General features: G+C 59.2%; 59 protein-coding genes (1 of these 59 running past the window's edge). 28 read left to right on the forward strand and 31 right to left on the reverse strand.

The window, feature by feature from the left end; all coding sequences use genetic code 11:
- Positions 1 to 14: 14 nt before the first annotated feature.
- From HBO23_RS22220 to HBO23_RS22230, 3 genes are read right to left on the reverse strand one after another with little or no spacing between them, the layout of a single operon-like run.
- Complete coding sequence (locus HBO23_RS22220) at positions 15 to 1,223, reverse strand: type II toxin-antitoxin system HipA family toxin (RefSeq protein WP_026013559.1); 1,209 nt, start codon at positions 1,221 to 1,223, stop codon at positions 15 to 17.
- Positions 1,216 to 1,470: a helix-turn-helix domain-containing protein gene (locus HBO23_RS22225; RefSeq protein ID WP_017135431.1), complete on the reverse strand. Its 255-nt coding sequence runs from the start codon at positions 1,468 to 1,470 to the stop codon at positions 1,216 to 1,218. The genes HBO23_RS22220 and HBO23_RS22225 overlap by 8 nt, the downstream gene beginning before the upstream one ends.
- Positions 1,471 to 1,512: 42 nt before the next feature.
- The gene (locus tag HBO23_RS22230) at positions 1,513 to 2,031 is read right to left on the reverse strand and encodes a GNAT family N-acetyltransferase (protein WP_170039780.1); all 519 of its coding nucleotides are present in this window, start codon (positions 2,029 to 2,031) and stop codon (positions 1,513 to 1,515) included.
- A 148-nt stretch (positions 2,032 to 2,179) separates the two neighbouring features.
- On the opposite strand from HBO23_RS22230, the gene HBO23_RS22235 reads away from it, so the two are divergent.
- From HBO23_RS22235 to HBO23_RS22250, 4 genes are read left to right on the forward strand one after another with little or no spacing between them, the layout of a single operon-like run.
- On the forward strand, positions 2,180 to 2,599 hold the full coding sequence (locus tag HBO23_RS22235; protein ID WP_169985084.1) for a nuclear transport factor 2 family protein: 420 nt from the start codon (positions 2,180 to 2,182) through the stop codon (positions 2,597 to 2,599).
- 42 nt (positions 2,600 to 2,641) lie between these two features.
- Positions 2,642 to 2,986 carry a YciI family protein gene (locus HBO23_RS22240; RefSeq protein WP_017135434.1) on the forward strand — a complete coding sequence of 115 codons (345 nt, stop codon included), beginning with the start codon at positions 2,642 to 2,644 and terminating at the stop codon, positions 2,984 to 2,986.
- Positions 2,987 to 3,021: 35 nt separating this feature from the next.
- Positions 3,022 to 3,498, forward strand: coding sequence for an SRPBCC family protein (locus tag HBO23_RS22245; protein ID WP_170039782.1), 477 nt, complete (start codon positions 3,022 to 3,024; stop codon positions 3,496 to 3,498).
- The gene (locus HBO23_RS22250; RefSeq protein WP_017135436.1) at positions 3,495 to 4,718 is read left to right on the forward strand and encodes an RNA polymerase sigma factor; all 1,224 of its coding nucleotides are present in this window, start codon (positions 3,495 to 3,497) and stop codon (positions 4,716 to 4,718) included. The genes HBO23_RS22245 and HBO23_RS22250 overlap by 4 nt, the downstream gene beginning before the upstream one ends.
- A 123-nt stretch (positions 4,719 to 4,841) precedes the next feature.
- On the opposite strand, the gene HBO23_RS22255 is transcribed toward HBO23_RS22250, so the two are convergent.
- The gene (locus HBO23_RS22255; protein WP_099550467.1) at positions 4,842 to 5,696 is read right to left on the reverse strand and encodes a LysR family transcriptional regulator; all 855 of its coding nucleotides are present in this window, start codon (positions 5,694 to 5,696) and stop codon (positions 4,842 to 4,844) included.
- 88 nt (positions 5,697 to 5,784) lie between these two features.
- Here HBO23_RS22255 and HBO23_RS22260 point away from each other — a divergent pair, with 88 nt between their 5' ends.
- Entirely contained in the window at positions 5,785 to 6,225 is a 441-nt protein-coding gene (locus tag HBO23_RS22260) for a multidrug/biocide efflux PACE transporter (RefSeq protein WP_017137890.1), read from the forward strand.
- Here HBO23_RS22260 and HBO23_RS22265 read toward each other — a convergent pair.
- Together HBO23_RS22265 and HBO23_RS22270 are read right to left on the reverse strand one after the other, a co-directional pair.
- Positions 6,212 to 7,117: a LysR family transcriptional regulator gene (locus tag HBO23_RS22265; protein ID WP_099550468.1), complete on the reverse strand. Its 906-nt coding sequence runs from the start codon at positions 7,115 to 7,117 to the stop codon at positions 6,212 to 6,214. The genes HBO23_RS22260 and HBO23_RS22265 overlap by 14 nt on opposite strands.
- Before the next feature lie 50 nt (positions 7,118 to 7,167).
- The gene (locus HBO23_RS22270) at positions 7,168 to 7,926 is read right to left on the reverse strand and encodes an SDR family oxidoreductase (RefSeq protein ID WP_170039784.1); all 759 of its coding nucleotides are present in this window, start codon (positions 7,924 to 7,926) and stop codon (positions 7,168 to 7,170) included.
- Positions 7,927 to 8,032: 106 nt separating this feature from the next.
- On the opposite strand from HBO23_RS22270, the gene HBO23_RS22275 reads away from it, so the two are divergent.
- Positions 8,033 to 8,929, forward strand: a complete 897-nt coding sequence (locus tag HBO23_RS22275) for a LysR family transcriptional regulator (RefSeq protein ID WP_017137887.1) — start codon at positions 8,033 to 8,035, stop codon at positions 8,927 to 8,929.
- On the opposite strand, the gene HBO23_RS22280 is transcribed toward HBO23_RS22275, so the two are convergent.
- Positions 8,926 to 9,843 (reverse strand): LysR family transcriptional regulator, encoded by a 918-nt coding sequence (locus tag HBO23_RS22280; RefSeq protein WP_170039786.1) that lies wholly within the window; start codon positions 9,841 to 9,843, stop codon positions 8,926 to 8,928. The two genes, HBO23_RS22275 and HBO23_RS22280, sit on opposite strands and share 4 nt — an antisense overlap.
- Positions 9,844 to 10,329: 486 nt before the next feature.
- Between HBO23_RS22280 and HBO23_RS22285 the strand changes: the two genes are divergently transcribed.
- The 3 genes from HBO23_RS22285 to HBO23_RS22295 all read left to right on the forward strand — a co-directional run bounded on the left by HBO23_RS22285 (position 10,330) and on the right by HBO23_RS22295 (position 13,119).
- Entirely contained in the window at positions 10,330 to 11,115 is a 786-nt protein-coding gene (locus tag HBO23_RS22285; RefSeq protein WP_170039788.1) for a 5-oxoprolinase subunit PxpA, read from the forward strand.
- Positions 11,116 to 11,269: 154 nt separating this feature from the next.
- Positions 11,270 to 12,148 carry an allophanate hydrolase subunit 1 gene (locus HBO23_RS22290; protein WP_017137884.1) on the forward strand — a complete coding sequence of 293 codons (879 nt, stop codon included), beginning with the start codon at positions 11,270 to 11,272 and terminating at the stop codon, positions 12,146 to 12,148.
- The gene (locus tag HBO23_RS22295; protein WP_170039790.1) at positions 12,145 to 13,119 is read left to right on the forward strand and encodes a biotin-dependent carboxyltransferase family protein; all 975 of its coding nucleotides are present in this window, start codon (positions 12,145 to 12,147) and stop codon (positions 13,117 to 13,119) included. Before HBO23_RS22290 ends, HBO23_RS22295 begins: the two co-directional genes overlap by 4 nt.
- A gap of 123 nt (positions 13,120 to 13,242) precedes the next feature.
- Here the strand turns inward: HBO23_RS22295 and HBO23_RS22300 are convergent, their stop codons facing one another.
- From HBO23_RS22300 to HBO23_RS22310, 3 genes are all read right to left on the reverse strand, one after another.
- On the reverse strand, positions 13,243 to 14,859 hold the full coding sequence (locus tag HBO23_RS22300) for an inorganic phosphate transporter (RefSeq protein WP_017137882.1): 1,617 nt from the start codon (positions 14,857 to 14,859) through the stop codon (positions 13,243 to 13,245).
- 469 nt (positions 14,860 to 15,328) lie between these two features.
- The gene (locus HBO23_RS22305; RefSeq protein ID WP_170039792.1) at positions 15,329 to 16,351 is read right to left on the reverse strand and encodes a transporter; all 1,023 of its coding nucleotides are present in this window, start codon (positions 16,349 to 16,351) and stop codon (positions 15,329 to 15,331) included.
- A 228-nt stretch (positions 16,352 to 16,579) separates the two neighbouring features.
- Positions 16,580 to 16,885, reverse strand: coding sequence for a PepSY domain-containing protein (locus tag HBO23_RS22310; protein ID WP_017137880.1), 306 nt, complete (start codon positions 16,883 to 16,885; stop codon positions 16,580 to 16,582).
- 154 nt (positions 16,886 to 17,039) lie between these two features.
- Between HBO23_RS22310 and HBO23_RS22315 the strand changes: the two genes are divergently transcribed.
- A complete protein-coding gene (locus tag HBO23_RS22315; protein ID WP_138453571.1) occupies positions 17,040 to 17,903 on the forward strand; it encodes a sterol desaturase family protein in 864 nt (287 codons plus the stop codon).
- On the opposite strand, the gene HBO23_RS22320 is transcribed toward HBO23_RS22315, so the two are convergent.
- Together HBO23_RS22320 and HBO23_RS22325 are read right to left on the reverse strand one after the other, a co-directional pair.
- Positions 17,895 to 18,572, reverse strand: coding sequence for an AraC family transcriptional regulator (locus HBO23_RS22320; RefSeq protein WP_170039794.1), 678 nt, complete (start codon positions 18,570 to 18,572; stop codon positions 17,895 to 17,897). The genes HBO23_RS22315 and HBO23_RS22320 overlap by 9 nt on opposite strands.
- Positions 18,573 to 19,700, reverse strand: a complete 1,128-nt coding sequence (locus HBO23_RS22325; RefSeq protein ID WP_017137879.1) for a glycerophosphodiester phosphodiesterase — start codon at positions 19,698 to 19,700, stop codon at positions 18,573 to 18,575.
- 232 nt (positions 19,701 to 19,932) lie between these two features.
- Here HBO23_RS22325 and HBO23_RS22330 point away from each other — a divergent pair, with 232 nt between their 5' ends.
- Positions 19,933 to 20,256 carry a DUF2025 family protein gene (locus HBO23_RS22330; RefSeq protein WP_017137878.1) on the forward strand — a complete coding sequence of 108 codons (324 nt, stop codon included), beginning with the start codon at positions 19,933 to 19,935 and terminating at the stop codon, positions 20,254 to 20,256.
- A gap of 206 nt (positions 20,257 to 20,462) precedes the next feature.
- On the opposite strand, the gene HBO23_RS22335 is transcribed toward HBO23_RS22330, so the two are convergent.
- Entirely contained in the window at positions 20,463 to 20,783 is a 321-nt protein-coding gene (locus tag HBO23_RS22335) for an antibiotic biosynthesis monooxygenase (RefSeq protein ID WP_170039796.1), read from the reverse strand.
- Complete coding sequence (locus HBO23_RS22340) at positions 20,780 to 21,487, reverse strand: CTP synthase (RefSeq protein WP_099550473.1); 708 nt, start codon at positions 21,485 to 21,487, stop codon at positions 20,780 to 20,782. Before HBO23_RS22340 ends, HBO23_RS22335 begins: the two co-directional genes overlap by 4 nt.
- An 80-nt stretch (positions 21,488 to 21,567) precedes the next feature.
- On the opposite strand from HBO23_RS22340, the gene HBO23_RS22345 reads away from it, so the two are divergent.
- A complete protein-coding gene (locus HBO23_RS22345) occupies positions 21,568 to 22,446 on the forward strand; it encodes a LysR family transcriptional regulator (RefSeq protein WP_170039798.1) in 879 nt (292 codons plus the stop codon).
- Between the two features lie 72 nt (positions 22,447 to 22,518).
- On the opposite strand, the gene HBO23_RS22350 is transcribed toward HBO23_RS22345, so the two are convergent.
- From HBO23_RS22350 to HBO23_RS22365, 4 genes are all read right to left on the reverse strand, one after another.
- Positions 22,519 to 23,037, reverse strand: a complete 519-nt coding sequence (locus HBO23_RS22350; protein WP_099550475.1) for a DUF1003 domain-containing protein — start codon at positions 23,035 to 23,037, stop codon at positions 22,519 to 22,521.
- A 76-nt stretch (positions 23,038 to 23,113) separates the two neighbouring features.
- Entirely contained in the window at positions 23,114 to 24,433 is a 1,320-nt protein-coding gene (locus HBO23_RS22355) for a PAS domain-containing methyl-accepting chemotaxis protein (RefSeq protein ID WP_017137873.1), read from the reverse strand.
- 263 nt (positions 24,434 to 24,696) lie between these two features.
- Positions 24,697 to 25,755 (reverse strand): diguanylate cyclase, encoded by a 1,059-nt coding sequence (locus tag HBO23_RS22360; protein WP_017137872.1) that lies wholly within the window; start codon positions 25,753 to 25,755, stop codon positions 24,697 to 24,699.
- Between the two features lie 190 nt (positions 25,756 to 25,945).
- A complete protein-coding gene (locus HBO23_RS22365; protein ID WP_099550477.1) occupies positions 25,946 to 26,572 on the reverse strand; it encodes a TetR/AcrR family transcriptional regulator in 627 nt (208 codons plus the stop codon).
- Positions 26,573 to 26,712: 140 nt separating this feature from the next.
- Here HBO23_RS22365 and HBO23_RS22370 point away from each other — a divergent pair, with 140 nt between their 5' ends.
- From HBO23_RS22370 to HBO23_RS22385, 4 genes are all read left to right on the forward strand, one after another.
- A complete protein-coding gene (locus HBO23_RS22370) occupies positions 26,713 to 27,771 on the forward strand; it encodes an MBL fold metallo-hydrolase (protein WP_170039800.1) in 1,059 nt (352 codons plus the stop codon).
- Between the two features lie 194 nt (positions 27,772 to 27,965).
- Positions 27,966 to 28,619 carry a hypothetical protein gene (locus HBO23_RS22375; RefSeq protein ID WP_237498834.1) on the forward strand — a complete coding sequence of 218 codons (654 nt, stop codon included), beginning with the start codon at positions 27,966 to 27,968 and terminating at the stop codon, positions 28,617 to 28,619.
- Positions 28,620 to 28,744: 125 nt separating this feature from the next.
- Positions 28,745 to 30,259, forward strand: a complete 1,515-nt coding sequence (locus tag HBO23_RS22380; protein WP_170039802.1) for an amidase family protein — start codon at positions 28,745 to 28,747, stop codon at positions 30,257 to 30,259.
- A 58-nt stretch (positions 30,260 to 30,317) separates the two neighbouring features.
- Positions 30,318 to 30,875 (forward strand): AAA family ATPase, encoded by a 558-nt coding sequence (locus HBO23_RS22385; protein WP_170039804.1) that lies wholly within the window; start codon positions 30,318 to 30,320, stop codon positions 30,873 to 30,875.
- Here the strand turns inward: HBO23_RS22385 and HBO23_RS22390 are convergent.
- Entirely contained in the window at positions 30,805 to 31,185 is a 381-nt protein-coding gene (locus HBO23_RS22390) for a hypothetical protein (protein WP_017137866.1), read from the reverse strand. The genes HBO23_RS22385 and HBO23_RS22390 overlap by 71 nt on opposite strands.
- A gap of 189 nt (positions 31,186 to 31,374) precedes the next feature.
- Here HBO23_RS22390 and HBO23_RS22395 point away from each other — a divergent pair, with 189 nt between their 5' ends.
- Both HBO23_RS22395 and HBO23_RS22400 read left to right on the forward strand, forming a co-directional pair.
- Entirely contained in the window at positions 31,375 to 31,737 is a 363-nt protein-coding gene (locus tag HBO23_RS22395; protein WP_017137865.1) for a hypothetical protein, read from the forward strand.
- Between the two features lie 43 nt (positions 31,738 to 31,780).
- A complete protein-coding gene (locus HBO23_RS22400; protein ID WP_099550482.1) occupies positions 31,781 to 32,446 on the forward strand; it encodes a hypothetical protein in 666 nt (221 codons plus the stop codon).
- Here the strand turns inward: HBO23_RS22400 and HBO23_RS22405 are convergent.
- From HBO23_RS22405 to argH, 6 genes are all read right to left on the reverse strand, one after another.
- Complete coding sequence (locus tag HBO23_RS22405) at positions 32,443 to 33,396, reverse strand: hypothetical protein (RefSeq protein WP_170039806.1); 954 nt, start codon at positions 33,394 to 33,396, stop codon at positions 32,443 to 32,445. The genes HBO23_RS22400 and HBO23_RS22405 overlap by 4 nt on opposite strands.
- A gap of 155 nt (positions 33,397 to 33,551) precedes the next feature.
- A complete protein-coding gene (locus HBO23_RS22410) occupies positions 33,552 to 34,727 on the reverse strand; it encodes an MFS transporter (protein ID WP_017137862.1) in 1,176 nt (391 codons plus the stop codon).
- Between the two features lie 238 nt (positions 34,728 to 34,965).
- The gene (locus tag HBO23_RS22415; RefSeq protein WP_170039808.1) at positions 34,966 to 35,787 is read right to left on the reverse strand and encodes an ABC transporter substrate-binding protein; all 822 of its coding nucleotides are present in this window, start codon (positions 35,785 to 35,787) and stop codon (positions 34,966 to 34,968) included.
- Between the two features lie 25 nt (positions 35,788 to 35,812).
- Entirely contained in the window at positions 35,813 to 36,577 is a 765-nt protein-coding gene (locus HBO23_RS22420) for an amino acid ABC transporter ATP-binding protein (protein WP_017134648.1), read from the reverse strand.
- Between the two features lie 24 nt (positions 36,578 to 36,601).
- Positions 36,602 to 37,480, reverse strand: a complete 879-nt coding sequence (locus HBO23_RS22425; RefSeq protein WP_017134649.1) for an amino acid ABC transporter permease — start codon at positions 37,478 to 37,480, stop codon at positions 36,602 to 36,604.
- Between the two features lie 158 nt (positions 37,481 to 37,638).
- Positions 37,639 to 39,066 (reverse strand): argininosuccinate lyase, encoded by a 1,428-nt coding sequence (gene argH, locus HBO23_RS22430; protein ID WP_170039810.1) that lies wholly within the window; start codon positions 39,064 to 39,066, stop codon positions 37,639 to 37,641.
- A 193-nt stretch (positions 39,067 to 39,259) separates the two neighbouring features.
- Between argH and HBO23_RS22435 the strand changes: the two genes are divergently transcribed.
- The 3 genes from HBO23_RS22435 (at position 39,260) to vapC (ending at position 41,133) form a co-directional block, all read left to right on the forward strand.
- Positions 39,260 to 40,219 carry a LysR family transcriptional regulator gene (locus HBO23_RS22435; RefSeq protein WP_170039812.1) on the forward strand — a complete coding sequence of 320 codons (960 nt, stop codon included), beginning with the start codon at positions 39,260 to 39,262 and terminating at the stop codon, positions 40,217 to 40,219.
- Positions 40,220 to 40,504: 285 nt separating this feature from the next.
- A complete protein-coding gene (gene vapB / locus HBO23_RS22440) occupies positions 40,505 to 40,735 on the forward strand; it encodes a type II toxin-antitoxin system VapB family antitoxin (RefSeq protein ID WP_017134652.1) in 231 nt (76 codons plus the stop codon).
- Positions 40,735 to 41,133 carry a tRNA(fMet)-specific endonuclease VapC gene (gene vapC, locus HBO23_RS22445; protein WP_017134653.1) on the forward strand — a complete coding sequence of 133 codons (399 nt, stop codon included), beginning with the start codon at positions 40,735 to 40,737 and terminating at the stop codon, positions 41,131 to 41,133. Before vapB ends, vapC begins: the two co-directional genes overlap by 1 nt.
- 129 nt (positions 41,134 to 41,262) lie before the next feature.
- Here the strand turns inward: vapC and HBO23_RS22450 are convergent, their stop codons facing one another.
- The 5 genes from HBO23_RS22450 to HBO23_RS22470 form a co-directional block, all read right to left on the reverse strand.
- The gene (locus tag HBO23_RS22450; protein ID WP_170039865.1) at positions 41,263 to 41,907 is read right to left on the reverse strand and encodes an HAD-IB family hydrolase; all 645 of its coding nucleotides are present in this window, start codon (positions 41,905 to 41,907) and stop codon (positions 41,263 to 41,265) included.
- A gap of 72 nt (positions 41,908 to 41,979) precedes the next feature.
- Positions 41,980 to 42,693: an HNH endonuclease signature motif containing protein gene (locus HBO23_RS22455; RefSeq protein WP_170039814.1), complete on the reverse strand. Its 714-nt coding sequence runs from the start codon at positions 42,691 to 42,693 to the stop codon at positions 41,980 to 41,982.
- Between the two features lie 99 nt (positions 42,694 to 42,792).
- A complete protein-coding gene (locus tag HBO23_RS22460; RefSeq protein WP_170039816.1) occupies positions 42,793 to 43,329 on the reverse strand; it encodes a Bro-N domain-containing protein in 537 nt (178 codons plus the stop codon).
- A 358-nt stretch (positions 43,330 to 43,687) separates the two neighbouring features.
- Positions 43,688 to 44,938: a ribonucleotide-diphosphate reductase subunit beta gene (locus HBO23_RS22465; RefSeq protein WP_017134657.1), complete on the reverse strand. Its 1,251-nt coding sequence runs from the start codon at positions 44,936 to 44,938 to the stop codon at positions 43,688 to 43,690.
- Between the two features lie 577 nt (positions 44,939 to 45,515).
- The gene (locus tag HBO23_RS22470; RefSeq protein ID WP_017138434.1) at positions 45,516 to 45,785 is read right to left on the reverse strand and encodes a DUF2790 domain-containing protein; all 270 of its coding nucleotides are present in this window, start codon (positions 45,783 to 45,785) and stop codon (positions 45,516 to 45,518) included.
- 397 nt (positions 45,786 to 46,182) lie between these two features.
- Between HBO23_RS22470 and acs the strand changes: the two genes are divergently transcribed.
- From acs to HBO23_RS22505, 7 genes are all read left to right on the forward strand, one after another.
- The gene (gene acs, locus HBO23_RS22475) at positions 46,183 to 48,138 is read left to right on the forward strand and encodes an acetate--CoA ligase (RefSeq protein WP_056861684.1); all 1,956 of its coding nucleotides are present in this window, start codon (positions 46,183 to 46,185) and stop codon (positions 48,136 to 48,138) included.
- A 769-nt stretch (positions 48,139 to 48,907) separates the two neighbouring features.
- Positions 48,908 to 49,693 (forward strand): ABC transporter substrate-binding protein, encoded by a 786-nt coding sequence (locus HBO23_RS22480; RefSeq protein ID WP_065929365.1) that lies wholly within the window; start codon positions 48,908 to 48,910, stop codon positions 49,691 to 49,693.
- A gap of 92 nt (positions 49,694 to 49,785) precedes the next feature.
- Positions 49,786 to 50,475 carry an ABC transporter permease gene (locus HBO23_RS22485; RefSeq protein WP_017138431.1) on the forward strand — a complete coding sequence of 230 codons (690 nt, stop codon included), beginning with the start codon at positions 49,786 to 49,788 and terminating at the stop codon, positions 50,473 to 50,475.
- Positions 50,472 to 51,170 carry an ABC transporter permease gene (locus HBO23_RS22490; RefSeq protein WP_017138430.1) on the forward strand — a complete coding sequence of 233 codons (699 nt, stop codon included), beginning with the start codon at positions 50,472 to 50,474 and terminating at the stop codon, positions 51,168 to 51,170. The genes HBO23_RS22485 and HBO23_RS22490 overlap by 4 nt, the downstream gene beginning before the upstream one ends.
- Position 51,171: 1 nt before the next feature.
- A complete protein-coding gene (locus HBO23_RS22495; RefSeq protein ID WP_099548199.1) occupies positions 51,172 to 52,284 on the forward strand; it encodes a succinylglutamate desuccinylase/aspartoacylase family protein in 1,113 nt (370 codons plus the stop codon).
- A gap of 27 nt (positions 52,285 to 52,311) precedes the next feature.
- Positions 52,312 to 53,076: an ATP-binding cassette domain-containing protein gene (locus tag HBO23_RS22500; protein WP_003214336.1), complete on the forward strand. Its 765-nt coding sequence runs from the start codon at positions 52,312 to 52,314 to the stop codon at positions 53,074 to 53,076.
- Positions 53,077 to 53,321: 245 nt separating this feature from the next.
- The gene (locus tag HBO23_RS22505; protein WP_017138427.1) at positions 53,322 to 54,302 is read left to right on the forward strand and encodes a GlxA family transcriptional regulator; all 981 of its coding nucleotides are present in this window, start codon (positions 53,322 to 53,324) and stop codon (positions 54,300 to 54,302) included.
- 7 nt (positions 54,303 to 54,309) lie between these two features.
- Here the strand turns inward: HBO23_RS22505 and HBO23_RS22510 are convergent, their stop codons facing one another.
- On the reverse strand, positions 54,310 to 54,706 hold the 3' portion of the coding sequence (locus HBO23_RS22510; RefSeq protein WP_170039818.1) for a leucine-rich repeat domain-containing protein. It continues 4,640 nt past the right edge of the window; 397 of the gene's 5,037 nt are visible here — the last part of the coding sequence; its start codon lies off the right edge, out of view; its stop codon occupies positions 54,310 to 54,312.

Consider the following 54,706-nt stretch of genomic DNA (forward strand, 5'->3'; position numbering starts at 1 on the left):
GAGTACAGAAGCGTTCAGCCACCGAAGCTCTGCTGGTAGCTCTGGGCGGATTGTCGAATGGCTTTTGCAACGTCAGGCGCTAACCGACAGTATTCGTCTTCGCGCTTGAGCACGACCTCAAGGGTTTGAAGCAGCGCCTGAATACGCGCCTGAGGTTCTGCAATTTCGCAGGTTCTTGCAAACTCAAGGATGCCCAAGCGTGAGGCAAACATTGATTTGTTGCCGGACAGATCCAGCGCAAGTGTGTCTTCAGGTATATAGGCGGTGGTATTCACGATGTCGTAAGCCGGGGCCAGGCGCGCGTCAAATTTAATCGGGTCACTGTAGAGCACACCGAAGTTTTTCAGGTGAGCATCGCCATTTCCCACGATGCAACTCAAAGCCACGCTATCGAACAATTGGTCCAACGAGCTGCGTTGGTTTTCTGGTGAGCAAAACGCGCGTACAGCCTTGGCGATGGCAGCATAGCTCTTGGTGTATTTCTGTTCGGCAGACAGGCCCATCAGTGTGGTCATGTCTTCGAAACCCAGCGGGTTGAGCTGCGCGTCGCGATCAAAGCGCCGCATGATGAATAGCTTATGGTTCTGCGACAGATAAAACGGCGGCACGGGCAGGCCTGCATCCCGCGCAATGGACATGCACAGGTATTCATTGATGGCCAAGCCCGGAAACTCATCGCGCCCGCTTTTGATAATCAGGTCGTTGGTTTTTGAGGTGAATTTTTGCTCGGGAGTTTGAGGTTTTTCTGGCACCAGCACTTTGGGCTGTACGCCAGAAATGCCCGCTCGCAGAATGTAACGGTCCACCAAGTCGGCGAACAGGTCTTCTGCTCCATCCCACGCGAGAATTTCTGCCAGGTTCTCTCCGTTTGCGGGCGGACCGTTGCGTTGGATCAATTCGTTTATCTGATCGGAAATCACGAAAACCCGGCCAATCGGTGCACTGCTACCTGATAAGGCCAGTAACAGCATCGGGTCCACTTTTACCGTTTTAGCCAGACGGTTACGCAATTGTTCCAGTACGTAGCCTTCGGGCAAATTCATTTGAAAGATTGGATGCAATTCGCGGCGGCGATATTCTTCTGCGCGCACGGGCATGGTAAGGCTGATGGCGCTTTGGGCCTGTGCCTTAGCGTCGTAGCGAAACAGGTAATCATCAGCGCCCACCAAGACGCTGCCGCTGTCGCCCTGAGGCGTATGAACGCTAAGAGCGGGGCTATTCATTGAACAAGTCCTCTAACTCTTCAAGTGTCGGCAGAGTCACTGGCACTAATTTGACCTCACTGCCCAGGGCGGCAATCACGCGAGCATAGGCATTCATGGAAACAGAGAGGCTGCCCTTCTCGATTTCGATCAGTTTTTGCCGGGTAACGCCCGCAAGTTTCGCCAGGTCCGCTTGTGTATAGCCACGGTTGAGGCGCATGGAGCGAACTTGTTGGCCTAAGCGTTGGGTGATAATAGAAGTGTCCATGTCACGTATTCATTACTTTTGATTATTTAAGTCATATATACGTTACATTTTTAAGCTGTCAATGCCATCCCGACCAAACACCCAACTCAACCTGCGCTCATACCCAACCCGCCCCTTATACGCCTCCCCGCTGTCCACCCACCTAGCCGCCAGATACAACCCCATCGCCGCCACATTGTCCGTGTCCACCGACAACTCCAGCGCCCTGATCTGCGGCCACGCCTGCAGGGCCGCCGCCGGCAATGCCTGCAAACACGCTTTGCCAAACCCGCGCCCTTGCTGGTGCCGGTCCACCTGTAACGCGTGCAGCGTGGCGCTGTGTTCATCGGCCCAATGGGGCAGGCAGGGTGGGCGTTTGAGCAGCAGGAAGGCCACGGGCATTTCGTCGGCCAGTAGTGCAAAGCCTTTGATTGCGCCGGGCTTGGGGTTGACCAGCAGGCTGTTGAGCGCGCAGTAGATATCGCCGGAATACGCCAGTTGCTCGGGGTGCACTTGCAGGGTGTCGAGGTGCTGTTTTTGCACAAGGCTCAGCGTCTCATAGGCGACGAGGCGGGTTTCCATCGGGGGCGCATCCGAAATCCTACAAAGAGGCGTGGATTCTAGCGGGTTTGATGCACGCGAAATTATTTTTCAGTGGCGTGTCGATTTCATTCAAGGCCATTCGACCAGGAGTGTCCTTTGTGATTTTCCAACCCCCAGGAGTATCGCCATGAGCACTGCAATCAACACCCTGATCGAGCAATGGAAACAAGCCGTACTTGATCGTGATATCGACAAAATTGTCAGCTATTACGCCGACGATATCGTCTCGTTCGACGCCGTCACTGCGCTGCAATTCAAGGGCAAGGCCGCCTACCGCGCCCATTGGGACGAATGCATGAAGCATTGCCCTGGCCCGGGCATTTTCGAATTTCATGAGCTGCATATCGTTGAGGCGCCCGACAGCGCGTTTGCCCACTGGCTGGCCCACTGCGGCGGCGCCGGGCCGGATGGCGTGGTGAAGGCGTGCTGGATGCGCGTGACTGCCGGCTACCAGCGCATCAACGGGCAGTGGAAGGTGGTGCATGAGCACTGGTCGGCGCCCTTCGACATGGAAAGCGGCACGGCATTGTTCGACCTGAAACCTTGACCGCCACGAACTATAGTCAGTAGTCCGAAAACGGAGACCGCCATGAAATACCTCTGCCTGATCTACAGCAACGAAGAGGTGTTGCACACCTCGCCCGACAGCCCGGCGGACCCGGAGTGTTTTGCCTACGCCGAGGCCATCCAGGCCAGCGGCCGAATGCTCGCCGCCGAGCCGTTGGAGTCGGTGAGCACCGCCACCACCGTGCGCATGCGCAATGGCAAGCTGTCGATCACCGACGGGCCGTTTGCCGAAACCAAGGAACAGCTCGCCGGGTTTTACCTGATCGAGGCCAAAGACCTGAACGAAGCGATCCAGGTGGCGGGCGGCATACCGGCAGCCCGGGTCGGCAGTGTGGAAGTGCGCCCCGTGCGTGAATTGAATCTCTGAACACAACAACCACAAGATTTTAAGGAGGTTTACCCATGAATACCCAACCCGCTGAATTTGAACTGTCCATCAGCCGTTTGATCGACGCACCGCCAAGCAAGGTGTTTCGCGCCTGGACCACGCCCGAGCTGTTACAGCAATGGTGGGGGCCACACGGCATGACCACGCCGGAGTGCGAAATGAACCTGTGGGTCGGTGGTCTGTTTCGTACCTTGATGCGCGCGCCGGATGGCGCCGAATACCCGACCTCCGGCGTATTCCTGGAAATCAAGGCGCCGAACCGGCTGGTGTTTACCGATGCCTTTGCGCCGGGCTGGGTACCGTCGGGCAAGCCGTTCATGACCGCCGAAGTGACCTTCGAAGCCGCCGACGGCAAGACCCAGTACACCGCCCGCGCCATGCATTGGAGCGAAGCTGACAAGCAGGCCCACGAAGCCATGGGTTTCCATGACGGCTGGGGCCAGAGCCTCGACCGCCTGGTGGCTTTGGTGACCCAGGGCATGCCCGATTGACCCCGCAGGTCGAGGCGATTTACCGCAGCGAATCACGCCGCGTACTGGCGACGCTGATTCGCCTGCTGGGTGATTTCGACATGGCTGAAGAGGCGCTGCACGAGGCGTTTTTTATTGCGCTGCAGCGCTGGCCGCAAGACGGCGTTCCGGATAACCCACGGGCCTGGCTGGTCTCCACCGGCCGCTTCAAAGCCATCGACCGCCTACGCCGACAGGCACGTTTTACCCCGTTACTGCAGGAGCAGGCCGACGCGCTGGAAGCGGCTGACTGGAGTGAGGAAGACGTGGAAGACGACCGCCTGCGCCTGATCTTCACCTGCTGCCACCCGGCGTTGGCACCCGACGCCCAGGCGGCGTTGACCTTGCGTGAGATCTGCGACCTCACCACCGAAGAAATCGCCCGCGCCTTTCTGGCCACGCCCACCACCATCGCCCAGCGCATCGTGCGCGCCAAGGGCAAGATCCGCGAAGCAAAAATCCCCTACCAGGTGCCTACCCTGGACGCGTTGCCCGAGCGTCTGGACAGCGTGCTGCGCGTGGTTTACCTGGTGTTCAACGAAGGCTATTCGGCGTCCATGGGCGCCGACCTCACCCGCGAAGACCTGACCCGCGAAGCCATTCGTTTGGGGCGTTTGCTGCTGGAGTTGCTGCCAGAGCCGGAGGTCATGGGCTTGCTGGCGCTGATGCTGCTGCATGAATCGCGCCGAGCAACGCGCACCTCGGCCGACGGTGAGTTGGTGTTATTGCATGAACAGAACCGCGCAGTGTGGGACGCCTCCTTGATTGCTGAAGGCTGCGCACTGGTGGAGCAGGCGTTGAACACACGACGTTTTGGCCCGTATTGCCTGCAGGCGGCGATCGCGGCGGTGCATGCCGAAGCGCCCCAGGCAGAGGACACGGACTGGCTGCAGATTGTCGGGCTTTACGATGTGTTGTTGCGCGAAGTGCCGTCGCCGGTGATCGAGCTGAACCGCGCTGTGGCGGTGGCGATGGGGCAGGGGCCATTGGCGGGGTTGCAGTTGGTGGAGGGCATTTTGCAGCGTGGGGAGTTGCGCGATTATCACTTGGCGCATTCGGCGCGCGGGGAGTTTTGTCGGCAGTTGGAGCGGGTGGAAGAGGCTCGGGAAGCCTATGAAAAAGCGCTCTCACTCACCCAGCAAACCCCAGAAAAACGCTTCCTCGAACGCCGCCTCGCCGAACTCAAACTTCCCATACAGTGAAAATCAAAACTGTGGGAGCTGGCTTGCCTGCAATAGCGGTGTGTCAGTCGCCAGATTCTAGACTGACTCACCGCCATCGCAGGCAAGCCAGCTCCCACCTGGAACCTCAGTGTCTGGACAGGATCATTCCAGCATCTTGCCCAGCAACCAACTCCCCGCCGGCCCCGGTGGGTGGTGCCTTGACCAGAGCGCATCCACCGCCACCGAGCGCGGCCAACTGCGCGCCTTGAGTTCGACCAAGTGGTCGCCACCAAAACGCTCCACCAACCAGCGCGGAATCGGTGCCCAGCCAAACCCCAGCTGTGCCATCTCCATCAACATCAAGTAACTGGGCGCTGACCACACCCGCCCGCTGGGGCGGGTTTCAGTCGGGTTGATGATGCTGGCCAGGCGCAATTCGCGGTGTTGCTGCAAGGTCTGCGCCGGGATGTTCTTCAGCTTGGCCAGCGGGTGCGTGGGCGCCGCGAACAGGGCAATTTCGGTACGTTCTTCGACCGGCGCGCCGGTCAGGTCGGGCGGGTAAGTGTCTTGTTTTTCGATAAACGCAATCTGCGCCCGGCCGCTTTGCACCAGGGCGATCAGGTCTTCGCATTCGGCGATCAGGCATTCCAGCTCAAGGTCCGGGTGGCGCTGTTCAAAGGCCTTGAGGGCGATTTCAAAGCGGTCGGACTGGTAAGTATCGGACATGGCGATGGTCAGCTTGGGTTCCAAACCCTGTGACAACTGGCTCGCTGCCAACTCCAGGCGGCTGCTGGCCTCCAGCACCTGCTCGGCGCGTTGCAATAACACATGGCCGGCTGGCGTAAGCGTCGGCTTGCGGCTGCTGCGATCAAACAGCACCACATCCAGATCAATCTCCAGGCTCGCCACCGCCGCGCTGACGGTGGACTGGCTTTTACCCAGCTTGCGCGCCGCCGCCGAAAACGAGCCTTGGGTAGCCGCCTGCACAAACGCCTGCAGCACTTCATTGGAGGCCATGACTATCGCCTTTATCGATGGTTATTAGTTATGAAGTATCGAGTCAAAGGGTAATCATGGCAACCATCGTCACTCAAGGAGCCGGGTCATGAACCCTACCAAGTCGATTACTGAACGTGTTTGCCAGGCCATTGGTTTTGAAGGGCTGGCCTTATTGATCTGTACGCCGCTGCTGGTCTGGATCACCGGCCGGCCGGCCCTGGAAATGGGCGCGGTGACGCTGGGCATCAGCCTGTTGGCACTGAGCTGGAACGTCATTTTCAACAGCCTGTTCGACCGCCTCAAAGCCCGCCTGCAATTGACCAGCGGCGGCTGGACCCGCGTGGTGCATGCGCTGTTGTTCGAAGGCGGCCTGATCATCCTGGCGGTGCCATTGATTGCCGCGTTGATGAAGATCAGCCTGCTGGAAGCCTTCATCCTCGACATCGGCGTGCTGCTGTTCTTCCTACCGTACACCTATGTGTACCACTGGGGTTATGACGTGCTGCGGGAAAAAATCGTACAGTCCCGTGTACCTAGCCAAGCTTGAGCGAGGCCACAAACTCCAGAAATGCCCGCACCTTGGCGGCGGGCAAGTGCCGCGACGGGTAATAGGCGTACAACGGGAAACGCTCGTCCGGCCAATCGGGGAACAGCTCCACCAGGCTGCCGGCCTGGATCGCCGAGTCCAGGCCGAGGTCGAGCATCTGCGCCACGGCATGCCCGTGTTCACACACGCTGTATAAGGTGCTGGCGTCGTTGACCACCAAGCGGCCGCTGGTGCGCACAATCACTTGCTCGCCGGGCCGGTGGAATTCCCAGGCAAACGGGCGACCGGTTTGCGAGTCGCGAAAATCCAGGCACATATGCCCGGTTTCCAGGTCTTGCGGGATCGCTGGTCGGCCGTATTGTTCAAGGTAAGTGGGAGAGGCCACGGTGAGCACGCGCACTTCCATCAGTTTGCGGGCGATCAGCGAGGAGGACTGTGGGATGCCGAAGCGAATGGCCAAGTCAAAGCCGTCGGCCACCAGGTCGCCGAGTTGGTCACGGGTGTGCAGGTCGAGTTGCAGTTGCGGGTATTGGCGCATGAAGTCGCCGAGTACCGGGCCAAGGACCAGCCGCGAAAAATACGGGTCGATGTTCACCCGTAAACGCCCGCGCACGGTAAGGGCGCTGTCGGCCGCCGAATCGGCAGCCTCTTGCAGCCCGGCCAACAGCGGGGCGATTTGCTGGTAGAAACGTCGCCCTTCGTCGGTCAATTGCACCGAGCGGGTGGTGCGGTCGAACAGGCGAATGCCGAGGCGTTTTTCCAGGCGGGAAATCGCCCGGCTGACCCCCGAAGGCGTCATCTCCAGGCTGTTGGCGGCGCGGGCAAAGCTGCCGCTGTCGACTACGGCGGCCAATACGCCCATGCCGCCGGCCAAGCCTGGATCAAAACTCATCGGTGATTGCCCGTCAGTGATCTGAAGGCATTGATGCTAGCGCAGAATGCTTACAGAAACATGCCGCCCGACGCTTCGATACGCTGCCCGGTGATCCAGTTGCTGCCATCGGCCAGCAGGCTCGAAATTGCACCGCCAATATCGTCCGGCAAACCGGCACGGCCCAGGGCGGTGTTGTCGGCCACCATCGCATTCACCTGTGGGTTATCGCGCACTGCGCCGCCGCTGAAGTCGGTGGCAATCGCGCCGGGTGCCAGGGTGTTGACGGTGATGCCACGCGGGCCGAGTTCTTTGGCCTGATAACGCGACAGCACTTCCACGGCGCCTTTCATCGACGCATAGGCGGCGTAGCCCGGCAGGCTGAACCGCGCCAGGCCGCTGGAGATGTTGATGATGCGCCCGCCATCGCTGATCAGCGGCAGCAGTTTTTGGGTGAGGAAAAACGGCGCCTTGAAGTGAATGGCCACCAGTTTGTCGAACTGCTCTTCGGTGGTTTCGGCAAAGCTTGCGTGAGCGCCGATGCCCGCGTTGTTGATCAGGAAATTAAAATGTTGCTGGGCGAAAACGTCTTTGAGCACCGTAGCGATTTGCCCGACAAAAGCATCGAAGCTGCCGCTCTGGCTGACGTCCAGTTGCAGCATGGCGGCGCGGCCGCCCAGTGCTTCAACCTGTGCCACCACCGCTTGGGCCTCAGTGGCGGCGCTGTGGTAGGTGCCGATGATATCCACGCCTTGTGCGGCAAGGTGCAAAGCGGCGCTTTTACCAAGGCCACGGCTGGCGCCGGTGATGAGTGCGATTTTACGAGTCATGCGGTAGTCCTCATGGGTGATCAGTGGGACTGAGTGTATTTGTCCGCCTATAACGTGATAAACAGGCTGATATCGGAATCACTGGCCGGATAAGGCGAACAATCCCATGAACAAACTTGAGCTACTGCGCACCTTCGTGCGCGTCACCGAGCTGTCGAGTTTCACCCAGGCCGGCGAGAGCCTGGGCCTGCCACGCTCCACCGTGTCCGAGCACGTGCAGGCGCTGGAAGCATTGCTGGGTGCGCGCCTGTTGCAGCGCACCACGCGCACCGTGCAAGCCACCCAGGACGGCCGCGTGTTGTATGAGCGCAGCAAGGATTTGCTCGCACACATGGAAGAGCTCGAAGGCCTGTTTCGCCAGGATGAAGCGCAATTGGCCGGGCGCATTCGGGTGGATATGCCCAACGCCATGGCGCGCGGCCTGGTGATGCCGCAGCTGCCCTCGTTCATGGCGCGCCACCCGCTGGTGGAGATGGAAATCAGCAGTTCGGATCGCCAGGTCGACGTGATTGCTGAAGGCTTTGATTGCGTGGTGCGCGTGGGCGCGCAACCCGATCAAAGCGTGGTTGCGCGCAAGGTGTGCAGCATGCCGATGGTCAACTGCGTAAGCCCCGCGTACCTGCAACGTTATGGCGTGCCCGAAACCATTGCCGATCTGGCGCAGCATCAACTGGTGCACTACGTGCGCCCGCTCGGTGCGCGCTCGGCCGGGTTTGAATACCTACTGGGTAACAAGGTGCAGCGCGTGGCCATGGCCGGGCGCGTGACCGTCAGCAGCACCGATGCCTACCAGGCGGCGTGTCTTGGCGGCTTGGGGATTATCCAGGTGCCGCTGCTCGGCATTCGCGATTTATTGGCCAGTGGCGAGTTGGTTTCGGTGTTGCCGGACTACCTCGCACCGCCGCTGGACGTCTCCATGCTCTACGCCGGCCAGCGGCATTTACCGTTGCGGGTGCGGGTGTTCATGGAGTGGCTGGCCGCTACCTTGCAGGCGCGTATTTAACGCCGAGCCGACAACTGTTGCGGTGCCAGGAAGGCGTCGTGGAAGTAATCGCGGAACGCTTGCATCGCCGGGGTAAACGCGCGCTCGCGGTGCCAGGCCAGGCCGACGCTCATGGGCGTGACCGGGTCGGTGACGGTCAGGGTTTCGATGCGCTTGCCTTCCAGCGACCACGGCCGGTGCACCAGGTCTGACAGGATCGCCACGCCGCTGCCATTGGCGACCATGCTGCGCACCGCCTCCACCGAACTGGTGCGCAGCCGCACGTTCGGCGTTTGCCCGGCCTGTTCCCAGTAGCGCATGGCACTGTGCTCGGCTTCGTCGACGGTCAGCAGGATGTAAGGCTCTTGTGCCACATCCGCCAGGCTCACGGCGCCGCGCTCGCACAGCGGGTGATGGCTGGGCAGCCACAGGCGGCGTTCGGAGTTGAACAGGATTTCCGAGACGATATCCGCGTGAGTCAGGTTGGCGGTGAGCACCACGGCCATGTCGAACTGGCCGTCGAGCAGGCCGTGTTCAATGGCCTGGCGCTCCTGCTCGAAGACGTCGATGGTCACGTCCGGGTGCCAGTGTTGCATGCGTTGCAAGTGATGCGGCAGGAAGTAACCCAACACTGTGTAGCTGGCCGCTACCCGCAATATGCCGCTGGCGCGGTAGTCGGGCAGTGGGCTGTTGAGGGCGTCGTCCACGCTGCGCACGATCACATAGGCGCGGTTGAGAAAATGCCGCCCGGCGTCGGTGAGGTTCATGCCCTGGGCCGAGCGCACGAACAACTGCACGCCGAGCATCGCCTCCAGTTCCTTGATCGCGGTGGTCACCGCCGACTGGGAGATGTTCAGGTGAATGGCGGCCTGGGAAATCTGGCCGATTTCGGCGGTGGCGACGAAGTAGCGCACTTGGCGCAAGGTCAGGGACATGGCTTTCTCCGATCGTTCTCACGCTCTGCGTGGTAACGCCTCTTGTGACGCTCTGCGTCACGCTTTGGGACGCGGAGCGTCCTGGGCTGCATTCCCACGCGGAGCTCGGGAACGATGTTTGGGGAACGATCTTTGGGCCCCCGATCGTTCCCACGCTCTGCGTGGTAACGCCTCTTGTGACGCTCTGCGTCACGCTTTGGGACGCGGAGCGTCCTGGGCTGCATTCCCACGCGGAGCTCGGGAACGATGTTTGGGGAACGATCTTTGGGCCTCCGATCGTTCCCACGCTCTGCGTGGTAACGCCTCTTGTGACGCTCTGCGTCACGCTTTGGGACGCGGAGCGTCCTGGGCTGCATTCCCACGCGGAGCGTGGGAACGATGTTTGGGTATCTGATTTTCAGAAGATGGGCCATCTGATAATAGATCTTCCCAAGGGGTCAAGCCCCAGCCTACTTTCAGTCATCTTCTTTTGGCGGAGCGACCTCGATGCAGGCAGTGGATTTCAATTCGGACATGGGCGAAGGCTTCGGCCCCTGGACCATCGGCGATGGCGTCGACTTTGACCTGATGGCCTACATCAGCTCGGCCAATATCGCCACCGGCTTCCACGCCGGCGACCCCGGCACCATGCGCCGCACCGTCGAACGCGCCAAGCAACTGGGTGTGGGCATTGGCGCGCATCCGGGCTTTCGTGACCTGGTGGGGTTCGGCCGTCGGCACATCAACGCACCGGCCCAGGAACTGGTGGATGACATCCTCTACCAACTCGGCGCGCTGCGCGAAATCGCGCGTGCCCAAGGTTTGACATTGCAACATATCAAGCCCCACGGCGCGCTTTATATGCACCTGGCCCGCGACGAAGAAGCGGCGCGGCTGCTGGTGCAGAACCTGCAAATCATCGAGCCGACGCTGTTGCTGTATTGCATGCCCAACTCGGTGATCTGGCGCGTGGCCAAGGAACTGGGGCAACCGGTGGTGCGCGAGTTTTACGCCGACCGTGAGTACGATTTAAGCGGGTCCATTGTGTTTACCCGCAATGTGCGTGCACTGGACCCTGCAACCGTTGCGGCGCGCGTCCTGCGTGCTTGTCAGACTGGCCGGGTGCGAACCGTAGAAGGCGAAGACCTGTTGATCGAATTCGACTCCATCTGCCTGCACAGCGACACGCCCGGCGCGCTGGAACTGGTGGAAGCCACCCGCGAAGCCCTGGATCAGGCCGGGATTGTGGTGACCAACGAGCGCTCCGTGTTGAACGGGCATGTTGTTGGTTGAGTAGGCTTTCTGTGGTTGGCAGGCTTGTCCTGATGAGTGGGCTTTCTGTGGCAAGCCTGCTCGCCACAACAAGCGGGCTAACCACAACACAATAAGCTGACGATCCATTTGATTTTTTGCCTGCCTTTCTACAATGATTCCAAGAGGAACAGACATGGCTGAAACCACCCCCATCCGCTACAGCTTCGGCGGTGATGAACACCTGTTTGCCGAGGTCAGCGACAGCATGTCCCTGGAGGCCTTTTTCACAGGCATGGCCGTGACCCGCGCCGTGGAGCGCCTGGCGTTGGAGGGCGTGCTGGATGTGTGCCTGGCCAATGCATCGTTCCAGATTCGTTTCGACCCCGACCGCATCGCGCCGCATGTGCTGCTCGACGCCGTGCAAAGCGCCGAAGCCCAGGCCGTGGCCGAGCGCACCTTGCACACGCGCATCATCGAAATCCCGGTGCTCTACAACGACCCCTGGACCCACGAAACCCTGATGCGCTTTCGCGACCGCCACCAAGACCCCAGCGGCACCGACCTGGAATACGCCGCACGCATCAACGGCCTGGCCGATGTGGACGCGTTTATCGCCGCCCACAGTGGCGCGCCGTGGTTTGTGTCGATGGTCGGGTTTGTTGCGGGCTTGCCGTTCATGTTCCAGATGGTCGAGCGCGAGCGGCAATTGCAGGTGCCCAAGTACCTGCGCCCGCGCACCGACACGCCCAAACTGACCCTCGGCCATGGCGGCTGTTTCGGTTGCATTTACTCAGTGCGCGGCGCGGGTGGTTACCAGATGTTTGGCGTAACCCCGGCGCCGATCTACGACCCGGCGCAGCAGTTGGCGTACCTCAAGGAACACATGGTGTTTTTCCGCCCGGGTGACATCGTGCAGTTCAAACCGATGGACCGCGACGCCTACGATTTGGCGGTGGCCGAAGTGGAGGCAGGGCGTTTTGATTTGCGTATCCGCCCGGTGGAATTTTCCCTGGATGCGTTTCTCGCCGACCCCATCGGCTACCCGAAAACCCTGCAGGAGGCGCTGGCATGATCAAGGTCCTCAAACCCGGCCTCGCCACTTCTGTGCAAGACCTGGGTCGTGAAGGTTATTACCACTTGGGCATTCCGCCTTCGGGCGCTCTGGACCAGTACGCATTGAGTGCGGCTAACCTTTTGGTCGGCAACCCAGCCGGTGCGGCGGGCCTGGAGTGCACACTGATCGGCCCTGAACTGGAGTTTCGCCAGGACGCATTGGTGGCGCTCAGTGGTGCGCTGATGTCGCCGCGCCTGGATGGTGAAGTGGTGCATCAGGACACCGCTTTCCCGGTGCGCGCCGGGCAGGTGTTGCGCTTTGAGTTTCCCAAGGCTGGCGCGCGCACGTATCTGGCGGTGGCCGGTGGCATCGACGTGCCGCGGGTGCTCGGCAGCCGCTCGACGTACACCCTTGGTGCGCTCGGTGGGTTTGAAGGGCGACGCTTGCAGGAAGGCGATGAACTGCCGATCGGCGAGGCCAGCGGAACAGGCCGCGCGGGCAATAGCTTACCGATGGCCTTGCGCCGTTCGGTCGGTGGCGACGTGACCCTGCGCGTGGTGCCAGGGCTGTATTACGAGCGCCTGACGGATGCGGCAAAAAGCAGTTTTTTTGCTGAGCCGTGGACGGTGGGCTCCGAGGCGGATCGCATCGGCTATCGCTTCAAGGGCGGCAGCGCCTTGAGTTTTCAACCACGCGAACAACCGTTTGGTGCTGGCTCGGACCCCTCGAATATCGTCGACAGTTGCTACCCGATCGGTTCGATCCAGGTGCCGGCGGGGTTGGAGCCGATTGTGCTGCACCGCGATGCGGTGTCGGGTGGCGGCTACGCGATGATCGGCACAGTGATCAGTGCCGACCTGGACTTGATCGGGCAGATGCAGCCCAACCAGCGGGCGGGGTTTGTGGCGGTGACACTGGAGGAAGCACTGGAGGCGCGGCGGATCTACAAAAAGCGCTTGAAGGCCATGGCTGGATTGTTCAATCACTGACACACCCTAAAACCCATGTGGGAACAGGTTTGTGTGGGAGCTGGCTTGCCTGCGATGCAAGCGCCTCGGTCTGTCAGTTGAACCGAGGTGATGCCATCGCAGGCAAGCCAGCTCCCACCGAGGTCAGAACAATTTGGTGAACAGCCAGTACAGGCTGCCCGACAGCAAAATCGCCGCCGGCAACGTCAGCACCCAGGCCATCAGCAGATTGCGGATGGTCTTCATCTGCAAGCCACCGCCATTGGCGACCATGGTGCCTGCCACACCCGACGACAACACATGGGTCGTCGACACCGGTAGCCCGAACATATCCGCCGCACCGATGGTCAGCATTGCCACTGTCTCGGCCGAAGCGCCTTGGGCGTAAGTCAGGTGGGTCTTGCCGATCTTCTCGCCCACCGTGACCACGATGCGCTTCCAGCCGACCATGGTGCCCAGCCCGAGCGCGATGGCCACGGCGATCTTCACCCACAGCGGGATAAAGCGTGTGGACGCGTCGATCTGGTCTTTGAACAGTTTCAGCTTGCCTTGGGTGTCGGCGTCGAAGTTGCCGACCTTGCCCTTGTCCATCAAGCGAATGGTTTCACTGGTCAGGTACATGTCGTTGCGCACGTTGCCGACGGCTTCAGCGGGGACTTTGGCCAGGGAGCCGTAGCCTTTTACTTCGTCACCAATCTGGCCGGCGAGGGCGGCGAGGGCCGGCACCAGTTCCGGGGTGGCTTCCTTGGTGCGCACATAGGTCGAGAGAATCGGCCGTGGGTCGCCTGGCAATACTTGTGGTGCGCTTTTCACCAGTGCCACTTGGGTCACTTCAGCCACCGCAGCAAACTGCAAGGACTGCTCGGCGGGCATGGTGCGGTTCAGCGCGTACGCCATCGGCAGCGTCCCCACCAGGATCAGCATGATCAGGCCCATGCCTTTTTGCCCGTCGTTGGAGCCGTGGGCGAACGACACACCGGTGCAGGTGGCGATCAACGCACCGCGAATCCACCATGGCGGCGGGGTGTCGCCCTTGGGGGCCTTGTACAGCGAGCGGTTTTTGACAAAGGCGCGCAGCGCCAGCAACAGCAGGGCGGCAAACGCAAAACCGATCAGCGGCGACAGCAGCAGGGCATAACCGATCTTGGTGGCTTGGCTCCAATCCACACCGCTGGTGCCATCACGGCCGTGCATCAGGGCGTTGGCGACGCCGACGCCGATGATCGAGCCGATCAGGGTGTGCGATGACGAGGCTGGCAAGCCCAGCCACCAGGTGCCGAGGTTCCACAGGATCGCCGCGATCAGCAGCGCAAAGATCATGGCGAAGCCGGCCGAGGAACCGACCTGCAAAATCAGCTCGACCGGCAGCAAGGCGATGATGCCGAACGCCACCGCGCCGCTGGACAGCAGCACGCCGAGGAAGTTGAAAAAGCCCGACCATACCACCGCAAAGTGCGGCGGCAACGAGTTGGTGTAGATCACCGTCGCCACGGCGTTGGCGGTGTCGTGGAAACCATTGACGAACTCAAAGCCCAGGGCAATCAACAGCGCCACGCCCAGCAGCAGGAACGGCGTCCAGGTGGTGACCACGGTGCCCAGTTCGGTCATGTCGTGCATCAGGCTGTAGGCGGTAAACAACAAGCCCATGGCGAGCACGGCGAAGAAAATGATCACCGTGAGCAGGCCGGGTTTTGTATCCAGCCGGGGTTTGGGGTCTGCGTGTGTGGCGGTGTTGGAAGCGGTCAGGGAAGGGGTGGCCATGCCGGAGCATCCAGTGTGGGGAGGATGGTCTTGATGATCATTGCAGAATGTTACAGAGATGCTGCGGTAGGTCAGTGTTTAAGGAATTGAGCCTACCGCTGATCTATAAAACACCAGAAGGCTAATGTCAGAGTGCAATCAATGTGGGAGCTGGCTTGCCTGCGATAGCCATAGGCATCTACACAACCGGTTAACACGAAGTCTGTGGCAGGTGGGTTGTTGTGGCGAGCAGGCTTGTCCTGCGTTGGGCTGCGGAGCGGCCCCAGTAAGGGCAGCGCAATTTTCCTGAAAGTACTCAGTGTTTGGGTTTGGGGCCGCTTCGCAGCCCAACGCAGGACAAGCCTGCTCGCCACAGGAGAATGTGGTGGCCTTCAAAAGGCAGCGATAGCGGTGCATCAGGCAATGAACAGTTGGCTGATAGAGAGCCATCGCAGGCAAGCCAGCTCCCACAATTTGACTGTATTGCAATTCAATAGTCTTTGCGCTTACGGAACGCCCAGCGCCCGGCAATCAAGGTAAACGTCGCCACCAGCGCCACCAGGATCCAGAACCCTTCCGGGTCGGTGGAAAGCGGCACGCCGCCCACGTTCATGCCAAAAAAACCAGCGATGATATTGATCGGCAGCGCCAGCACCGTCACCACGGTGAGGGTAAACAGCGTGCGGTTGCTTTGTTCGTTGAGGTTCGCGGCGATTTCTTCCTGCAACAGCTTGATGCGTTCGCCCAGGGCCGTGAGGTCGTTGATGATCAGCGCAAACTCCTCGGTGGATTTGCGCAACTCCTTTACGTCTTCCTTTTGCAGCCACTGCGGCGGGCGGTTGAGCAGGCGCAGGAGCGAGCCCGGCTCCAGTGCCAGCAGGCGTTGCAGGCGCACCAGCACCCGGCGTGCGGCACCCAGTTCGGCGCGGTTGGTGGACAGGCGCGAGGACAGTAACTGGTCTTCAATATGGTCGACGCTGATACTGGTCTTACGCACGATCTGCGTGAGCACCTCACCCTGGTCGCGCAACAGATGCACCAGCAGTTCCAGTGGCGAGCGAAAGCGTTCACCGGCCTTCACCGACGAGCGCAATTTATCCACCGAGTGCAGCGGTTGCAGGCGCGCACTCACCAGCAAACGGCTGCGGGCGCAGACCCACAGCGTGGAGATATCCGACGAAACCATGCTGCTGAAGTTGAACACCACGTCGTTGACCACTGCGAGCAAGGCCGAGTCGACGTGTTCGATACGCGTGGAGCGCGAGCCTTCGTGCAGGGCTTCGAAAAACTCGTCCGGCAATGCGAGGTTAGCCTGCATCCAGCGCTCGCAGGCGGCGTGGGCCAGGTTCAGGTGCAGCCACAGGAATTCTTCCGGGTCTTGCGGCGCTTTTAGCGCGGCCAGCGCGGTCGCTGAATCAATTTGCTCGCCCTTTTCACCGGGCCGAAAACGAAAACCGTAAAGCAAGCCAAACAGATCGGGATCCTGGTGGCTGTGGTCGATGCTGTGGTTCATGGAGGCTCGCAGAGAAAGCGCCTGTAGGACGTTTCACAGGTTCGCGTGGGCGAATCATTGCAAGGCGGGATGACGATTTTGTGACAGTTTGAAAACTCGCTCAGCGGGTTTCCAGGCGCAGGCCTGCGCTTTGTCGGTGTAATTTGATCAACCCTCCGTGATGGCTGGCGAGCAGGCATAAAAAAACCGCGCCACTTTAAACGTGGCGCGGTTTTTTTAAACGATGACTCAGGTGTCCAGTTTGTCTTCCAGCACGGCGCCGGTCTTGGCGTCGAGCTTCACTTCAAACCGTTTGCCGGCGGTGTCGGTCAGGTCAACTTCGTAGACCAGTACACCATTTTTGTGGTCCAGCTCGGTGTCAGTGATGCTGGCACCGGCGTGTTTGGCCACGGCGGCGGCGTTGAGTTTTTCGAACGGCATCACGGCGCCGGACTTGAGCAAACCTTCAATGTGGTCCGGGCGAACATCCGCCTGGGCCAACCCGGCAGTCAGGGTCAAGGCGGTAGCGGCGAACAGGGCGGTCAGGGTTTTCATGGTGTGTGTCCTTCTTCGGTGAGCTGTTTAAGTGGCCTCAGGTTATCCAGCGCAACTTAATTCACCCTTAATTAATTCAAACGGTTGCGCCGTTTGTTCAATTCGCTGCGTGTGGAGGGTTGCATGCTGGGGGCTCACTGGAAGGGAGACTCGGATGAAACGTTTAGTGGCTTGGCTGTACGCGCCTGTATTCCTGGTGGGTTTTTTAGCTTGGGGGCTTTGGAAGCCCGGTTGGCTGGTCGTGGTGTTTGCGACAGCCGTCGCCGTGTCATTTGTGATGGAGCAATGGCTGCCCTATGAGCCGCAATGGAATCGCAGCCTCGGGGACCGGCGCCGCGATACGCTCCACGCGTTGGTCAACGAGAGCCTGAATGCCCTGGGCCTGTTGATTCTACCGGGGCTCACGGCCCTGCTGGCGTTCGAAGGCATTTGGCCGCGTGGCTGGCCGGTGTGGGCACAACTGCTGTTGTCGATTGTGTTGGCCGATGCCGGCATTACCCTGATGCACTACGCCAGCCACCGTATTGCGCCGCTCTGGCGCCTGCATGCGGTACACCACAGCGTGCAGCGGCTGTATGGGTTCAATGGGCTGATGAAACACCCTTTGCATCAGATGCTGGAGGCGACGGCGGGCCTGTTGCCGCTGGTGCTGCTGGGGATTCCTGTGGAGGTTGCGCAGTTGCTGGCCCTGGCAATTGCGATCCAGCTGTTGTTGCAACATTCCAACGTCGACATGCGTTTAGGGCCATTGCGTTGGGTATTTGCCTGGGCGCCGGTGCATCGTTTTCATCACATGAAGTACGGGCGCGCCGGGGATGTGAATTTCGGTTTGTTCTTCAACCTGTGGGACTGGCTGTTGGGCACGGCGTTTTATCGCGAGCACTATCAGATGGGCCCTGGCGACCTGGGCATTGGCAGCCGGCCGAATTTCCCGGTGGCCTATGCGGCGCAGATACGTGACCCGTTCATGCCGGCGCGCTTGAGCAAAGAACCGCCTTTGCCGGACGCGCTACGTTAGCAGCCGCACGTCCAACTGACGCAATGACGCGCCGGCCGTCACGCCAAACAACTGCTTCATGGTGCGCGAAAAATGCGCCGAGTCGGCAAACCCCGCAGCGTGGGCGGCCTCGGTCAACGTGTTGCCGCCAAGGGCCACTTGCAGCGCCACACGCAAGCGCCGCCATACCACCAGGCGGCGCACGGGCACGCCCAGTTGATGGGTGAACAGGCGTTCCAATTGGCTTAATGACAGGTGTGCGGCGTGGGCCAGTGCCTGGGCTGAAACCTTGCCGGCAAGCTGCTGATCCAGGGCCGACAGTGCCCGTTCCAGGCGCGGGTCGACGCGGGCGCGCCGGGGTAACTGGCTCAGTTGCAGTTGCAGTGTCTCAAGGCATGGCTGCGCATCGAGCAACAGATGCTCCAGGGTCTGGTTCGCAAAGGTGGCAGGTTCGGCATACAGCACCAGTACGTCACCGTCGCTGGCGAGCAGGGCGTGGGGGTGTTGCGAGGGGATAAACAGGCGATGGGCCGTGGTGACACGGCCATCGAGGCTGACCGTGACCGGTTTGCCGGGGCAGAGCATCAACTGATGGGCGTAGTGCGCATGGGGCGCGGTACGCCCCAGCTCGCCGAAGATCAGGCCGTAGTCATGCCCCAACCACAGGCGACCTGACCATTCGGGTTTCACTCAGTAGCCGTTGTCCTTGAGCAGGTCCTGCACGCTCGACGAAGGCCAGCGCTTGTAGAACTTCAGCAGTTCGGCGGCGCGGTTGGTGAAGATGCCGTCAACGCCGGCTTTCATGACTTTTTCGAAGTCCACGGGCTCATCGACGGTGTAGACGTGCACCAGCAGGCCTTTGTCGTGGGTCAGCTTGTTCATCTCAGGCTTCACCAGGTCGGTGTAGCTCTGGTCGCCGTGGTTGGTCAGCTCGGCCGAAGGGCCGGTGCCGATGGCGCCGAGGCTCTTGGCTTCGTCCACCCACTTTTCGAACTCGGCGGCGTCTTTTGGCTCTTGCTTGGCGTAGTAGGCGGCCTTGGTGGTTTCGCCGGACTCAGCGAAGGTTTGTGCCGATTTAGGCTCGATGCTGCCTGGGCCAACCCACAACAGCAGGATTTTCGGGGTGTTGGGCATTTCTTTCTGCAGCTCTTTCAAGCTGTCTTTTTCAAACGTCTGCAGCACCACGCGGCCTTTGCCCTGGCCCACGCCGGTGTTGCTCTTGCCCAGCTTGGAACCGGCGGAGCTCAACCAGCCTTTATCCAGCAGCTTGTTTTTCAGGTCGGCTTCGATGCCCGGGAACTGCTTGGGCTCCTTGGTCTCGATGTACAGGCCTGGTTTGTGCTGCGGGTTGCCTTCGGCGATCTTGATGATCTCGTCCAGGCTCTGGATTTTCAGGCCAACAAACGCCGGGCGGGCACGGTCCGGGTAAGCGGCGTTGAACCAGCTGCCGGCGTCCAGGGTGCGCAGTTCGGCCCAGGTGAACTCGTTGGCCGGAGCGTCTTTGCGCTCGGGGAACTTGGTGGCCACGTCGGTGGTGCGTTGCAGGTTGTTGTCGTGCAGGGCGAACAGTACGCCGTCTTTACTGCGCTGCAGGTCCATTTCCAGGTAGTCGGCACCCAGGTCGCGGGCGAGCTTGTAGGACGCCGCGGTGGATTCGGGGGCGTCGTAGGATGCGCCACGGTGAGCAATGACAGCCGGGTACGGAATGCCTTCGTTTGTCGCCAATTCAGCCGGGCTGATCGGGTCGGCAGCCTGTGCCTGACCAAGGCCGAGCATCAGAGCGAGCAGCAGGGCGCTCTTGGTAAACGTGACAGGCATATGCGAAGTCCTTTCGTGGAGGTAACTTTGAGAAGGCGTCCTTTTTAACAATTGATTGCGAAAGGCGCTATCACCAAACCGACATTAAGGTACTCACGAGGCATTTTTGTGGGTTTTTTTGTGCTGCGTTGCAGTATTCTTGGCCAAAGCTGCCCCGTTAGAGGGCAGTAATTTCTGCCACGCGTGTAAACCATCTTTCCAGTCCCTGTGGGACTTTTCAGTGAGGTTTACCATGCGCATCACTTCCGAGCTTATCTGCCAGGCCGCCGACCAACTCCAGGGTTTTGTCGGCCTTAACCGCAAAACCGGCTACTACATCGTGCGTTTCAGCGAAGACGCCTTCGGCATGGACGTGGCCGATGACGGCATCATCCCCACTGCCGAATTTGTCTGGCTGCCGGCCGCCGACCACACTATGACCCTGTCGCGCGAACGCCTGCAGTTGCTGCTGGACCAGAATATCGATGACCGTATCAACATCACCGAGCCGTTGCGCGTGTATATGCGCCGGGTGGAGATCCCGCAGATCAGTGCGTTGCGCAGTTTGGTGAGCTAGGTCCAGGCAAGTGGAGAGCAACCTGTGGGGCTTGCTCGCTAAGGCGGCCACCTGCTCGATCACCATTGTCCTGAGACACTTCGGTCTAATTGTGGGAGCTGGCTTGCCTGCGATGCAGACACCTTGGTGTATCAGGCACACAGAGTTGATGCTATCGCAGGCAAGCCAGCTCCCACAGGTTTTTGCAGGGGGCTTGAGGCTGTGTTTCAACGCTCGAAGCTGTAAGCCCGCTCGACCTTGCACACGCGGGTGTGAAACGCCGAATACCAATTGGCGCGGCCTTGCTCGCGCACTTGGCTGTGTTCGGTTTGTTGCTTCCAGGCCAAAATCGCTGCTTCGCTTTCCCAGTAGGAAACGGTGATGCCCAAGCCGTTTTCCCGCGCCGACTCAACACCCAGAAACCCCGGTTGTTCGCGCGCCAGTTCCAGCATGCGGTTGGCGGCCTGGCTATAATCTTGATCGCCTTCGGTACGCAACGAGCTGAAAATCACGGCGTAATAGGGCGGGGCGGGTGTGGTGGCGATCATACCGATTGCGCCTGGCAGGCTTTGAGCAGGGCAACCGCCAGTGGCGGCGTAATTCCTTTAAGTGCCGCGCGTTCGGGCTGAAACAGGGTGGCGACGAAAAACGGATGGCCCAGCAGTTCGACGGCACGCAGATCGCCCGCCGAATCGTGGCCGCTGGGGATCAGGTCGCCCTCGAGTAATGCCTGGGCGAACTCGGGGTTGATGCCGTAGCTGCAACGGTAGCCTTCCTCCGTTTCCAGGCTGGCGTAAGCCTCGGCGATACGCGTGTAGGGCGCCAGGCGGATGCTGCCGGTGGCTTCGACCAGGGAACACGCAAGCGGCGTGATAACCGCGCGCCTGGCCTCGGGCGCCAGTTCGCCATGCTCCGCATCCGCCCAGCCCAGCACGTTGCGGGCATATTCGATGACCGCGTGTTGAAAACCACCGCAGGTGCCCAGGAATGGGCGTTTTTGCTCGCGGGCAAAACGAATCGCCCGCAGTGCGCCGTCGGCATCACGGTAGGGGCTGGCGGGCACGCACCAGAAGCCGTCGAAGGCATGCAGTTCGGTGGCCGGGGTGATCGAGTCGGTCTCCAGCCAGTGCAACTGCACGTTCAGGCCCAAGGCGTCGGCAGCCTGTTGCAGCGCCACGGGGATGGCCTGGTGGGCCGTTACGTCGGGGTTGTAATCACCGATCAGGGCGAGGTGCAGAGGGGTGGTTTTCATTGTGTACTTCCCATGGCTTGTGGTGTCCTGAGGCGCACTATAGATTGGCGCTCACGCAATCAAAATTGGCGTTTGCCCACATGCTCCATGCAGCCACGCACTATCAGCTCGATTACCCGGACCTGTCGCTGATTCTCGCGCTGGTGCGTGGCGGCACCTTGGCGCGGGCGGCGGCGCTGCTGCGGGTGGATGTGTCCACGGTGTTCCGTGCCGTGCGACGACTGGAGACGGCCCTGGGCCAGACCCTGTTCGAAAAAAGCCGTGCCGGCTACCTGCCCACCAGTTTGGCCAGCCACCTGGCGCAGCAGGCCGAACAGGCCGAGCAAGCGCTGGAAGCGGCGCGCATCGGGGTGGAGCAGGGTGGTGAAGTAATCAGCGGCACCGTGCGCCTGACCTGCACCGACTCGGTGCTACAGGGGTTGCTGCTACCGGCGCTGGCGCAGTTCATGCCGGCCTACCCGGCGTTGATCCTGGAGTTGAGCACGTCCAATGATTTTGCCAACCTCAGCCGCCGCGACGCGGACATTGCGCTGCGCCTGACCAAGACGCCGCCGGAGCATCTGGTTGGCCGCCGACTGGGCACCGTGGCCTATCAGGTGTGTGCCAGCGCCGGTTATGCCCGCCAAAACCAGGGGCGTGAGTTGTCCGAGCTGGCGTGGATCGCGCCGGATGACTTTTTGCCCGATCACTCCACCGTGGCCTGGCGGCGTGAGCACCTACCGGGTGTGCGTCCCAGTTATCGCTGTAACAGCATGTTATCCGTGGCCGAACTGGTACGCGCAGGGCTGGGCGTGGCGGCGCTGCCGGACTTTCTGTTGGAGGACGGTTTGCAACCACTCGGCCCCGCGCTGGCGGGGCGTGATACGGCGCTATGGCTGCTGACACGCCCGGACTGCCGGGCACTGCGCTCGGTGGTGACCTTGTTTGATGAGTTGGGGCGGCATATTCGGCTGCCTTGAGCATTGTGGCGAACGGGCTTGTTGTGGCGAGCGGGCTTGCCAGCCCCAGGAGAGTTCCTCTGGGTAAACGTCTCAGGGTTTTCGCACAAACTGCTCATGCATCTCGCACGTCAACGTCTCGATACGCTCGGTCAGTTGCTTGGTCATTTCCGTCAGCCGGGTGTTCTGCTCCAGCAATTCCAGTAACTGTTTGGTGGTTTGCGCGGCCTGGGCCTGGCGTTCGGTATTGGCAATGGCCAGGGCTTCGCGGTGTTGCGCATCGGCGTCGGACTGGGCTTTGTCGCGGGCGGCCTGGCGTGTCTGGGCCAGCAGGATCAGCGGCGCGGCGTAAGCCGACTGCAGGCTGAACGCCAGGTTGAGCAGGATGAACGGGTACACGTCAAAATGCGTGACGCCGGTGATGTTGAGCACCACCCACACCACCACGATCGCGGTTTGCGCGCCGAGAAAGGTCGGCGTGCCAAAGAAGCGTGCGAAGGCTTCGGCCTTGAGGGCAAAGGTGTCGTTGCCAAAGGTCGGCGCCAGATGGGCGTGGCCGCGGTGGAAGCGCAGGTGATCGACAGGTACGGCGTCTGGCTTGTCGGGGGTCATGGCGGGCTCGAATCCTAAGCGTTAAGACAAGCTAGCACTATAGACCGCGCCCCCCGACACACACATGAAGAACCGGTCAGGTGTTGCCGCGCTCGTTGGCGAACGCGCTCACCGCTTGCACCGCCTCGGTGGTGCCTTCGCGAATCTGCAGGATCACCGTGCCTGCGCGGTTCGCCAGGTCGACCCCCAGCGCCGCGCGGTCGCGGGTGCTGTCCATGCTCTCGATGGCTTGGCGGGTCTCGTCCTGGATCATCGCGATCATGCTGGAGATTTCCGCCGTCGAGCCGCTGGTGCGGGCTGCCAGTTGCCGCACCTCGTCAGCCACCACGGCAAAACCACGGCCTTGCTCACCCGCGCGTGCCGCCTCGATGGCGGCGTTGAGGGCCAGCAGGTTGGTCTGGTCGGCGATCCCGCGAATGGTGTTGACGATGGCGGTGATCTGCTGCGAACGCTCACCCAGCTTGGCGATCAGTTGCGAGGAGGTGTCGATGTCTGCAGCGATTTCGCGCATGCCGCTGGCGGTTTGCTGAATCACGTCGGCGCCTTTTTCCGCCACATCCCGGGTATTCAGGGAAATATGGTAAGCCTGGGCCGCGCTGGCGGCGTCGGCTGCGTGCTGTTGCACCCTGGCGGTGACGTCAGAGGCGAACTTGACCACTTTGCACAGGCGCCCGCTGGCGTCGTACACCGGGTTGTAGTTGGCTTCGAGCCACAGGGTCTGGCCGTGTTTATCAACGCGCTCGAACTGGCCGTTGAACAGTTCGCCCTGGTTCAAGCGTTTCCAGAACTCGGTATACGCCGCGCTGTTGGCCAGCTCCGGTGTGCAGAACATGCGGTGATGTTTGCCCTGGATCTGCGCCAGGCTGTAGCCCATGCGCTGCAGAAAATTGTCATTGGCGGTGATGATGGTGCCGTCGAGGTTGAATTCGATCACTGCCATGGCACGGTCGATGGCGCCCAGCTTGGCGTTGGCTTCGCTTTCGGCCTGCAGGCGCGGGGTGACATCCATGGCGTACTTCACCACTTTGATCACTTGGCCCGTGTCATCGCGCACCGGGTTATAGCTCGCTTCCAACCATACTGACTGGCCATTGCCGGCCAGCCGCTCAAAGGTGCCGGACTGGAAGTGGCCATTGCGCAAGTTCGTCCACAACTGGTTGTACTCGGCGCTGCGGGCGAACGCGGGTGTGCAGAACATCCGGTGTGACTGGCCCAGGATCTGCTCGGCGCGGTAGCCCATGGTCTTGAGGAAGTTGTCATTGGCACGCAGCACGCTGCCTTGCAGGTCAAACTCGATAACGGCCATGGAGCGCTCAATCGCGTCGAGAAGGCTGGCCTGCTGGGCATTGGTGTATTGCAGGGTACTGATGGTTTTTTTATGGGCGTTAAATAGCATGTTCGAGGGCTCGGGGAAGCACGCGTCAGAGGTATCCATGAATAGGCGCCTGACCCCGTATGGCCCTGGGCCTTACGGTTGACTTGCTCATTGTCAGCTTCCTGGTGCTGACAGAGGGGGCGGAACAAGGGGTTCAGAGTGATCAGCCTGCCAAGAAGTTCGCCGTTAGGGCAGGACCATTTTTGGGCAGGCGACCAGTGGCGGCATTATGCTATCGCTGCGAGGCGCGGGCGGAAGATTCAGACGAGGTGTTATCGGACAACTCAAGCGGAATGGGCGACCACGTAATCGCTGACATTAACCCGGTTACGCCCGGTTTCCTTGGCTGTGTACAGTGCACGGTCCGCCGCGTTGAGCCACATCGCGGCATCGCTGAACAGTGGCTGGAAGTCGGCCAGGCCAATGCTCAGGCTCACGCGCAACTCCGGGATCTGGGCATTACGATAGTTGCCGAATGTTTCGCGCATGCGTTCCATGACTTTTGCGGCTTCTTCCAGCGGCATTTGCGGCAAAATCACACAGAACTCATCGCCGCCATAGCGGCCGGCCAAGTCGTTTTCCCGCAGGTGCAGGCGCAACTCCTGGCTGAGTTGGCGCAACACCGCATCACCGACGATATGGCCGTAGGTGTCATTGATCTGCTTGAAGTGGTCGATGTCGATCAGCGCGATAGTGGCGTGGCTGCTTTGCTGCTGGCACTTATGGAACTTGAGGTTCAACAGGTCTTTCCACGAGCCATGGTTGAGCAGGCCGGTGAGGCTGTCGATACGGCTCAGGGCGCTGAGGGCGCGTTTGTGTTCCGAGAGCTTGATCGCCAGTTGGTAGCAGACCATACCGATGGCCATCGGGTAGAGCGTCAGCATCGGCAGGCAGGTGTAGACCTGGCTGAGGCTGACATTGGGGTTGAACTTGACCCCGAACAAACCCCACGCCACCGCGGTACCTGCCGCTTGCGCCAGCAGCCCGCGCAGAAACAGGCGTTTGCCGCCGGCCGCGACATTGTTCATGGTCATCATCGACAGCACGGTCACGGCCGTCAGGGGCGTGAACTGGGTGGCGGCGGCCCAGAAACCACCGAACAACGAGTCATAGAGCAGGTTGCGCTGTTCAGCCTGATAGGGAAACTGCGAACGGGTCGAGAGCTGATACGCCACATGCGCCCAGGCATAGCCATTGAACAGCAGGAACGCCCACACCCAGCCCGGCATCGCCAGGGGGTAAAGGGCGCCGGCCACACTGATACAACCGATACCCAGGCCGATGATCCTTGGCTTGTAGATACGTCTGGCAAATGAAAGCCCTTTGCCTCGTCTGTTTTCCATAGTGTTCCGGGTCAGCTCTGTTTTGCGGGTACGACAACGTGCGTCAGCGGGTAGAACCGTTGATCGGATATTAACGGTGAATATTGTCAGTTATTCGCGTGGGAATAATCAGTGTCCTTCCAGGCCATTTGCGCAGCACAGCGTGGGAATACGCCAAAAGCGACCTGGAATGTCGCGTCTGTAACAGGGTTTACTGCGGCCTTGGTGTGCGCACTTCGTAACCGGCCAGGAACAGGTCGATGGCTGACTCGATCACGCTGGCCTGGCAGGCGGCGTCGAGCACAGGTTGGCCCAGGGTGATCTGCGGCCAGAACGCGAATGCCTTGAGCAGGCTTTGTATCTGGTGGGCGGCGAAGGCGGGGTCGGTGCAGGACAGCCGGCCGTCTTCCTGCGCGGCGCGCACCCACTGGGTGAAGCCTTCTTCGCGCTTGCTCAGGCGGTTGACCATGTCTTGTGCGCGTTCCGGCGAATGGATGGTGGCGGCAATCGCGACACGGGCCAGGTCGAGGAAGTTGGCGTCCGACATCATCAGCATCTTGGCCTCCAGTAGCCCGCGCAATTGCTCGCGCAGCGGGCGGTCGCTGGCGTAGCTCACGTCCAGTTGGGCAACGCTGCTGGCCCACAACTGGTGGAGGATTTCGGCAAACAACTCTTCCTTACTGGGGAAGTGGTTGTACACCGTGCGCTTGGAAACGCTGGCGGTGGCGGCGATTTTGTCCATGCTGGTGACCTCGAACCCATTCGCGCGAAACTCGGTAATAGCGGCAGCCACAATGGCTTCGCGTTTACGATCGGTGAGGCGCAGAGGTGCAGTCATGGTCGGCTCTAAGGCTCTAAAAGGAAATTACACTCGGTAGTTTACTTGCTCAGGGTTTTGTTGCAATCTAGAAACTACACTGTGCAGTGTAGTTAGTCTTCGCAGTGTCTTTTATGAGCCGACCCCGGAGTCACTCTGCAATGGCCACGATTTCAACCCGTCTCGACCCCGCGCCGGCTGCGCCAAAGGCTGCCGAGCAAGCGCCAGGGCAATTCAGCAACGATGCTCCAGTGCAGCAGGGTGGTTTTGGCAAAACCTTGCGCATTTTCTGGAACATGCTGTTCAACAAACCACGCAGCACACGCCCGGTAGGCAAGATCCCGGTGCAACCGCTGACGCGTGAGCAGTTGTTGGCAGCACCCGATCACAGTGTGTTTCGCCTGGGGCATTCCACTGTGCTGCTGAAAATGCGCGGCAAGTTCTGGGTCACTGACCCGGTATTTGCCGAACGTGCCTCGCCTTTCAGTTGGGCTGGGCCAAAGCGCTTTCATCAGCCGCCGATCAGCCTTGAAGAGTTACCACCTCTGGAAGCGGTGATTCTTTCCCACAATCACTACGACCATCTTGACCGCAACGCGGTGATCCAACTGGCCGACAAGACCCGCTATTTTCTTGCGCCGCTGGGCGTGGGCGACACGCTGGTCAAGTGGGGTGTGGATGCCAGCAAAGTCCGGCAACTGGATTGGTGGGCAGGCACCGAAGTCGAGGGCATCCGGTTTATCGCCACACCGGCCCAGCATTTTTCCGGGCGTGGCCTGTTTGATGGCAACCAGACCTTGTGGTGTTCCTGGGTGATGATCGACGCCGCGCGGCGGATCTTTTTCAGCGGCGACACCGGTTATTTCGACGGCTTCACACGCATCGGTGAACAATACGGCCCGTTTGATCTGACGCTGATGGAAACAGGTGCTTACAACGTCGACTGGCCCCATGTGCATATGCAGCCTGAGCAAACCCTGCAAGCACACATCGACCTCAAAGGTCGTTGGCTGCTACCGATCCACAACGGCACTTTCGACCTGGCCTTCCACGCCTGGCACGAACCGTTTGACCGCATCATGGCCCTGGCCTGGGAGCGCAACGTGGCGATTACCACGCCGGCGATGGGGCAGGCGTTCAGCCTTAGCCAGCCGGAGCGCGGGCATGCGTGGTGGCTGGAGGTGGAAACTCAAGGTGTAAAAGAACACGCAGCGGGTTGAAACGTTGCCGCCTGGAAAAAGGATTTTCAGGGTGTTTCAGGACTGCGACAAACGCCAGATGAGAGTGCGATGATCCCGCGCAATCAATTGTCGGAGGTCGGGTTTTGATGGAAAAAAACTGTAGGGAGCATTGGCGATCAGGGATGCCGTGTCGCCCAGGGCTTTCCTTGCCTGTGACGGAGGAGGCGGGCAGCGTGGAGCCCGCGGCCGAGTCCGTTTATGCTAAACCCGAGAATCTGAGCCGCGCAGGTATCGTCTTCGGCGCGGCGCAAGTGGTTGGCGCGGCGCCCATTCCTGGCTACAACGCGCCGGCCCTACCGGCAAGACCTGCGCGGGATCCCGCGTTATCACTCGCAGCTTTAAGCGGTATCGACCCTACTGGGCCGGTCATGGTGGAAGTCCCCCTGGTACTGAACAACACCAGCTTCACCGCTTCACAGATGCTATCGGGTTGGCGTATCGGGTTCGCTGACCGCTATGTGCAAGGCGGTCATCGAGAGGCCGTCGAACACAGCGAAGCCTTGTGTGCAGCCTTCGACCTTCTGCGCCAGGCCGGTGCGCACTTGGTGCCAGTGGACGCGCGTCGTGAAGACAGCAGCCTGCAATTTTCCCTGCAAAGCAATGAAATCGACGACCTCATGACCGCGCATCGCCTGGATGCGCTGGTTTCTGGCAGCGAAAGCGTCGCGTTTCATCGTGCCTGCATCAGCGGCTATCCGTCGCTTTGCGAACCGTTGGGAGATGGGGCGAAACTGTGGTTTTACGGCGCACAATGGTCGCGTGATGCATTGCCGCTGTTGTTGCATGCCTATCGCCAGGTCAGCGCCTGCGCGTCAAAGAACTCGTAACAACTACAGGAAGTGCTGAACCCTCCTACGATGTGAGCAGAGACTGCCTGAGGGTCTTTAACACCTGGGGTTTTTAGAATGGCGGACTTGATCCCGCATGAATTCTGAACTCAGGAGAGACCTTTATGACGGTTGCTTACGGCATCTATTCGATGATCCGCCAGGCTGCGCAAACCTTGCCGGCGCAGACCTCGCCTGTAGTAGAAACGCCAATGGCTGCAAAGCCCGTGGCGCCAGAGACTGCATACGCAAGCGTTCGCGAGCTGGGCGAACAAATGGCTCGGCCGCACGGGCTTACGGCGGTTGATCTGGTGAACTTCCTGCAAGAGCGTATCCGCACGCTGGACCCTCAACTGTGCTCCGTCATCGAACTCAACCCTGAGGCACTCGAGGTCGCGCGCGAACTGGACCGTGAACGCGCCAGTGGCAAGGTGCGCGGCCCGTTGCATGGCGTACCCATTTTGCTCAAGGACACCATCGAAACGACTGGCATGCAAACCAGTGCAGGTGCGTTTGGTCTTGTGGGGGCGGCTGCCGGCAAGAATGCTGCTCTTGTCGATTACCTCATCCAGCAAGGGGTGGTGATCCTGGGTAAAACCAACATGAGCGAACTGGCCGGCTTTCGCGGTGGCCCCGATGGCTGGAGTAGTCGGGGAGGGCAAACCCTTAACCCTCACCGTGCGGGTGCCGACGTCGGTGGCTCCAGTTCGGGGTCTGCCGCAGCGATAGCGGCCGGGCTGGCACCCCTGGCGGTCGGTGCAGAAACCAATGGTTCGATCATCGTACCGGCGGCGCTCAATGGTGTGGTGGGGCTCAAACCCAGCGTTGGCTTGTTGGATCGCAACGGGATTATTCCCGCCAGCCGCCGACAAGACACACCCGGCCCCATGGCTCGTTCGGTGTATGACGTTGCGTTGATGCTCAATGCCATGTCCGGCAGTGACCCTGGCGATCCCGAAAGCCTGGGCGCCCCTCAAGGCATCGACTACACCAAACTGCTGGTGCCAGGCGCGTTGAAGGGCAAGCGTATCGGTTATCCCGCGACCTTTACGTTCAACGGTGAAAGTTTGCCGGTGGACAACAGCCCGCAATTTAGCAAGACACTGCAAGTACTTCGTGAGCAAGGCGCTACGTTGTTACCGATCAACCTGCGGCTGGCAGATGCTTCACGCTACGACGAACTGTTGCTCTCGGATGTAAGGGAAGAACTGAATGCCTACTTGGCCAAGCGTCCGGGCCTGCCGGTCACATCATTGGCCGAGTTGATAACATTCAATGAAACCCGTGATGGTACTGAGACGGATCACCAATCTGTACTCAAGAAGGTCAACGCAGCCACTCTCACACCGCAGCAACGCAAAACGCTGTGGGACGCGCTTATCCAGGATTTTCGCAGCAGCGTGGATGACCCGATCAAGGAGAAAAACCTGCATGCCATAGTGTCGGACTACGATACCAACAGTTACTTCGGGGTTGCCGCAGCAGGTTACCCAGGGGTCACCGTACCTTCTGGGACGAGTGAGGACGGCCTGCCTACCAGTGCCTACTTCTTCGGTACTCGCTGGTCGGAACCCACCTTGCTGGCAGTGGCTTATGGGTACGAGCAGGCGGCCCAAGCCGGTGTAAAACCCGAGCTTTAAATGACGCGCTGCGTGCTGCAAATCTCGCGTATTACACTCAAAGCCATGGAGAGCAAGCATGGCCTACAAAATACACATTATCGGCGCTGCAGGTGCCGGTACCTCGACCTTGGGCCAGGCTCTGGCCAAACGCTTGGGCGTCGCCTATTTCGACTCTGACTATTTCTACTGGCAACAAACGTCAGAGCCTTTCACGGTCGCCCGGCCCAAGGATGAACGCATCCGCCTGTTGCAGGAACAGAGTGCCGGCCTTGAGGGCTGGGTACTGTCCGGCTCACTGTGCGGCTGGGGCGATGCGATGATCGCGCAGTTCACCCATGTAGTGTTCCTGCGGTTGGACCCACATGTGCGCCTGCACCGCTTGCAACTGCGCGAAGTGCAACGCTACGGCGAACAGATCCTGGAGGGCGGCAGCCGCCACGCCAACAGCATCGCATTCCTGGCCTGGGCCGCCCGTTACGACGGCGGCAACCACAGCCTACGCAGCCTGCGTCGGCATGAAAGCTGGTTGAAACCGCTGACCTGCCCGGTGCTTCGGTTGGACTCTACGCACCATTCGGCTGAGGCGTTGGTGAGTCATTTGATGCCGCTGCTGAGCCCATCAACCGCGAGATGAGGCCAGGTGCCGCGAGCTCGGCAGGGGCGGCTGCAAACTTGCGTGCGCTCATCCCCCAGCCCGGGGCAAACCCTGGAAAAAACACCAGGCCTTCAGCCTCCAGCCGGAACGCGAGGGCTAACCGAGCTTCATCCTCCACCTCACCCAGGCTTTCAAAACGCTGAACCACCTCCACCGCCAGCCCGGCCTGGCGGGCCAGGTCTTCACGGCTCCAGCCCAGCATCACACGGGCCTGTGCGCTGTGTTTGGCGGTGAATTGGTGCAGGACGATCTGCTGTTCTACGAAAGAGCTCATTGCCAGAGAGGACATGGGGTTTCTCCAGGTTCGACGGGGGAAGGCAAACTATACTGTGTTTTTGTACAGTTGTTTGCGCCGTTCATCAACTGGATTTTTTATCGGGGGTTCACTTGCCCTATCCAGAAGGACAGTGGACGTTGCAAAGCTCGCACGCCGATAGCAAGATCTGCGGACCGATTGAGCTGACGAGAGAACGACGCTATGTCTATTTCCGAAAGTGATTGGAAGAAATTCAAAGGCTTGAGGGCATTGGCCCTTGATCGGTTTTGCCTCGGTGTCCTGGCGGATGCCAGGACTATCAGTGAGCACGGTGCCTTGTCCGCTCACGCCCGGTACGGAATGCTGTATGGCGTGATTCATGCCCGCAACAAGGATATGGCCGATATGTTCGACTATTACAGTCGCTCATCAACCTATCCGTGCTTGGCATTGATGGTGCACCATGACCTGTTGACCGACGCCGAGTTGGCAATACTCAGCGAAGAAACGCTTGATGCCATCAGCTATGCCGTCAGGCAGCCTTATGAACTTGAGTGGGTTGAGGAGCAATTGCCCGGCGAGTAAATAGGGCACACTTGGCGTTGATCACTTTGCGCAGGAACACAGTGTGCTGACATTTAATTGCTCACAAGCCGGCAGCGACTTTTTCAGCCGTATTCACAAGGGTAAGAAAATTACCCCAGTTGAAAAACCACCGATACCGAGCGCCGAGGGTCTTGCGCTGCACACAGACCCTAACCAGTGGCTGGTCCATGCGGCAATAGTTAAGCGTAAGCATGTGCTGGTGGCGACGCATTTGAAGACGCGCTATAGCATGCTGTTCTTCGATATGAAAAAGGCCGATGACGCGGGTTTTGTGAAGACATTTGCCCATCGCTGGATCGATGGCGTGATGAATGTAGCGCTGAAGTGTGGCGTGCTGGACATACTCTCGCCGTCCGTTTGTGATCCGCTGCTGAGCGGCTTGGGGAGCACTTATTGCTTGTACCAGCGCAGCGACCGCAGCAGCCAGGGCCAAATCAATGAAATCCTGCGCGTGTTTAAATGGGACGCTGAAGGTTTCGACTTTGTGAAGCAGCCGTGGAGTGCGAGACGCTATGACGAAGCCATCAATCGTACACCCAGAACCATTCCCGGGATAAAGGGCTATGGTTGGCCAGAGGAAGAAATGCTGATTCACTGGCTGACAGCATTTGGCGGGATAGACGCGGCCACCGCCCGAGCTGCACGCGAACAATACCGGCAAGCTCAGCGATCACGCGCCCTTGCCTAATGCTCCTGCATTCCCGGTGCCTCACGAATGATCAAGTGGTCCAGGTTCTCGATATTGGCGCTGAACACCCCGAATGTCTGCTCGGGGTTCTTCTTGCTCGGCACCTGTTTAAGCGTTGGCGTCACCCCGTAAAAGAAGCAATACAAGGCCCGTTCGCTACTGGCGGCCGCCTTGATCTGCTCCAGGAACGCCGTGCGCTTGCGGTAGTTCTCGATGAGTTTTTTGCTCAGGTAGACATTCACTGAATAAGGCTTTTTGTCGAGCCACACCTTTTTTTCGAAGTCGATGCGAAAGCTGCTGGTGTAATCCTTGATCGCTTTGATCTTGCCCCAGTAAATCAGGCCTTTATTGTCTTGCAGGTATTCGATTTTCTTGAAGAACGTCCAGTAATTCGCGGAGTGTTCGCCAACCTTCAGCGGCATGGACTTGAGCTTGTCCTTGTCGTCGATATTCGACACATAGCACTCGACCGGGTGTGCGAAGACGCTGGTTTTGTCCGGGGTTGTGTCGCTGCTGATGTGGGATGAACGGGTACTTGTCGAAGGCGCCTTCGCCGAATCTTGTGGGGCTCTTCCCTCGCTGCCGACAAGCGCAGTGTTGCGCGGGTACTGACGCCGGGTCAGTACAAATTCCGATGGGAAATTGTCTTCGCGCTCGTCGTCACTTTCACCGGTTGCCGTCTTATGCGTGCTGGCATAGCGGCAGCCGTCGATATGCCGGGTGCTGGTCTTGTTCTTGAAATGCGGCGTGCGCTGATAATTGACGTTTTTCGCGTTGAACGTGCTCAGCGTATTGCCCGTTTCGAATGCTGCGCGGCATTCATCGTTGGGGCACAGGAAGCTGTCCTTATCGGAGTCGAAGTCGGCGGTTTCGTCGAAATTCAGGTCTCGAACGTCGTAGATCGACAGCTTGTCGTCGAGACTCAGGCTGTAGGCCGTGTCGAATTTCATGGGGCTCGGGTCCGTGAGATGAATGGCTGGATACTACGCAAATACCAGAGATTACGGAGAGCAAAATGTGGGAGCTGGCTTGCCTGCGATAGCGCCGTGCCAGTTTGAACATCCTAACCTGACACACCGCTATCGCAGGCAAGCCAGCTCCCACATTAGGTAAGCGGTGTGCCAGCTACACGTCGGCCGCTCAAGAAACACAAAGTGCCGCCCATCGCAGTGAGTGCACCCAACGCATAGAACATGCTGGTCGGCGCAGCGTTGATCAGCAAATAGCCGCAAATAACCGGGCTCATCGCTCCGCCAAACGCCGCCAGGTTTTGTGCGCCGTAATAACTGCCGCGCAATGCGTCTGGGGCGATGGTGTCGATAAACAGGAATTCCGACGGGTAAATGATCATCTCGCCCAAGGTAAACACGAACATTGCCAGGCACCACGTGAGCAGACTGTGAGCCTGGCTGAAACCGACCAGCCCGGCAATGAACAGCAACGTGCCCAGCACGATCCAGTAGCGCAACTGTTCGCGCTTGAGAAACCGGCCAATCTGGTACTGCATCACAATCACGGTGATGGCGTTGCAGGCCAGCACTGCCGACAGAATCTTCAGCGCCTCGGCGGGTTTGTAGGCCACCAGCAAAAACTGCGACAGATACAGGGTGTAGCGCCCGTGGACAATGGTGCTCAACAGGCTGCCACTGGTGAACAGGATCAGCGTGCGGTCGCTGCGCAACGTGCGCAGCGTGCTGAGGAAGCTCAAGGGTTTGTGGCTGTCATCGCGCTGGGTCGGTGGGATGCCGATCATCAGGAACAGGCTGCCAAACGCAATGGCGCTGGCGATCAAGAACGGCGCCAGTTGCATATGCCCGGCAATCACTACACCGATCATCGGCCCAGTGGCGTAGCCAACATTGGTCAGGGTGTAACGCAGGGAAAACACCTTGGCGCGATCACCCACCGGCAGGTTCTCGCTGATGATGGCTTTGGAGCCGATCAGGAACAGCGCCGAGGCGGCTTCGGTAATGACCAGGGTCAGGGTGGTGAGATAGAGGTTGCTGGCGAACGTCAGCAATAGAAAACCGATGGAGCTGGAGAGCATGGCCAGGATCAGCAGCTTGCGCTTTTCCAGGCGGTCGATGATGTAGCCGCCATACAGGCCCAGCAACGTGGCGATAAACACGGCAATGCCCATCAACAGGCCGATGTCCTGCTGGTTGAGGCCCAGTCGGGTACTCAAGAGCAAGGCCAGCAAGGGGCTGGTCATGGCGCGGCTGACCACGATGGTCACCGAGCAGATCATCAGGCGGCGAATTACCAGGGAATAGGTGGCCACGGTGGGGGCGAGCGTCCTTGTTATTGCTTCAAGACAACACAGATCTACTGTGAGAACAGATCAACAGTGAACACAGAGCCAATGTGAATACAGAGCTAATGTGAATACAGAGCTAATGTGAATACAGAGCTAATGTGGGAGCTGGCTTGCCTGCGATAGGGGTGGGTCAGCTTGAGTATTTCTCACTGGCCCACCGCTATCGCAGGCAAGCCAGCTCCCACATTTTTAGATCCTGTGTTTATTGGCCGGCATTGATGCTGATTTTTTCCACCGCACCTTGCTCCAGATCCCACTTCTTGAGGATCTTGCCGTAGGTGCCATCCTCAATCATGCCCTGCAGCGCTTCACTGATCGCCGTCACCAGCTCAGTGTTGCTCTTCTCAATCCCCAGCCCCGTGAACTGCTTGGAAATCGCCAGGCCCACCGGCTTGTACTTACCCTTGTCCAGCGCCATCAGATAAGGAATGGTCTCGCTGCCCTGCATCGCCGCATCCAGACGGTTCTGCTGCAACTGCGCGCGCGCATCTGCCGAGCCTTCGGTGCCGATCACCACAATGGCTGGCTTACCGGCCGCTTCGCAGTTTTCCTTGCTCCATGCGGCAATCTCCGACGGCCAGGTGGTACGGCGGCTGGTGCCGACTTTTTTACCGCACAGGTCAGTCAATGCCTGAAGGTCTTCACGCTTGGCCAGGGTGTACAGCTGCGGGCCACTGGTGAAGTAGTCGATGAAGGTCACGGCCTTCTGGCGTTCGGCGGTGTCGCTCATGCCCGACAGCACAATGTCGACGCGCTTGGTGGTCAGGCCGCTGAGCATCTGCTCGAAGCCGGTTTCCTGCCACTTGATCTTCACACCCAGGCGCTCGGCCAGGGCATTGCCCAGGTCAAAGTCCAGGCCGGTGAGTTTATTGGTGGCGGTGTCCTTGAAATCCATCGGCGGGTAGTTCGGCACGATGGCCGCGCTGATCTCGCCTTTTTCCTTGATTGCTGCCGGCAATGCCGCGAATACACAGGTGGAGGCCATCAGGCCTGCGAGCAACGTGGGGATAAACAATTTTTTCATGGGGGCGTTCTCGTTAGTTTTTTAGTTAAGTGCGAACGGCAGAAATAAAGCTTTGGGTACGCGGGTTTTGTGGGCTTATTAGAATTTCTTCGGGGCTGCCGGCTTCCACAATCTGGCCAGCATCCATAAACACCATGCGGTTGGAGACTTCGCGGGCGAAGCCCAACTCATGGGTGACCACGATCATGGTCATGCCGGTGGTGGCCAAATCACGCATCACCGACAGCACTTCTCCCACAAGCTCCGGGTCGAGGGCTGACGTGGGTTCGTCAAACAACATCAACTTGGGGCGCATCGCCAAGGCGCGAGCAATAGCCACACGTTGTTGCTGGCCGCCGGACAATTCCACCGGGTATGCATTGCGCTTGTCCGCCAGACCCACGCGGGCCAGCAACTCCAGCGCATCTTCGATGGCTTCCTTGGGCGAGCGCTTGAGCACCTGCACCGGGCCTTCGATGATGTTCTGCAACACGGTCATATGCGGGAACAAATTGAAACGCTGGAACACCATGCCGGTGGCCAGGCGCTGGCGGGCAATCTGCGATTCATTCATCTCATGCAGCTTGTTGCCGACCACCCGGTAGCCGACCAACTCACCGTCGACCCACAGGCCGCCCTTGTCGATTTTTTCCAGCTGGTTGACGCAACGCAGCAGGGTGCTTTTACCCGAACCGGACGGGCCAATGATGCACATCACTTCGCCTTGCTCGACCTCGATATTGATGTCACGCAGTGCGTGATACTGGTCGTAATACTTGTTCAGGTTGACGGCCTTGACGATGCTTCTCATGGGGCAAATCTCCTCAACCCAAACTTACGAACGCTTGCCGGCGCCGCGGGCAAAACGACGCTCGAGGCGGCTCTGACCAAATGAAAGAACAGTCACCACCGCCAGGTACCAGATGCCGGCCACAATCAGCAGCTCCATGACCCGCGCGTTGGCGTAGTAGATGTTTTGCGCGTTGTGCAGCAGCTCCGAGTACTGGATCACGCTGGCCAGGCTGGTCATTTTCACCATGCTGATGAACTCGTTGCCTACAGGCGGAATGATCACCCGCATGGCCTGCGGCAGAATCACCCTACGCAATGCTTGTAGGCTCGGCATACCGATGGATTTGGCGGCTTCATACTGGCCCGTGTCGACCGAGAGCAAACCGGCGCGCACCACTTCGGCGGTGTACGCGCCCTGGTTGATGCTGAGGCCGAGCAGGGCGGCCACGAACGGCGTCATCAGGTCGACGGTGTCGATGCTGAACAGGCCGGGAATCGCGATCACCGGGAAAATCAGCGCCAGGTTGAACCACAGCAGCAGCTGCAAAATCAGCGGCGTACCGCGGAACAGCCAAGTGTAAGTGATGGCCACATAACGCAGGATCGGGTTGGCCGACATGCGCATGATCGCCGTGATCACCCCGATCACCACACCCAGCGCCATCGCCAAAATCGACATGACAATGGTATTCACCAGCCCCCAGAGGATGGCCTCAGACGTGAGGAACTGGCCGATGTAGGACCATTCGATCTGGCCATTGGCAAATGCGCGCAACAGCGCGGCCAGGGCGATCACGATCAACGTGGCAAAAAACATCCGCCCGTAATACCGCCGCGGCACATGCTCGTACTGCGTAATATCGAACTGGTTCTCGGACAACTTGCGCTCGGCTTCCAAGCGCTCCGCCGGGGTTTGGTTCATGGTGCTACTCCAAAAAATATAGGTGTTGCACGATCGTTCCCACGCTCTGCGTGGGAATGCATCCCGTGACGCTCCGCGTCACCATTGCGCAGAATTGGAGCCATGCAACGGGACGCGGAGCGTCCTAGGCGGCATTCCCACGCAGAGCGTGGGAACGATCAGATTCGGAATCCGGTGTAACTCTCAGCCCATTTTTGCTGAGCCGCCAACGCCAGCTTCAACCGCCCAATCTGCTCCCGCACCCGCTTCGGCGCCGTGCCACCCCAGCCACTGCGCGCCGCAATCGCCGCCTCCAGGGTCAGGCACTCACGCACTTCAGGCAGCAACCTCGCATCCACCTGCGCCAACATCGCCGGCGAGGCTTCCCACAACTCAATCTCCTGCTGCTCACAGGCCTGCACCAACGCGCCGGTAATCTCATGCGCCTCTTTAAACGGCACGCCACGGGTAGCCAGCCAATCCGCCACCTCAGTTGCCAAGGTGAAGCCCATCGGCGCTTGCCTGCGCAGCTCCTCCACCTGCACCTTCATGGTCGCCACCATCCCGGCCATCGCCGGCAGCACCAGCAGCAAGGTGTCGACGCTGTCCAACACGCTGTGTTTGTCTTCACTCAAATCGCGGTTGTACGACAGCGGCAACGACTTGAGCGTCGACATCAACCCGGTCAGGTTGCCAATCAAACGCCCAGCCTTGCCCCGCGCCAACTCGGCGATGTCCGGGTTCTTTTTCTGCGGCATGATCGAGCTGCCGGTGGCGTAGGCATCGTCCAGCACCACCCAGTGAAACTGGCGCGACGACCACAGGCAAAACTCCTCCGACAGCCGCGAAATATTCACCCCGAGCATGCCCGCCACAAACAGAAACTCCGCCACATGGTCACGGCTGGCCACGGCATCAATGGAGTTTTCGCACGGCCCGGTGTAACCCATTTCCTTGGCCGAATGTTCGGGCTGGCGCGCAATTGCGGAACCGGCCATTGCCGCCGCACCCAACGGCGACAACGCCGTGCGCGCATCCCAATCCACCAACCGTTGCACATCACGCAACATCGACTGGGCGTGGGCCAACAAGTGATGGGCAAACACAATCGGTTGCGCCTGCTGCAAATGGGTAAAGCCCGGGCAAATGCTGTCGACGTGCTGCTCGGCCTGCGCCACCAACGCCTGCTGCAAACCCAACACCTCGGTGGTGATGGTGCGCGCATGGTCGCGCAGGAAAAGGCGCAGGTCATTGGCCGTTTGATCGTTACGCGAACGCCCGGCGCGCAACTTGCCGCCCAAGGCGCCCAGGCGCTCGGTCAATACGCGTTCGATAAAGGTGTGTACGTCCTCGTCATCCAGGGTCGGATGCAGGCGCCCGGCGGCGAAATCGTCACCGATACGGTCCAGGGCCTCGAGGGTGCGCAAGGTCTCCGACTCATCCAGCAAACCGGCGCGCTGCAACTCACGGGCATGGGCACGCGAACCAGCGAGGTCGTAGGGCGTCAGGCGGAAATAGCGCTCAGGGCAACGCGACAACGCGGCCAAAGCAGCAGACGGGCCGGTCTTGAAACGAGCGCCCCAAAGGCGATCGGTGGGCTGGGACATCGGTATTCCTCACGCTTGTTTTTAGAAGAGTCGGAGGCAGTAAAAATAAGATTTCAACTAGACTGAACCAGCGTCTGACGCGCCGTATTCAAGGTTGCCAAGGGCGGATGTTTATGTTCATTATCGCCGCCTGGCTATGTTCAAGGACTGGGTTGAAGCCTGTTGAATATGGCACTTGAGGTCAACGCGTATTATGGAAACCCCACTTTCCACTTCTGGAAACATACCGCCAAAACCCGGTACACGACCGCCCCTGCAACTGAGCGGGCTGGACTTCAAACTGCTGCGCGTGTTCATGGCCGTGGTCGAAGCCGGCGGCTTCAGCGCGGCGCAAAACGAGCTGAATGTGGGCCTGGCGGCCATCAGCAAACAGATCTCCGACCTCGAAATTCGCATTGGCATGCGCCTGTGTACGCGGGGCCGCGAAGGGTTCGGCCTGACCGAAGAAGGCAAGTTGGTGTATCAAGCGTCCATCGAGTTATTTACCTCGGTGGACAGTTTTCGCGACAAGCTTAGTTCGGCGCAAAACGAGCTTATTGGTGACCTTAGTGTCGGTGTAATTGATAACACCGTCTCCGACGTTAATTCGCCGCTAATTACCGCGTTAGGGAAACTACACAGCGAATCGCCAAAAATTAGATTGCGCCTACATGCCTCGCAACTCGACGAAGTTGAACGCGGCGTGGTGGAAGGGCGGCTGATCGTCGGCATCGTGCCGGTGTACCAACGCCGAGAAGAATTCGACTACTTCCCCCTCTACGAAGAAAAAGCCCACGCCTACTGCGCCGTAGGACACCCGCTGTTCAACGCGAGCGACATCACCCCAGACGTGCTGCGCCAATACGAAGTGGTCAACCACCGGTACGCGATCCACCGCGACAAAGCCAACTTCGTCACCTACGACAGCCAGTCCGCCTCGGCCTCACAGGTGGAAGCCGTCGCCATCCTGATCCTCACCGGCCGCTTCTTAGGCTTCCTGCCGGAACACTACGCCGCGCCATTGGTCAGGGAAGGGCGCCTGCGCGCACTGTGCCCGGAACAGGTTTACCTGAGCACGACATTCAACCTGATCCTGCGCCACAACGCGCCGAGAAGCCCGATGGTGAAAGCGTTTGCAACGGCGCTGGGCGTGGACCTGAAGACGCCGGCCTAAGCGTCAACAAAGCTCAAATGTGGGAGCTCTCGAGCCCCAGCGAGGCAGCGATGGGATCGCCTCGGTCAACCTGCCGACCCCACCTACCTGCATCACCTCTCAGTAAGCCATTAACGTTTTTGGCGCGAAGAGTGAATTTTTTATCAAATTCAAATGCTCTTTGGTGTTTTCGTGAATGCAGGGTATGACCAGCGGTTCGACCCGTAACGAAATGTATATCCCGTTGACATATCCAGGCTGTGGTGTAGCGTTGCGATATTAAACGATCACTAGAGGTAGGCCATCATGGACCAAGGTTCTGTATTCCAAAGCAACCGCAGCCAAGCGGTACGTTTGCCAAAAGCTGCTGCCATGCCGGACGATGTAAAGCGCGTAGATGTTATTTCTATCGGAAGAGCCAGAATCATCACCCCAGCCGGTGAGTCATGGGACAGCTGGTTTGATGGCGAGGGGGTCACGCCTGACTTCATGACCGACCGCGAGCAACCAGCGGAACAAGAGCGGGAATCTTTTTAATGCTCAAGTTCATGCTAGATACCAACATTTGCATCTTCACCATCAAAAACAAACCCCAACAGGTGCGTGAAACCTTCAAAAGGCACCATGGCCAACTGGGTATTAGTACAGTGACCCTGATGGAGTTGATTTACGGTGCTGAAAAATCAGCTAACCCGGAGCGAAACCTCGCCGACGTAGAAGGGTTTGCTGCGCGCCTGGAGGTTTTAAAATACGACCAAGACGCCGCGATACATACTGGGCAGCTTCGCGCAGAGCTGGCTAGAGCGGGTACTCCGATAGGTCCCTATGACCAGATGATCGCCGGGCATGCCCGTTCGCAGGGTCTGATTTTGGTCACGAATAATCGACGCGAGTTCGACCGCGTGCCAGGATTGCGGGTAGAAGATTGGGTGTGAGCTGACCTCTTGGCACCCATGCTAAGTGCGCTATCCAGCCTGACGCCGATCAACCTGTGGGAGCTCTCGAGCCCCAGCGAGGCAGCGATAGGATCGCCTCGGTCCACCCGCCGACCCCACCCACCCGCATCACCGCTGCAACTTGCCCTGCTTCTTCTTCGAATGAAAATGCCGAAAATGCGCATCCTGCGCCGCCGCCAGCAACTCCCGATCCCCACGCGTATCGCCCCAGGCTCTTAGCCGATACTCGCCCAAATCCCCATACACCGCCTCAAGCCGCAGCACCTTGTTCTCACAACGGCAATTATTCCCCGTGAGCTTGCCCGTCAACACGCCGTCGACCACCTCAAGCTCAGTGCCAATCAATTTGATCCCCAGCCGATTCGCAAACGGCTGCAACACCAACGCCGGCGACGCCGAACACAGCGTCACCACCGCCCCGGACTTCACCTCATCTTCCACCGACTGCAAGCCCTTGGGGCGCATCAACTTGGTCCAATAACGCTGGCAATACGCCTCAGCCTGCTGCTGCACCCACACCTTCTCCACGCCCGTCATAAAGGTGCGGATCAACTGCGCCTTCAACTCATCCCGGCTGATCTGCTGCAGCAAAAAGCGCAGCCCCGGCACGGCGAGTTTGACCATCCGGCCATAGAACTCGCCGGGGCCAAAGGCGAATTTGAGGAAGGGCACGAAACTGTCGTGGTGGGTGAGGGTGCCGTCGAAGTCAAAGACGGAGAGTACTTTGGCGTCGATGGGGCCGGCTTCGAGCATGTCTGGGTTCACGGGTTGGCCTCGGTCCTATCTAGTGTTTTTTGAGCGTTCATCAGGTGTGACCACTGGAGTTTACTCCCGTGCCAATCTTCCGACTTTGGAGTAAAGCCCCTCAGTGAAAGCCTCCCGGTCACTCGACCGGTGACAACGCTGATGGCAATTGGGGCACAAGGCTACAGCATTGGTCGTGCGATCCGAACCCTTCTGGGCGAGGTGCTTGACGTGATGTACTTCAAGAAATGGCTGGCCATCAACTCCAGCGAAAGGTGCTGGCAAGTCGCAACCTTCGCAGATCCCATTCGCAAACTGTAGAACCAGCTTTCGTACATGCTCTGCGCGTGCGTAAGAAAGACTGACAGTAAACAACTGCCGTGGATTCAGAATGCCTTGTGGCTCGATTACAAGGAAAGGCTTCGAAAAAGTCGGGCGCTCGCCGGGCAGTGGCTTATCTACGGCTGCCAGACCAAGCTCAGCGTGCAGGCCAGGTTTTGTTGCTAGCACCTTGCGAATACGCTCACTCACTCCGGCACCGATGTTTTTCGCAGGCATATAGCCAGTGATACGTTGCAAACCCAGCTGTTCAAATACCGCAGAGATATTCTGCATGCGATATTCAATTGACGAAGCGCTGCGCAGGTTGAGTGGCCCCTCTCGCAGTAACCGGTTCTCATCTGATTTTTTAAAGGCTTGACCACTTCGTTCAAGGGTCCACATTTTCAGATAGGCATCGACGGACGCTTCAAGCTCCTGATCGCTCCATCCGGTATTACCTTTTTTCGTATCCATACAGCCGCCGAGGGTAGAAAACCCTCGGACGATACTGAGTAGCCATTATTGCGTCTACGAAATTTCCTACGAGTCGGTGGGACTTGCCGTTCGTTTGCGTCAGTAAATTCGCTGCTTTATTCGGAAAACTTGGGTGAGCTTTCGCCACCATGGAGTCTTTATGGTCTCCCTCCGGTGCGTCCGGTTAACCAGTAGATACGGCATATCCCGAAGCCTTATCCAGCCTTCATCTTGCCAATGCAACAGGTTCAACGACATCTCCGGCCAATCCAACATGCTCAACAACGGTCGTTCCACCGTTCGTGGCTGACGCTCGTCCCTCAACATTGGAACCACTTCATGAGTGAGCCAACTACGCAGCAGGCGGTTTCCGGGTGTGTAGTGATAGACCAACAGCGCGTAAGCACCGGATTCGCTGATCATCAGCATTTCTTCGGGCTGACCGTGGAACAGCAGTTTTAGAGTTCTTCGTTGGTCTTCATCGAGCTTGCGAGTCGTGCGCTCGTCTAAGAACCACCCCATCAAACGTCCAAGGTCACGCGCACAGAACCACGCTTGGTTTTCTAGAAGGAGGGCATGTAATTGAAGATTATGACGAGTAAAAACTAAGGCGATTGAAAGCTCGGATGTGAGCATACCTTCAGCGTTAGGCAAGTTGAGTAGATATTGGCTAGACACTTCCTATGACCTCTACGTGATTTACAGAAGGGTGGGAACCCAACGTAGAGAGCGGGTTTTAAGAAACTCCAACTTGCTTGGCCTCGATACAGTATTCATTCCGCATGATTAGCCATGCGATTTCTTGACTGTGTGAGTGAGGCTAGCAGCTACGTTGGGCGTTTCTTAGGCACCGGTAGACGAGACTATTCAGCATCGAAATTCGTATCAACCTTTCTATGGATGATTTTGGTGTAAGACGGCTCCTATACAGATCAAGGGAGCATAAAAAAGCCCTGAATAATTCAGGGCTTCTTAATGTTGCTTGGCTTAGGAATCAATCCCAGCTCAACGCACCACCCGTCTGATACTCGATCACACGAGTCTCAAAGAAATTCTTCTCTTTCTTCAAGTCCATGATCTCGCTCATCCACGGGAACGGGTTAGTCGTCCCTGGGTACTCTTCTTTCAGGCCGATCTGCGACAGACGACGATTCGCGATGAACTTAAGGTAATCCTCCATCATCGCCGCATTCATGCCCAACACCCCACGCGGCATGGTATCCCGCGCGTACTCAATCTCCAGCTGCGTCCCCTGCAAAATCATCTGGGTCGCTTCTTCCTTCATCTCGGCATCCCACAAATGCGGGTTTTCGATTTTGATCTGGTTGATCACATCGATACCGAAGTTCAGGTGCATCGACTCGTCACGCAGAATGTACTGGAACTGTTCTGCCACGCCGGTCATTTTGTTGCGACGGCCCATGGACAGGATCTGGGTGAAGCCGCAGTAGAAGAAGATGCCTTCCAGGACGCAGTAGTAGGCGACCAGGTTGCGCAGCAGTTCCTTGTCGGTTTCGACGGTGCCGGTTTCGAATTTCGGATCGGAGATCGAACGGGTGTATTTGAGGCCCCAGGCGGCTTTTTTAGCGACCGATGGGATCTCGTGGTACATGTTGAAGATCTCGCCTTCATCCATGGCCAGGGATTCGATGCAGTACTGGTAGGCGTGGGTGTGGATCGCTTCTTCGAAGGCCTGGCGCAGGATGTACTGGCGGCACTCCGGGTTGGTGATCAGGCGGTACACGGCCAGCACCAGGTTGTTGGCAACCAGGGAGTCGGCGGTGGAGAAGAAGCCGAGGTTGCGCATGACGATGCGGCGTTCGTCGTCGGTGAGGCCTTCGGGGTTTTTCCACAGGGCGATGTCGGCGGTCATGTTGACCTCTTGCGGCATCCAGTGGTTGGCGCAGCCGTCGAGGTACTTTTGCCAGGCCCAGTCGTACTTGAAGGGCACGAGTTGGTTGAGGTCGGCGCGGCAGTTGATCATGCGCTTTTCGTCGACGGCGACGCGGGCGGCGGAGCCTTCCAGCTCGGCGAGGCCTTCGGCGACGTCGAGTTTGTCGAGGGCGGCCTTGGCGCGCACGATGGCGGCGGAGTCATTGGCGGTGACGGCGCGGGCTTCAATGGCGGCGGCAGCGCCGGCACCGTCGAGGCGGTCCATGTTGGCTTCGGTGGCGTGGCCGGCGTTGGCGCCTTTAGCGGCTACTTCGCCTTCTTCTTCTTTGTCGAATTCGTCCCAGCTCAGCATGACGTGTCGTCTCCTGCGTGAGGGCTCAAAGGTGCCCGTGTGAAACCGGATGGTTGGGTGTTCACACGGCCCTGAGGCCGCGGTGGATCTTAAGGAATCGTTTGTTGCAACAGCTCGCGCAGGCAAATAAACGGAATAGGGTTACGGGTTCTGCTTGAGGCTTGAGGTGCGCAGCGACAGGCGCGTGCTTGCGCGAAGGCCTCAGGTCTGGCTCTTCATCCCGGTGTAAAGGGATATTGCAGGCCCGATTTACCCGCGCATTATAGGGAAAAAATCGGCTTTGTGTTGCGGCCGATGGTCACGATGAAGGGCCAAAATGCTGTGGTTTTCGGCCAGAGCGTGTGTTTGCAAGGCTTTGCTGGGGTAGGAATTTTTTGACGGGCGGTGGGATAGTTTTTGTAGGGCTGTGGGAGGGGGAATTGAGGAGGGCTGTAGGGGGTGTGTTTGGCTGGGATCGCCATCGCAGGCAAGCCAGCTCCCACATTGGGGTGGCGGTGGGCCAGAGGGCGGTCCTTGGCCGCAAGAACGATTTCTTGCGGCGACCAAGATCCGGGTTTAAATCTTACTGAAAAAGTTATTACCCGTTAGAGCAACCATTGCCCATCACTTGATAATTAAGAATATGACGCTGACCTTGCGAGTCTTCATATTCCATTTGTACCGGTACAACGTTGCAGACATCAGGGATGTTGCTCATGGACAATACTTTGGCCACATCCAAGTGTGTGCTGTAGGTGTAATCTTCAACAATCGGGGCGTTCTGGCCGGCCAGCTCGGTCGGGGCCTCATCGGCCAGGGCGGCGGTGGCGCACAAGCTGCTGAGGGCCATAACTACGAGAGCTTTCATTACTGTATTTACCTTCTTCAGGGCGAAAGGGGTCACGGGGCCCTTATGAGGCCGCGTGTGTAACTTAAGAGTTGGGAAGTTCGGATTAACGTTGCCTTCGTGGGGGCTGTTACGGTGTTAATCACGTTGCCTTGTTGGCGGAGTTGATTTTAGGCCTGTGGGTTTTATTCATATACCCGTGCTTTTGATAAACACTATTGGCGGTTTTTGTAACAATCCCGTGGTAAAGGTTTTTTCATCAGGCGCCAAAGCCGCGCAGGCCTTGGGCCAGAGCCCTGAAAGGGCATAGCAGGGCATTTTGTAGGGGCTTGTTACTACCATCGTCGAATGGTTCTATGGGGGCGCCCCGGCTACAACAGGGCATACAAAAACAACTATTGTCACCGAGGTAAGAAAGATGAGTGCGGCTTCCCTGTACCCCGTTCGCCCCGAAGTAGCAGCCAACACGCTGACCGACGAGGCGACCTACAAGGCCATGTACCAGCAGTCGGTGGTCAACCCCGATGGCTTCTGGCGCGAGCAAGCCAAGCGCCTTGACTGGGTCAAGCCTTTTACCGCGGTCAAGCAGACCTCTTTCGACGACCACCATGTCGACATCAAATGGTTCGCCGACGGTACTCTCAACGTTTCCTACAACTGCCTGGACCGCCACCTCGCCGAGCGTGGTGATCAGGCTGCGATCATCTGGGAGGGCGATGACCCTTCCGAAAGCCGCACCATCACCTACCGCGAGCTGCATGAAGAAGTCTGCAAGTTCGCCAACGCTCTGCGCGGCCAGGATGTGCATCGCGGCGACGTGGTGACTATCTATATGCCGATGATCCCCGAAGCCGTGGTCGCCATGTTGGCCTGTACCCGCATCGGTGCGATTCACTCCGTGGTGTTTGGCGGTTTTTCGCCGGAAGCCCTGGCCGGTCGCATTATCGACTGTAAGTCGAAGGTGGTGATCACCGCCGACGAAGGCATCCGCGCCGGTAAGAAAATTCCGCTGAAGGCCAACGTCGACGACGCGCTGACCAACCCGGAAACCAGCAGCATCCAGAAAGTCATCGTGTGCAAGCGCACCAATGGCAACATCAAGTGGAACCAGCATCGCGACATCTGGTACGAAGACCTGATGAAAGTGGCGGGCACTGTGTGTGCGCCTAAGGAGATGGGCGCCGAAGAAGCGCTGTTCATCCTTTACACCTCTGGCTCCACCGGCAAGCCTAAAGGCGTGCAGCACACCACTGGCGGCTACTTGCTGTACGCGGCCCTGACCCACGAGCGTGTGTTCGACTACCGCCCAGGCGAAATCTATTGGTGCACCGCCGACGTCGGTTGGGTCACCGGTCACACTTATATCGTCTATGGCCCGCTGGCCAATGGTGCGACCACGCTGTTGTTTGAAGGTGTGCCGAACTACCCGGATATCACGCGGGTCGGCAAGATCGTTGACAAGCACAAGGTCAATATCCTCTACACCGCGCCGACCGCGATCCGCGCGATGATGGCTTCAGGCACTGCTGCCTGCGAAGGTGTGGACGGCAGCAGCCTGCGTCTGCTCGGGTCGGTGGGTGAGCCGATCAACCCGGAAGCCTGGGATTGGTACTACAAGAATGTCGGCCAATCCCGTTGCCCGATTGTCGATACCTGGTGGCAGACCGAAACCGGCGCCACCCTGATGAGCCCGCTGCCGGGTGCCCACGCGCTCAAGCCGGGCTCGGCGGCACGCCCGTTCTTTGGTGTGGTGCCGGCGCTGGTGGACAACCTCGGTAACATCATCGAGGGCGCTGCCGAAGGCAACCTGGTGATCCTCGATTCATGGCCGGGCCAGGCGCGCACGCTGTATGGCGACCATGACCGTTTTGTCGACACTTACTTCAAGACCTTCCGTGGCATGTATTTCACCGGCGACGGTGCGCGTCGCGATGAAGACGGCTACTGGTGGATCACTGGGCGTGTGGACGACGTGTTGAACGTGTCCGGCCACCGCATGGGCACTGCCGAGATTGAAAGCGCGATGGTTGCGCATCCTAAAGTCGCTGAAGCGGCGGTGGTGGGTGTGCCGCATGACATCAAGGGGCAGGGCATCTATGTGTATGTCACGCTCAAGAATGGCGAAGAACCTAACGAAGCGCTGCGCCTGGAGCTGAAAAACTGGGTGCGCAAAGAGATCGGGCCGATTGCCTCGCCGGATGTGATCCAGTGGGCGCCGGGCTTGCCGAAGACGCGTTCGGGGAAAATCATGCGCCGGATTCTGCGCAAGATTGCTACGGCTGAGTATGACGGGTTGGGGGATATCTCCACCCTGGCCGACCCAGGTGTGGTGGCGCATTTGATTGAGACGCACAAGACCATGAACGTCGCGTAAGGCGGGCTGGGTAGGATAAAGCCCCATTCGGCGTGAGCCGGGTGGGGCTTTTTTGTGGGGTTTGATTTCGATAGCACTGGCGAAACCGGATCACTGTGGGAGCTGGCTTGCCCGCGATGAGGGCGTATCAGGCACAGGTGGGTTAGCTGACAGGCCGCTATCGCAGGCAAGCCAGCTCCCACATTGGGAATGTGTTTCATGGCCGGAGTCTGATCGTTCCCACGCTCCGCGTCTGCTCTTGAGGCGTGACGCAGAGCGTCACAGGATGCATCCCCACGCGGAGCGTGGGAACGATCAGTGTGTAGGCCAATAAATATCGGTTTCTTTCGTAGGAGGTTTCTGAATGTTACCGTCCAGCCTAAATGTGTAACCCCACGCCCAATCCTGAGGCAATGTGCTACGCCTGCGCCCCGAAAACCCGCGTTTTAGACACCCTCAGAAATAAGATTAAACGCCAGACTTGCCGTGCTAGAAGGGTTTGCGAATAATAGGCCCGCAATTTGCAGCATCAACAGGTTTAATATCTTTTGTCTCTGCATAAAATCCAGAGGCTGTCAATGTGCTGGAACCGCTTTCTCGGTGCTTCTGTAAATTGTTGTCGCATTGAGGAAATATCGGCTTCCGGCCTGTCGTTAGAATGCCGATCACTCGCTCGTCGTCTCCTGTATCAATTCAGGGTAGGACGCAGCACCGCTATTCGGTTTCACTTAAGTCGCATCGTGGGCCACGGCTCATTCTGCTTTTTGCCCTATACCGATGGAGTCCCAAGATGAAGAAACTTGTGCTGTTGGGCGCCCTGGCGCTGTCCGTGCTGTCCATGCAGGCCTTCGCTGATGAAAAGCCCCTGAAGATTGGTATCGAAGCGGCTTACCCTCCGTTTGCCTCGAAGGCGCCGGATGGCAGCATCGTTGGTTTTGACTACGACATCGGTAACGCGCTGTGCGCAGAGATGAAGGTCAAGTGCGTATGGGTCGAGCAAGAATTCGACGGCCTGATCCCTGCGCTCAAAGTGCGCAAGATCGATGCGATCCTGTCGTCCATGTCCATCACTGAAGACCGCAAGAAGTCTGTGGACTTCACCAACCGCTACTACCTGAGCCCAGCGCAGCTGGTGATGAAGGAAGGCACCACCGTCAGCGACAGCCTGGATGAACTCAAAGGCAAGAAAATCGGCGTGCAACGCGGTTCGATCCACGATCGTTTCGCCAAGGAAGTCCTGGCCCCTAAAGGCGTCACGGTTGTGCCTTACAGCTCGCAGAACGAAATCTACCTGGACGTGGAAGCCGGTCGCCTTGATGGCACCGTGGCTGACGCTACCCTGCTGCAAGACGGCTTCCTGAAAACCCCGGCCGGTAAAGGCTACGCGTTCGTGGGCCCACAGTTCACCGACGCCAAGTACTTCGGTGACGGCATCGGTATCGCTGTGCGTAAAGGCGACAAGGCCGACCTGGACAAGATCAACGCTGCGATTGCCGCGATCCGTGCCAACGGCGAATACAAGAAAATCCAGGACAAGTACTTCGACTTCGATATTTACGGCGCTGACCCTAAGTAACTCGTCGCAGCTGTCTGTCCTAAATGGCGCAAGCAACAGAAGATTCTGAAGTTTGCGCCATTTTTTCATCCCCCTTTTCGAGGACCTGAATCATGTTGAACGGCTACGGGGCTGTCATCCTCGATGGCGCATGGTTGACGCTTCAGCTCGCCTTGTCGTCCATGGCCTTGGCCATTGTTCTGGGTCTTATCGGGGTCGCGTTACGCCTGTCGCCGGTGCGCTGGTTGGCTTGGCTGGGTGACTTGTACTCCACGGTGATCCGCGGGATCCCCGACCTGGTGCTGATTCTGCTGATTTTCTACGGCGGCCAGGACTTGTTAAACCGCGTCGCGCCGATGCTCGGCTATGACGACTATATCGACTTGAACCCCTTGGCCGCCGGTATCGGCACCCTGGGTTTCATCTTTGGCGCCTACCTCTCGGAAACCTTCCGTGGCGCCTTCATGGCCATTCCCAAGGGCCAGGCCGAGGCCGGCCTTGCGTATGGCATGAGCAGTTTCCAGGTGTTTTTCCGGGTGATGGTGCCGCAGATGATCCGGCTGGCGATCCCTGGTTTCACCAACAACTGGCTGGTACTCACCAAGGCCACCGCGCTGATCTCGGTGGTGGGCCTGCAAGACATGATGTTCAAGGCCAAGCAGGCGGCAGACGCCACCCGTGAGCCTTTTACCTTCTTCCTCGCAGTGGCGGCGATGTACCTGGTGATCACCAGCGTGTCGTTGCTGGCCCTGCGTTATCTTGAGAAGCGCTACTCGGTAGGCGTAAGGGCGGCTGATCTATGATCTTCGACTACAACGTCATCTGGGAAGCCATGCCGCTGTACCTTGGCGGCCTGGTAACCACCCTGAAACTGTTGGCTATTTCGCTGTTCTTTGGCCTGCTCGCTGCCTTGCCGCTGGGCTTGATGCGCGTGTCCAAGCAGCCGGTCATCAACGGTGCGGCCTGGCTCTACACCTACGTGATCCGCGGCACGCCGATGCTGGTGCAGCTGTTTTTGATCTACTACGGCCTGGCGCAATTCGAAGCCGTGCGCGAAAGCTTCCTGTGGCCGCTGCTGTCGAGCGCTACGTTCTGCGCATGCCTGGCGTTTGCGATCAACACCAGCGCCTACACCGCCGAAATCATCGCCGGTAGCCTCAAGGCCACGCCGAACGGGGAGATCGAGGCGGCCAAGGCCATGGGCATGTCGCGCTACAAGCTGTACCGCCGCATCCTGCTGCCGTCGGCCCTGCGCCGCGCGCTGCCGCAGTACAGCAACGAAGTGATCATGATGCTGCAGACCACCAGTCTGGCGTCCATCGTCACCTTGATCGACATCACCGGTGCTGCACGCACCGTGAACGCCCAGTATTACTTGCCGTTCGAAGCTTATATCACCGCCGGCGTGTTCTACCTGTGCCTGACCTTTATCCTGGTGCGCCTGTTCAAGTTGGCCGAAGGCCGCTGGCTGAGCTACCTGGCTCCACGGAAGCATTGATATGGAACGTATCGATCACCTGTTGCCCTGGGGCCACCTGGGCTGCGAGCGCCAACTGAGCGTGTTTCGTTTTGGCAGTGGCGAGCGCAAGGCCTATATCCAGGCCAGCCTGCACGCCGACGAATTGCCGGGGATGCGCGCCGCGTGGGAGCTGAAAAAGCGCCTCACCGAACTGGAACAGCAAGGCGCCCTCAACGGGGTGATCGAGCTGGTGCCGGTGGCCAACCCGATGGGCTTGGGCCAATTGCTGCAAGGCAGCCACCAGGGGCGTTTCGAGGTGGGTAGCGGCAAGAATTTCAACCGTGATTTCGTCGAGCTGAGCGCGCCGGTTGCCGAGTTGCTCAAGGGCAAGCTAGGCGATGACCCGCACGCGAATGTGCGCATGATCCGCCAGGCGATGACCGACGCACTCAATGCATTGCCCGCGCCGAGCAGCCAGCTGCAAGGCATGCAGCGCATCTTGCTGAGCCACGCCTGCACCGCCGATATCGTCCTGGACCTGCATTGCGACGCCGAAGCCGCGTTGCACATGTATGCGTTGCCCCAGCACTGGCCGCAGTGGCGCTCGTTGTCGGCGCACCTGGGTGTGAAAGTCGGCCTGCTGGCGGAAGACTCCGGCGGCAGTTCGTTTGATGAAGCCTGCTCGCTGCCGTGGTTGCGTCTGTCACAGGCGTTCCCCGAAGCACAGGTTCCGCTGGCGTGCCTGGCGACTACCCTGGAATTGGGCGGCCAGGCCGACACCGGCCGTGATGAAGCGATTTTCCACGCCGAAGGCATCCTCGCGTTCCTCGCCGAGCAAGGCTTGATCACCGGCCAATGGCCGGCGCCGCAATACGACGCGTGCGAAGGCTTGCCCTTCGAAGGCACCGAGTTGCTGTTTGCGCCCCATGCCGGGGTGATCAGTTACCTGCGTAAAGCCGGTGACCGGGTAGAAGCGGGCGATGAGATTTTTGAAGTGATTGACCCTCTGACCGACCGCGTCAGCATTGTCTGCGCGGGGACGTCCGGGGTGTTGTTTGCCGTTGAACGGCTACGTTATGCCCAAGCGGGTTTCTGGCTGGCCAAGGTGGCGGGGCGCGAAGCGCTGCGCCACGGGCGCTTGCTCAACGACTGACCACCTGTTTTTGTGAGAACCGACCGCATGTACAAACTTGAAGTCCAAGACCTGCATAAACGCTATGGCAGTCATGAAGTGCTCAAAGGCGTGTCCCTGGCCGCCGCGGCCGGTGATGTGATCAGCATCATCGGTTCCAGTGGTTCGGGCAAAAGTACCTTTTTGCGCTGCATCAACCTGCTGGAGCAACCCCACGCCGGCAAGATTCTGCTCAATAACGAAGAGCTGAAACTGGTGGCCAACAAGGACGGCGCCATGAAGGCCGCCGACCCGAAACAGCTGCAGCGCATGCGTTCGCGCCTGTCCATGGTGTTCCAGCATTTCAACCTGTGGTCGCACATGACTGCGCTTGAAAACGTGATGGAAGCGCCGGTGCACGTGCTGGGCATGTCGAAAAAAGACGCGCGTGAAAAGGCCGAGCACTACCTGGCCAAAGTTGGTGTGGGCCATCGTAAGGATGCGTTCCCCGGCCACATGTCCGGCGGCGAGCAGCAGCGCGTGGCCATCGCCCGCGCCCTGGCAATGGAGCCGGAGGTGATGCTGTTCGACGAACCGACCTCGGCCCTCGACCCGGAACTGGTCGGCGAAGTGCTCAAGGTGATGCAGGACCTGGCCCAGGAAGGCCGCACCATGGTGGTGGTGACCCACGAAATGGGCTTTGCCCGTGAAGTCTCGAACCAACTGGTGTTTTTGCACAAAGGCATCGTCGAAGAACGTGGCAACCCGCGTGAAGTGCTGGTGAACCCGCAGTCCGAGCGGTTGCAGCAGTTTCTTTCCGGTAGCTTGAAATAATCAAGACTGCTTTTGTGCACTCAAATAGTGCATATTTCGCAGCCTTGAGGTCGCCTCGTTCCCTGTGGGAGCTGGCTTGCCTGCGATAGCGATATATCAGTAACCAGTGTGGCAACTGACCCACCGCCATCGCAGGCAAGCCAGCTCCCACATTGGTTCTCCATATGTTTTGAGATTTGTGTTGGTTTACCGGCTAGCATTGGCCCTTGTCTTCATTACTGTTACTCGCTTCGGATAGCCCCTAAATGACCGCCCATAAAATTGGTTTCCTAATTTGGCCCAGCACAAAAGCACTCACGCTTGCGCTGGCTGAGGAGGCTTTGCGCGTTGCTCAACGGGTGCATCCGGACGTTGTGTACGAACTGTCGTTCTTGCAGGCCGAGCCGCGCACCGAAGGTGCCTGGCAATTACCGGGCGAACCGTGGGCCGGCAAGCTTGAAGGCTTTCAGAAGCTGTTCCTGCTGGCGGACGAGCCACCTACCGTCATTGCGTCCCAACTCAGTACTGCACTCAAGCAGTTGGTGCGCGCCGGGTGCGTGATCGGCGGGTTGTCGGCCGGTGTGTATCCCTTGGCTCAGTTGGGTTTGCTCGACGGTTACCGCGCCGCCGTGCACTGGCGCTGGCAGGACGACTTCGCCGAGCGCTTCCCCAAGGTGATCGCCACCAGCCATCTGTTTGACTGGGACCGCGACCGCCTGACCGCCTGTGGCGGCATGTCGGTACTCGATCTGCTGCTGGCGGTGTTGGCCCGTGATCACGGCGCCGAGCTGGCCGGTGCGGTCTCCGAAGAACTGGTGGTGGAGCGCATTCGCGAAGGCGGCGAGCGCCAGCGCATCCCACTGCAAAACCGCCTGGGTTCCAGCCATCCGAAGCTGACCCAGGCCGTGCTGCTGATGGAAGCCAATATCGAAGAGCCGCTGACCACCGACGAAATCGCCCAGCATGTGTGCGTGTCACGACGACAACTCGAGCGCATCTTCAAGCAATACCTCAACCGCGTTCCCAGTCAGTATTACCTGGAACTGCGCCTGAACAAGGCCCGCCAGATGCTGATGCAAACCAGCAAGTCGATCATCCAGATCGGCCTGTCGTGCGGCTTCTCCTCGGGGCCGCACTTCTCCAGCGCTTACCGCAACTTCTTTGGCGCCACCCCGCGTGAAGACCGTAACCAGCGGCGTAGCAGCAGCCCGTTTGAATTGTCGTCGGTGCCGTCCGAGCGCGGTTGAGTGGCCTTTATTGTTCGGTTTCTTCTTCTGATACGTCGGTTGACGACGTTGGGCTTAGTTGCGCGCGCTGCCTGACCTCCGGGATGCCAAAGTCCACTCCGGTGCGATTGTAATACGGCACCAGCAGGGCGATCGTTTCAGGCGAGAACGTATTGCCGCCCAGAACGAAACCATCGGCCCTGTCCGGCGCCACCTCAAGCAGGTCAGTGGGAAGTTCGGTTATCCGGTTGTTTCTCAGGTCCAGTTGATCGAGGGATGGCAGGTTGAACGTCCCGTTGGGTACCTCGGTAAGGCCGGCATTTTCGATGATCAGGGTGGATAACCCGGACATCTTGCTGACGTCGGGCGTGATGCCCAGGGGGTTACCACTGAGGTCCAGGTACTCAAGGTTTTGCAGGTCGCTC

Origin of the sequence: Pseudomonas sp. WS 5532 (assembly GCF_012985445.1) — a bacterium.
In the GTDB taxonomy this organism is placed as follows: domain Bacteria; phylum Pseudomonadota; class Gammaproteobacteria; order Pseudomonadales; family Pseudomonadaceae; genus Aquipseudomonas; species Aquipseudomonas edaphica.

Bases quoted from the DNA above. Each gene is read 5' to 3' on its own strand.
- HBO23_RS22220 (WP_026013559.1), bottom strand. From the start codon at position 1,223: ATGAATAGCCCCGCTCTTAGCGTTCATACGCCTCAGGGCGACAGCGGC.
- HBO23_RS22225 (WP_017135431.1), bottom strand. From the start codon at position 1,470: ATGGACACTTCTATTATCACCCAACGCTTAGGCCAACAAGTTCGCTCC.
- HBO23_RS22230 (WP_170039780.1), bottom strand. From the start codon at position 2,031: ATGGAAACCCGCCTCGTCGCCTATGAGACGCTGAGCCTTGTGCAAAAA.
- HBO23_RS22235 (WP_169985084.1), top strand. From the start codon at position 2,180: ATGAGCACTGCAATCAACACCCTGATCGAGCAATGGAAACAAGCCGTA.
- HBO23_RS22240 (WP_017135434.1), top strand. From the start codon at position 2,642: ATGAAATACCTCTGCCTGATCTACAGCAACGAAGAGGTGTTGCACACC.
- HBO23_RS22245 (WP_170039782.1), top strand. From the start codon at position 3,022: ATGAATACCCAACCCGCTGAATTTGAACTGTCCATCAGCCGTTTGATC.
- HBO23_RS22255 (WP_099550467.1), bottom strand. From the start codon at position 5,696: ATGGCCTCCAATGAAGTGCTGCAGGCGTTTGTGCAGGCGGCTACCCAA.
- HBO23_RS22260 (WP_017137890.1), top strand. From the start codon at position 5,785: ATGAACCCTACCAAGTCGATTACTGAACGTGTTTGCCAGGCCATTGGT.
- HBO23_RS22265 (WP_099550468.1), bottom strand. From the start codon at position 7,117: ATGAGTTTTGATCCAGGCTTGGCCGGCGGCATGGGCGTATTGGCCGCC.
- HBO23_RS22270 (WP_170039784.1), bottom strand. From the start codon at position 7,926: ATGACTCGTAAAATCGCACTCATCACCGGCGCCAGCCGTGGCCTTGGT.
- HBO23_RS22275 (WP_017137887.1), top strand. From the start codon at position 8,033: ATGAACAAACTTGAGCTACTGCGCACCTTCGTGCGCGTCACCGAGCTG.
- HBO23_RS22280 (WP_170039786.1), bottom strand. From the start codon at position 9,843: ATGTCCCTGACCTTGCGCCAAGTGCGCTACTTCGTCGCCACCGCCGAA.
- HBO23_RS22285 (WP_170039788.1), top strand. From the start codon at position 10,330: ATGCAGGCAGTGGATTTCAATTCGGACATGGGCGAAGGCTTCGGCCCC.
- HBO23_RS22290 (WP_017137884.1), top strand. From the start codon at position 11,270: ATGGCTGAAACCACCCCCATCCGCTACAGCTTCGGCGGTGATGAACAC.
- HBO23_RS22295 (WP_170039790.1), top strand. From the start codon at position 12,145: ATGATCAAGGTCCTCAAACCCGGCCTCGCCACTTCTGTGCAAGACCTG.
- HBO23_RS22300 (WP_017137882.1), bottom strand. From the start codon at position 14,859: ATGGCCACCCCTTCCCTGACCGCTTCCAACACCGCCACACACGCAGAC.
- HBO23_RS22305 (WP_170039792.1), bottom strand. From the start codon at position 16,351: ATGAACCACAGCATCGACCACAGCCACCAGGATCCCGATCTGTTTGGC.
- HBO23_RS22310 (WP_017137880.1), bottom strand. From the start codon at position 16,885: ATGAAAACCCTGACCGCCCTGTTCGCCGCTACCGCCTTGACCCTGACT.
- HBO23_RS22315 (WP_138453571.1), top strand. From the start codon at position 17,040: ATGAAACGTTTAGTGGCTTGGCTGTACGCGCCTGTATTCCTGGTGGGT.
- HBO23_RS22325 (WP_017137879.1), bottom strand. From the start codon at position 19,700: ATGCCTGTCACGTTTACCAAGAGCGCCCTGCTGCTCGCTCTGATGCTC.
- HBO23_RS22330 (WP_017137878.1), top strand. From the start codon at position 19,933: ATGCGCATCACTTCCGAGCTTATCTGCCAGGCCGCCGACCAACTCCAG.
- HBO23_RS22335 (WP_170039796.1), bottom strand. From the start codon at position 20,783: ATGATCGCCACCACACCCGCCCCGCCCTATTACGCCGTGATTTTCAGC.
- HBO23_RS22340 (WP_099550473.1), bottom strand. From the start codon at position 21,487: ATGAAAACCACCCCTCTGCACCTCGCCCTGATCGGTGATTACAACCCC.
- HBO23_RS22345 (WP_170039798.1), top strand. From the start codon at position 21,568: ATGCTCCATGCAGCCACGCACTATCAGCTCGATTACCCGGACCTGTCG.
- HBO23_RS22350 (WP_099550475.1), bottom strand. From the start codon at position 23,037: ATGACCCCCGACAAGCCAGACGCCGTACCTGTCGATCACCTGCGCTTC.
- HBO23_RS22355 (WP_017137873.1), bottom strand. From the start codon at position 24,433: ATGCTATTTAACGCCCATAAAAAAACCATCAGTACCCTGCAATACACC.
- HBO23_RS22360 (WP_017137872.1), bottom strand. From the start codon at position 25,755: ATGGAAAACAGACGAGGCAAAGGGCTTTCATTTGCCAGACGTATCTAC.
- HBO23_RS22365 (WP_099550477.1), bottom strand. From the start codon at position 26,572: ATGACTGCACCTCTGCGCCTCACCGATCGTAAACGCGAAGCCATTGTG.
- HBO23_RS22370 (WP_170039800.1), top strand. From the start codon at position 26,713: ATGGCCACGATTTCAACCCGTCTCGACCCCGCGCCGGCTGCGCCAAAG.
- HBO23_RS22380 (WP_170039802.1), top strand. From the start codon at position 28,745: ATGACGGTTGCTTACGGCATCTATTCGATGATCCGCCAGGCTGCGCAA.
- HBO23_RS22385 (WP_170039804.1), top strand. From the start codon at position 30,318: ATGGCCTACAAAATACACATTATCGGCGCTGCAGGTGCCGGTACCTCG.
- HBO23_RS22390 (WP_017137866.1), bottom strand. From the start codon at position 31,185: ATGTCCTCTCTGGCAATGAGCTCTTTCGTAGAACAGCAGATCGTCCTG.
- HBO23_RS22395 (WP_017137865.1), top strand. From the start codon at position 31,375: ATGTCTATTTCCGAAAGTGATTGGAAGAAATTCAAAGGCTTGAGGGCA.
- HBO23_RS22405 (WP_170039806.1), bottom strand. From the start codon at position 33,396: ATGAAATTCGACACGGCCTACAGCCTGAGTCTCGACGACAAGCTGTCG.
- HBO23_RS22415 (WP_170039808.1), bottom strand. From the start codon at position 35,787: ATGAAAAAATTGTTTATCCCCACGTTGCTCGCAGGCCTGATGGCCTCC.
- HBO23_RS22420 (WP_017134648.1), bottom strand. From the start codon at position 36,577: ATGAGAAGCATCGTCAAGGCCGTCAACCTGAACAAGTATTACGACCAG.
- HBO23_RS22425 (WP_017134649.1), bottom strand. From the start codon at position 37,480: ATGAACCAAACCCCGGCGGAGCGCTTGGAAGCCGAGCGCAAGTTGTCC.
- argH (WP_170039810.1), bottom strand. From the start codon at position 39,066: ATGTCCCAGCCCACCGATCGCCTTTGGGGCGCTCGTTTCAAGACCGGC.
- HBO23_RS22435 (WP_170039812.1), top strand. From the start codon at position 39,260: ATGGAAACCCCACTTTCCACTTCTGGAAACATACCGCCAAAACCCGGT.
- vapB (WP_017134652.1), top strand. From the start codon at position 40,505: ATGGACCAAGGTTCTGTATTCCAAAGCAACCGCAGCCAAGCGGTACGT.
- vapC (WP_017134653.1), top strand. From the start codon at position 40,735: ATGCTCAAGTTCATGCTAGATACCAACATTTGCATCTTCACCATCAAA.
- HBO23_RS22450 (WP_170039865.1), bottom strand. From the start codon at position 41,907: ATGCTCGAAGCCGGCCCCATCGACGCCAAAGTACTCTCCGTCTTTGAC.
- HBO23_RS22455 (WP_170039814.1), bottom strand. From the start codon at position 42,693: ATGGATACGAAAAAAGGTAATACCGGATGGAGCGATCAGGAGCTTGAA.
- HBO23_RS22460 (WP_170039816.1), bottom strand. From the start codon at position 43,329: ATGCTCACATCCGAGCTTTCAATCGCCTTAGTTTTTACTCGTCATAAT.
- HBO23_RS22465 (WP_017134657.1), bottom strand. From the start codon at position 44,938: ATGCTGAGCTGGGACGAATTCGACAAAGAAGAAGAAGGCGAAGTAGCC.
- HBO23_RS22470 (WP_017138434.1), bottom strand. From the start codon at position 45,785: ATGAAAGCTCTCGTAGTTATGGCCCTCAGCAGCTTGTGCGCCACCGCC.
- acs (WP_056861684.1), top strand. From the start codon at position 46,183: ATGAGTGCGGCTTCCCTGTACCCCGTTCGCCCCGAAGTAGCAGCCAAC.
- HBO23_RS22480 (WP_065929365.1), top strand. From the start codon at position 48,908: ATGAAGAAACTTGTGCTGTTGGGCGCCCTGGCGCTGTCCGTGCTGTCC.
- HBO23_RS22485 (WP_017138431.1), top strand. From the start codon at position 49,786: ATGTTGAACGGCTACGGGGCTGTCATCCTCGATGGCGCATGGTTGACG.
- HBO23_RS22490 (WP_017138430.1), top strand. From the start codon at position 50,472: ATGATCTTCGACTACAACGTCATCTGGGAAGCCATGCCGCTGTACCTT.
- HBO23_RS22495 (WP_099548199.1), top strand. From the start codon at position 51,172: ATGGAACGTATCGATCACCTGTTGCCCTGGGGCCACCTGGGCTGCGAG.
- HBO23_RS22500 (WP_003214336.1), top strand. From the start codon at position 52,312: ATGTACAAACTTGAAGTCCAAGACCTGCATAAACGCTATGGCAGTCAT.
- HBO23_RS22505 (WP_017138427.1), top strand. From the start codon at position 53,322: ATGACCGCCCATAAAATTGGTTTCCTAATTTGGCCCAGCACAAAAGCA.